General features: G+C 27.6%; 63 protein-coding genes and 1 pseudogene (2 of these 64 cut by a window edge). 54 read left to right on the forward strand and 10 right to left on the reverse strand.

Annotation, left to right across the window (positions count from 1 at the left end; all coding sequences use genetic code 11):
• The 4 genes in view from FMAG_RS00325 to FMAG_RS00340 are tightly spaced (at most 13 nt apart) and all read left to right on the forward strand, a layout consistent with a single transcriptional unit that may run on beyond the window.
• A protein-coding gene (locus tag FMAG_RS00325; RefSeq protein ID WP_005882941.1) for a phosphotriesterase family protein crosses the window boundary here: on the forward strand, positions 1-481 show its 3' portion. Its footprint begins 392 nt before the window's first position; the window shows 481 of its 873 coding nt (coding positions 393-873); its start codon lies beyond the left edge, outside the window; it ends in the stop codon at positions 479-481.
• 13 nt (positions 482-494) lie between these two features.
• On the forward strand, positions 495-1,595 hold the full coding sequence (locus tag FMAG_RS00330; protein ID WP_005882943.1) for an aminotransferase class V-fold PLP-dependent enzyme: 1,101 nt from the start codon (positions 495-497) through the stop codon (positions 1,593-1,595).
• A gap of 3 nt (positions 1,596-1,598) precedes the next feature.
• A complete protein-coding gene (locus tag FMAG_RS00335) occupies positions 1,599-2,753 on the forward strand; it encodes an alanine racemase (RefSeq protein WP_005882945.1) in 1,155 nt (384 codons plus the stop codon).
• Positions 2,754-3,956 (forward strand): phosphopentomutase, encoded by a 1,203-nt coding sequence (locus FMAG_RS00340; protein ID WP_005882947.1) that lies wholly within the window; start codon positions 2,754-2,756, stop codon positions 3,954-3,956. It abuts the gene before it with no gap.
• Positions 3,957-4,318: 362 nt separating this feature from the next.
• On the opposite strand, the gene FMAG_RS00345 is transcribed toward FMAG_RS00340, so the two are convergent.
• The 6 genes from FMAG_RS00345 to FMAG_RS00365 form a co-directional block, all read right to left on the reverse strand.
• A complete protein-coding gene (locus tag FMAG_RS00345) occupies positions 4,319-5,029 on the reverse strand; it encodes a tyrosine-type recombinase/integrase (RefSeq protein ID WP_261660667.1) in 711 nt (236 codons plus the stop codon).
• Positions 5,026-5,346 (reverse strand): Arm DNA-binding domain-containing protein, encoded by a 321-nt coding sequence (locus FMAG_RS13955; protein ID WP_261660668.1) that lies wholly within the window; start codon positions 5,344-5,346, stop codon positions 5,026-5,028. Before FMAG_RS13955 ends, FMAG_RS00345 begins: the two co-directional genes overlap by 4 nt.
• 117 nt (positions 5,347-5,463) lie before the next feature.
• The gene (locus FMAG_RS00350; protein ID WP_005882949.1) at positions 5,464-5,673 is read right to left on the reverse strand and encodes a helix-turn-helix domain-containing protein; all 210 of its coding nucleotides are present in this window, start codon (positions 5,671-5,673) and stop codon (positions 5,464-5,466) included.
• A gap of 57 nt (positions 5,674-5,730) precedes the next feature.
• Positions 5,731-6,918 (reverse strand): BREX system Lon protease-like protein BrxL, encoded by a 1,188-nt coding sequence (locus FMAG_RS00355; RefSeq protein ID WP_081462336.1) that lies wholly within the window; start codon positions 6,916-6,918, stop codon positions 5,731-5,733.
• Positions 6,891-7,175 carry a BREX system Lon protease-like protein BrxL gene (locus FMAG_RS00360; protein ID WP_005882953.1) on the reverse strand — a complete coding sequence of 95 codons (285 nt, stop codon included), beginning with the start codon at positions 7,173-7,175 and terminating at the stop codon, positions 6,891-6,893. The genes FMAG_RS00355 and FMAG_RS00360 overlap by 28 nt, the downstream gene beginning before the upstream one ends.
• Before the next feature lies 1 nt (position 7,176).
• Entirely contained in the window at positions 7,177-7,809 is a 633-nt protein-coding gene (locus FMAG_RS00365; RefSeq protein ID WP_005882955.1) for a hypothetical protein, read from the reverse strand.
• 225 nt (positions 7,810-8,034) lie between these two features.
• Here FMAG_RS00365 and FMAG_RS00370 point away from each other — a divergent pair, with 225 nt between their 5' ends.
• From FMAG_RS00370 to dcd, 26 genes are all read left to right on the forward strand, one after another.
• The gene (locus FMAG_RS00370) at positions 8,035-9,288 is read left to right on the forward strand and encodes a hypothetical protein (protein WP_005882958.1); all 1,254 of its coding nucleotides are present in this window, start codon (positions 8,035-8,037) and stop codon (positions 9,286-9,288) included.
• 71 nt (positions 9,289-9,359) lie between these two features.
• Entirely contained in the window at positions 9,360-9,854 is a 495-nt protein-coding gene (locus FMAG_RS00375) for a siphovirus Gp157 family protein (RefSeq protein WP_005882960.1), read from the forward strand.
• Between the two features lie 13 nt (positions 9,855-9,867).
• Positions 9,868-10,713: an ArdC-like ssDNA-binding domain-containing protein gene (locus tag FMAG_RS00380; protein ID WP_005882962.1), complete on the forward strand. Its 846-nt coding sequence runs from the start codon at positions 9,868-9,870 to the stop codon at positions 10,711-10,713.
• A gap of 2 nt (positions 10,714-10,715) precedes the next feature.
• Positions 10,716-11,012 carry a hypothetical protein gene (locus FMAG_RS00385; protein WP_005882964.1) on the forward strand — a complete coding sequence of 99 codons (297 nt, stop codon included), beginning with the start codon at positions 10,716-10,718 and terminating at the stop codon, positions 11,010-11,012.
• Between the two features lie 14 nt (positions 11,013-11,026).
• Complete coding sequence (locus FMAG_RS00390; RefSeq protein WP_005882966.1) at positions 11,027-11,320, forward strand: hypothetical protein; 294 nt, start codon at positions 11,027-11,029, stop codon at positions 11,318-11,320.
• Between the two features lie 16 nt (positions 11,321-11,336).
• Positions 11,337-11,972, forward strand: a complete 636-nt coding sequence (locus FMAG_RS00395) for a Rad52/Rad22 family DNA repair protein (protein WP_005882968.1) — start codon at positions 11,337-11,339, stop codon at positions 11,970-11,972.
• 11 nt (positions 11,973-11,983) lie between these two features.
• Positions 11,984-12,244, forward strand: a complete 261-nt coding sequence (locus tag FMAG_RS00400; RefSeq protein ID WP_005882970.1) for a hypothetical protein — start codon at positions 11,984-11,986, stop codon at positions 12,242-12,244.
• Between the two features lies 1 nt (position 12,245).
• Positions 12,246-12,530, forward strand: a complete 285-nt coding sequence (locus FMAG_RS00405; protein WP_005882972.1) for a hypothetical protein — start codon at positions 12,246-12,248, stop codon at positions 12,528-12,530.
• Complete coding sequence (locus FMAG_RS00410) at positions 12,530-12,790, forward strand: hypothetical protein (RefSeq protein ID WP_005882974.1); 261 nt, start codon at positions 12,530-12,532, stop codon at positions 12,788-12,790. The genes FMAG_RS00405 and FMAG_RS00410 overlap by 1 nt, the downstream gene beginning before the upstream one ends.
• Positions 12,791-12,901: 111 nt before the next feature.
• Positions 12,902-13,363 carry a hypothetical protein gene (locus FMAG_RS00415; protein WP_005882976.1) on the forward strand — a complete coding sequence of 154 codons (462 nt, stop codon included), beginning with the start codon at positions 12,902-12,904 and terminating at the stop codon, positions 13,361-13,363.
• 50 nt (positions 13,364-13,413) lie between these two features.
• Entirely contained in the window at positions 13,414-13,935 is a 522-nt protein-coding gene (locus tag FMAG_RS00420) for a JAB domain-containing protein (protein ID WP_005882978.1), read from the forward strand.
• Positions 13,936-14,114: 179 nt separating this feature from the next.
• Positions 14,115-14,618, forward strand: coding sequence for a hypothetical protein (locus FMAG_RS00425; RefSeq protein WP_005882980.1), 504 nt, complete (start codon positions 14,115-14,117; stop codon positions 14,616-14,618).
• 26 nt (positions 14,619-14,644) lie between these two features.
• The gene (locus FMAG_RS00430; RefSeq protein WP_005882982.1) at positions 14,645-15,217 is read left to right on the forward strand and encodes a hypothetical protein; all 573 of its coding nucleotides are present in this window, start codon (positions 14,645-14,647) and stop codon (positions 15,215-15,217) included.
• 21 nt (positions 15,218-15,238) lie between these two features.
• Entirely contained in the window at positions 15,239-15,598 is a 360-nt protein-coding gene (locus FMAG_RS00435; protein ID WP_005882984.1) for a hypothetical protein, read from the forward strand.
• A 46-nt stretch (positions 15,599-15,644) separates the two neighbouring features.
• The gene (locus FMAG_RS00440) at positions 15,645-17,444 is read left to right on the forward strand and encodes a toxin-antitoxin system YwqK family antitoxin (protein WP_005882985.1); all 1,800 of its coding nucleotides are present in this window, start codon (positions 15,645-15,647) and stop codon (positions 17,442-17,444) included.
• Positions 17,414-17,851 (forward strand): hypothetical protein, encoded by a 438-nt coding sequence (locus FMAG_RS00445; RefSeq protein WP_005882987.1) that lies wholly within the window; start codon positions 17,414-17,416, stop codon positions 17,849-17,851. The genes FMAG_RS00440 and FMAG_RS00445 overlap by 31 nt, the downstream gene beginning before the upstream one ends.
• 142 nt (positions 17,852-17,993) lie before the next feature.
• Complete coding sequence (locus FMAG_RS13710; protein WP_005882989.1) at positions 17,994-18,161, forward strand: hypothetical protein; 168 nt, start codon at positions 17,994-17,996, stop codon at positions 18,159-18,161.
• Positions 18,162-18,413: 252 nt separating this feature from the next.
• Positions 18,414-19,463, forward strand: coding sequence for a hypothetical protein (locus FMAG_RS00450; RefSeq protein ID WP_005882991.1), 1,050 nt, complete (start codon positions 18,414-18,416; stop codon positions 19,461-19,463).
• A gap of 259 nt (positions 19,464-19,722) precedes the next feature.
• Positions 19,723-20,535, forward strand: coding sequence for an ATP-binding protein (locus tag FMAG_RS00455; protein WP_005882993.1), 813 nt, complete (start codon positions 19,723-19,725; stop codon positions 20,533-20,535).
• Between the two features lie 245 nt (positions 20,536-20,780).
• Positions 20,781-22,412: an AAA family ATPase gene (locus FMAG_RS00460; RefSeq protein WP_005882995.1), complete on the forward strand. Its 1,632-nt coding sequence runs from the start codon at positions 20,781-20,783 to the stop codon at positions 22,410-22,412.
• A 178-nt stretch (positions 22,413-22,590) separates the two neighbouring features.
• Entirely contained in the window at positions 22,591-23,046 is a 456-nt protein-coding gene (locus FMAG_RS00465; RefSeq protein ID WP_005882997.1) for a DUF4231 domain-containing protein, read from the forward strand.
• On the forward strand, positions 23,043-24,326 hold the full coding sequence (locus FMAG_RS00470) for an HD domain-containing protein (protein ID WP_005883000.1): 1,284 nt from the start codon (positions 23,043-23,045) through the stop codon (positions 24,324-24,326). The genes FMAG_RS00465 and FMAG_RS00470 overlap by 4 nt, the downstream gene beginning before the upstream one ends.
• 107 nt (positions 24,327-24,433) lie before the next feature.
• The gene (locus tag FMAG_RS00475; protein WP_005883002.1) at positions 24,434-25,975 is read left to right on the forward strand and encodes a hypothetical protein; all 1,542 of its coding nucleotides are present in this window, start codon (positions 24,434-24,436) and stop codon (positions 25,973-25,975) included.
• A 42-nt stretch (positions 25,976-26,017) separates the two neighbouring features.
• Complete coding sequence (locus tag FMAG_RS00480) at positions 26,018-26,419, forward strand: hypothetical protein (protein ID WP_005883004.1); 402 nt, start codon at positions 26,018-26,020, stop codon at positions 26,417-26,419.
• A gap of 267 nt (positions 26,420-26,686) precedes the next feature.
• Positions 26,687-27,757, forward strand: a complete 1,071-nt coding sequence (locus tag FMAG_RS00485) for a hypothetical protein (RefSeq protein ID WP_005883006.1) — start codon at positions 26,687-26,689, stop codon at positions 27,755-27,757.
• On the forward strand, positions 27,741-28,328 hold the full coding sequence (gene dcd / locus FMAG_RS00490; protein ID WP_005883008.1) for a dCTP deaminase: 588 nt from the start codon (positions 27,741-27,743) through the stop codon (positions 28,326-28,328). The genes FMAG_RS00485 and dcd overlap by 17 nt, the downstream gene beginning before the upstream one ends.
• Before the next feature lie 292 nt (positions 28,329-28,620).
• Here dcd and brnQ read toward each other — a convergent pair whose 3' ends face one another.
• Complete coding sequence (gene brnQ / locus FMAG_RS00495; protein ID WP_005883010.1) at positions 28,621-29,895, reverse strand: branched-chain amino acid transport system II carrier protein; 1,275 nt, start codon at positions 29,893-29,895, stop codon at positions 28,621-28,623.
• A 428-nt stretch (positions 29,896-30,323) separates the two neighbouring features.
• On the opposite strand from brnQ, the gene FMAG_RS00500 reads away from it, so the two are divergent.
• The 24 genes and pseudogenes from FMAG_RS00500 (at position 30,324) to FMAG_RS00605 (ending at position 55,551) form a co-directional block, all read left to right on the forward strand.
• Positions 30,324-31,052 (forward strand): basic amino acid ABC transporter substrate-binding protein, encoded by a 729-nt coding sequence (locus tag FMAG_RS00500; protein WP_005883012.1) that lies wholly within the window; start codon positions 30,324-30,326, stop codon positions 31,050-31,052.
• Positions 31,053-31,077: 25 nt separating this feature from the next.
• The gene (locus FMAG_RS00505) at positions 31,078-32,277 is read left to right on the forward strand and encodes an argininosuccinate synthase (RefSeq protein ID WP_005883013.1); all 1,200 of its coding nucleotides are present in this window, start codon (positions 31,078-31,080) and stop codon (positions 32,275-32,277) included.
• Positions 32,278-32,619: 342 nt separating this feature from the next.
• Positions 32,620-34,785, forward strand: coding sequence for a Tex family protein (locus FMAG_RS00510; protein WP_005883016.1), 2,166 nt, complete (start codon positions 32,620-32,622; stop codon positions 34,783-34,785).
• A gap of 5 nt (positions 34,786-34,790) precedes the next feature.
• Entirely contained in the window at positions 34,791-37,199 is a 2,409-nt protein-coding gene (locus FMAG_RS00515) for an ATP-binding protein (RefSeq protein ID WP_005883018.1), read from the forward strand.
• Positions 37,199-40,000, forward strand: coding sequence for an isoleucine--tRNA ligase (gene ileS, locus FMAG_RS00520; RefSeq protein WP_005883020.1), 2,802 nt, complete (start codon positions 37,199-37,201; stop codon positions 39,998-40,000). Before FMAG_RS00515 ends, ileS begins: the two co-directional genes overlap by 1 nt.
• An 8-nt stretch (positions 40,001-40,008) precedes the next feature.
• Positions 40,009-40,479 (forward strand): signal peptidase II, encoded by a 471-nt coding sequence (gene lspA, locus FMAG_RS00525; RefSeq protein ID WP_005883022.1) that lies wholly within the window; start codon positions 40,009-40,011, stop codon positions 40,477-40,479.
• Positions 40,476-41,345, forward strand: coding sequence for a glycine--tRNA ligase subunit alpha (gene glyQ, locus FMAG_RS00530; protein WP_005883024.1), 870 nt, complete (start codon positions 40,476-40,478; stop codon positions 41,343-41,345). The genes lspA and glyQ overlap by 4 nt, the downstream gene beginning before the upstream one ends.
• 66 nt (positions 41,346-41,411) lie before the next feature.
• Positions 41,412-43,478 carry a glycine--tRNA ligase subunit beta gene (gene glyS, locus FMAG_RS00535; RefSeq protein WP_005883027.1) on the forward strand — a complete coding sequence of 689 codons (2,067 nt, stop codon included), beginning with the start codon at positions 41,412-41,414 and terminating at the stop codon, positions 43,476-43,478.
• 59 nt (positions 43,479-43,537) lie between these two features.
• Positions 43,538-44,560: a PTS transporter subunit IIC gene (locus FMAG_RS00540; protein ID WP_005883029.1), complete on the forward strand. Its 1,023-nt coding sequence runs from the start codon at positions 43,538-43,540 to the stop codon at positions 44,558-44,560.
• A gap of 24 nt (positions 44,561-44,584) precedes the next feature.
• Positions 44,585-45,136 (forward strand): GTP cyclohydrolase I FolE, encoded by a 552-nt coding sequence (gene folE, locus FMAG_RS00545; protein ID WP_005883031.1) that lies wholly within the window; start codon positions 44,585-44,587, stop codon positions 45,134-45,136.
• A gap of 10 nt (positions 45,137-45,146) precedes the next feature.
• Positions 45,147-45,980 carry a 2-amino-4-hydroxy-6-hydroxymethyldihydropteridine diphosphokinase gene (gene folK / locus FMAG_RS00550; RefSeq protein WP_005883033.1) on the forward strand — a complete coding sequence of 278 codons (834 nt, stop codon included), beginning with the start codon at positions 45,147-45,149 and terminating at the stop codon, positions 45,978-45,980.
• Positions 45,970-46,380, forward strand: a pseudogene (locus tag FMAG_RS13960) (GNAT family N-acetyltransferase); the annotation flags it as partial. The gene folK and the pseudogene FMAG_RS13960, both read left to right, overlap by 11 nt.
• Positions 46,381-46,383: 3 nt before the next feature.
• Positions 46,384-47,229 (forward strand): dihydropteroate synthase, encoded by an 846-nt coding sequence (gene folP / locus FMAG_RS00555; RefSeq protein ID WP_040493457.1) that lies wholly within the window; start codon positions 46,384-46,386, stop codon positions 47,227-47,229.
• Between the two features lie 105 nt (positions 47,230-47,334).
• On the forward strand, positions 47,335-47,649 hold the full coding sequence (gene trxA / locus FMAG_RS00560; RefSeq protein ID WP_005883037.1) for a thioredoxin: 315 nt from the start codon (positions 47,335-47,337) through the stop codon (positions 47,647-47,649).
• 158 nt (positions 47,650-47,807) lie between these two features.
• Positions 47,808-48,101, forward strand: coding sequence for a pseudouridine synthase family protein (locus FMAG_RS13965; RefSeq protein WP_005883039.1), 294 nt, complete (start codon positions 47,808-47,810; stop codon positions 48,099-48,101).
• Positions 48,062-48,661: a KH domain-containing protein gene (locus tag FMAG_RS00565; RefSeq protein WP_005883041.1), complete on the forward strand. Its 600-nt coding sequence runs from the start codon at positions 48,062-48,064 to the stop codon at positions 48,659-48,661. The genes FMAG_RS13965 and FMAG_RS00565 overlap by 40 nt, the downstream gene beginning before the upstream one ends.
• Positions 48,655-49,074 carry an HD domain-containing protein gene (locus FMAG_RS00570; RefSeq protein WP_005883043.1) on the forward strand — a complete coding sequence of 140 codons (420 nt, stop codon included), beginning with the start codon at positions 48,655-48,657 and terminating at the stop codon, positions 49,072-49,074. Before FMAG_RS00565 ends, FMAG_RS00570 begins: the two co-directional genes overlap by 7 nt.
• A gap of 26 nt (positions 49,075-49,100) precedes the next feature.
• On the forward strand, positions 49,101-50,858 hold the full coding sequence (locus tag FMAG_RS00575; RefSeq protein WP_005883045.1) for a TIGR03960 family B12-binding radical SAM protein: 1,758 nt from the start codon (positions 49,101-49,103) through the stop codon (positions 50,856-50,858).
• A gap of 16 nt (positions 50,859-50,874) precedes the next feature.
• Positions 50,875-51,549 carry a uracil-DNA glycosylase gene (locus FMAG_RS00580; protein WP_005883047.1) on the forward strand — a complete coding sequence of 225 codons (675 nt, stop codon included), beginning with the start codon at positions 50,875-50,877 and terminating at the stop codon, positions 51,547-51,549.
• An 84-nt stretch (positions 51,550-51,633) separates the two neighbouring features.
• Entirely contained in the window at positions 51,634-51,987 is a 354-nt protein-coding gene (locus FMAG_RS00585) for a hypothetical protein (RefSeq protein WP_005883050.1), read from the forward strand.
• Positions 51,988-51,998: 11 nt separating this feature from the next.
• A complete protein-coding gene (locus tag FMAG_RS00590) occupies positions 51,999-53,444 on the forward strand; it encodes a UDP-N-acetylmuramoyl-L-alanyl-D-glutamate--2,6-diaminopimelate ligase (RefSeq protein ID WP_005883052.1) in 1,446 nt (481 codons plus the stop codon).
• A gap of 9 nt (positions 53,445-53,453) precedes the next feature.
• Positions 53,454-54,290, forward strand: a complete 837-nt coding sequence (gene kdsA, locus FMAG_RS00595; protein WP_005883054.1) for a 3-deoxy-8-phosphooctulonate synthase — start codon at positions 53,454-53,456, stop codon at positions 54,288-54,290.
• 9 nt (positions 54,291-54,299) lie between these two features.
• Complete coding sequence (locus tag FMAG_RS00600) at positions 54,300-55,268, forward strand: KpsF/GutQ family sugar-phosphate isomerase (protein ID WP_005883056.1); 969 nt, start codon at positions 54,300-54,302, stop codon at positions 55,266-55,268.
• Between the two features lie 82 nt (positions 55,269-55,350).
• Entirely contained in the window at positions 55,351-55,551 is a 201-nt protein-coding gene (locus FMAG_RS00605; protein WP_005883058.1) for a DUF1858 domain-containing protein, read from the forward strand.
• Positions 55,552-55,669: 118 nt separating this feature from the next.
• Here the strand turns inward: FMAG_RS00605 and FMAG_RS00610 are convergent, their stop codons facing one another.
• The 3 genes from FMAG_RS00610 to FMAG_RS00620 form a co-directional block, all read right to left on the reverse strand.
• Positions 55,670-56,389 (reverse strand): toxin-antitoxin system YwqK family antitoxin, encoded by a 720-nt coding sequence (locus FMAG_RS00610; protein WP_005883061.1) that lies wholly within the window; start codon positions 56,387-56,389, stop codon positions 55,670-55,672.
• 79 nt (positions 56,390-56,468) lie between these two features.
• On the reverse strand, positions 56,469-56,972 hold the full coding sequence (locus tag FMAG_RS00615) for a flavodoxin (RefSeq protein ID WP_005883063.1): 504 nt from the start codon (positions 56,970-56,972) through the stop codon (positions 56,469-56,471).
• A gap of 12 nt (positions 56,973-56,984) precedes the next feature.
• A protein-coding gene (locus FMAG_RS00620; protein ID WP_005883064.1) for a tRNA threonylcarbamoyladenosine dehydratase crosses the window boundary here: on the reverse strand, positions 56,985-57,671 show its 3' portion. 18 nt of this gene lie beyond the right edge of the window; the window shows 687 of its 705 coding nt (coding positions 19-705); the start codon falls outside the window, past its right edge; its stop codon occupies positions 56,985-56,987.

A 57,671-nucleotide genomic window follows, 5' to 3' on the forward strand; every position in this document is an offset into this window, starting at 1 on the left:
ACTTGAAGAGAAAGTTTTTATAGTAGCAAGTAGAGTACAGAAAAAAACAGGAGTATATATATCAACACATACAAGTCTAGGAAAATTAGGACATGAACAGTTAGATATAATTGAAAAAAATGGGGGAAATTTAGAAAAAGTTATTTTAGGACATACTGATTTATCAAAAGATATACATTATATAGAGACTTTATTAAAAAGGGGAGTTTATATTTCTTTTGATACAATAGGAAAAATAAACTATCTTTCAGAAGAAAAAAGAATTGAATATATTAAATATTTATGTGATAGAGGATGGGAAAATAAAATTTTACTATCAGTAGATTTAACAAGACAATCTCATTTAAAAGAGAATGGTGGAATAGGATATTCATATTTACTTGAGGAATTTGTTCCTAAGTTACTTGAAAATGGGGTAGAATTAGAAAAAATAGAAAAGTTTTTAGTTGAAAATCCAAAAAAAATTTTAGGAATAAAGTAGAAAGGAGAAAATGATGAAAACATATCCATTAGAATCAATTACATTAGAAGAAGCAAAGAGAAAACAATTTAAATTAATAGATATAATTACAAGAAAATTTAGGGGAAGTGAAATTTTAACAAGAGGAGATCTAGGAGTAGTAAAGGGATTAAATAAACCAAGAACTACCAAGAAGGTTGAAGAAGTAATAGCAGATTTTTTTGGGGTAGAGAAAGCTGTTTTAGTTAGAGGAGCAGGGACAGCGGCTATAAAATGGGGATTATATAGTATTTTAAAGAATTCTAAAACAAGAAAGGTATTAGTACATAAAGCACCTATTTATCCAACAACTTTAGTATCTTTACAAATGTTAAATACAAATATTTTAGAAGCAGATTATAATAATTTAGAAGAACTAGAAAGAATTTTAAAAAATGAGAAGATTGATGTAGCAATAGTACAATATACTCGTCAAAAAATAGATGATAGTTATAAAATTGATGAGGTAATAGAAAAAATAAAAGAATATGAAGTTCCTATATTAACGGATGATAATTATGCAGTAATGAAAGTTAAGGATATTGGAGTTGAATTAGGAGCTAATTTATCAGCATTTTCAACTTTTAAATTATTAGGACCAGAGGGAATAGGATGTTTAGTTGGAAATGAGAAATATATATCTCAAGTAGTAGAATCAAATTATTCTGGTGGTGGACAAGTTCAAGGGCATGAAGCATTAGATGTATTAAGAGGAATGGTATATGCTCCTGTTTCTCTGGCTATTCAAGGAGAAGTAAATGACGAATTAATTCAAATTTTAAACAATGGAAGATTATCATTTATAAAAAATGCATATTTAGTAAATGCTCAATCAAAAGTTGTTATTGTTGAGTTAAAAGAAAATATAGCAGAAGAAATGTTAGTACACTCTGAAAAGTTAGGAGCTTTACCAAATCCAGTAGGAGCTGAGTCAAAATATGAATTTTCTCCATTATTCTATAGAGTGTCAGGTACATTTAGAAAAACAGATCCAACACTTGAAAAAAGAATGATTAGAATAAATCCTAATAGAGCAGGAGTGGAGACAATAATTAGAATTTTAGAAGAAAGCTATAAGAAAGTAAAGGGGGAATAGGTAATGTTTTTAAATAAATTACAAGAAAGAAATCCAAATTTACTAAATGCAGCAATTGAATTTCATCAAAAAGGATTACTTTTTCCAGATACATATCTATTGGATGTAGATACTATTTTAGATAATGCTAGGTTATTAATAGAAGAAGCGAAAAAAAATAATATAAAGTTATATGCAATGACAAAACAAATAGGAAGAATACCTTTTTTAGCTAAAAAAATTTTAGAGTTAGGATATTCAGGAGTGGTTGCTGTTGATTTTAAAGAAGCAGAAATAATGATAGAGAATAATATTCCTCTTGGAAATGTAGGACATTTAGTACAAACACCAACAAGGTTACTTGAGAAAATTATAAAAAGCAATGTTGAAATAATGACAGTTTATTCTTATGAAAAGATAGAACAAATAGATAAAGTAGCTAAGAAATTAAATAAGATACAAAATATTATGTTGAGAGTATTAGAAGAAGATAGCACAATATATTCAGGACAAAGTGGTGGATTTTATTTAAATGAACTTGAAGGGCTTTGTATGAAGATAAAAAAACTAAAAAATATTAAAATAAATGGATTAACTTCTTTCCCTTGTTATTTATATGATAAAAGTATAAATAAGGTTAAATCTACAAAAAATGTTGAAACTATAAAAAAAGCACAAGATATTTTAAGAAAACATGGAATAGAAGCAGAACAACTTAATACTCCTTCAGCAACAAGTTTAGCTAATATAGAGAATATTAAAGAAAATGGTGGAACACATGGAGAACCAGGACATGCATTAACTGGAACTACACCATTTAATGCATATAATAGTGAGGGAGAAAAACCAGCAATTTTATATCTATCAGAAGTTTCTCATAATTTAGGAGGAAAAGGTTATTTTTATGGTGGAGGACATTATAGACGTTCTGGAATAGAGAATGTTTTAGTAGGAGATAAATTGGAATCTATGAAGAAAATAAAAGTAACTCCTCCAACAGATGAAAGTATAGATTATTATTTTGAGCTTAATGAAGAAGCAAATGTTGGAGATACAGTTTTAGGAGCATTTAGAACACAAATATTTGTAACAAGAAGTGATGTTGCTTTAATAGGTGGATTGAAGGAAAATAAACCATATATAATAGGAATATATGATAGTTTAGGAAGGGAGAAATAAATGGGAAGATTTATAGTTCTTGTTTTGGATAGCTTTGGAATTGGTGAAATGGAAGATGTAAAGACAACAAGACCACAAGATATAGGAGCAAATACATATAAAAGTGTTATTTCTAAAAATAAAGAGATAAATATTCCTAATTTGCAAAAATTAGGATTAGCAAATGCAGCTAATTTAGAAGTTGATAATATAAAATTTTCGAGTACAGCTATTTTTGGAAAAAGTAAATTGAAACATTTTGGATGTGATACATTTTATGGACATCAAGAGTTAATGGGAACAGAACCAAAAGAACCTATAAATGAACCTTTTTTTAAAAATATAGATGAAGTTGAAAAAAAATTATTGATTGAAGGTCATAAAGTAGAAAGATATGGTGCTGAACAAAAAATATTAATCGTAGATGATTGTTTAAGTATAGGAGATAATTTAGAAGCTGATTTAGGACAAGTGTATAATATAACAGGAACTTTTGATAAAATTAGTTTTGATAATCTATTAAAAATAGGAAAAATAGTTAGGGAAATTGTAAAGGTTCCTAGAGTAATAACTTTTGGTGGAGAAGACGTAACTTTAGATGATATAAAAAATGCATATGAATGTAAAGATAACATATATGCAGGAGTAAATGCACCAAAATCAAAAGTTTATAATAAAGGATATCAAGTACAGCATTTAGGTTATGGCGTAAAAACAGAAGTACAACTTCCAAATATTTTAGGAACAGAGATAAAAACTATTTTAATTGGGAAAGTAGCTGATATTGTTGAAAATAAATATGGGAAATCAATATTTGCAGTAGATAGTGAATTAGCTATGAATAAACTTATAGAAGAAATAAAAAATAATAAGAAAGCATTCATATGTGCAAATATACAGGAAACAGATTTGGCTGGACATCAAGAAAATGCAAAAAAATACGCTGAAAAATTAGAAATAGTTGATAGGAAGTTAAATGAATTATTGCCTTTATTAAATGACGAAGATATTTTAATTATAACAGCAGATCATGGAAATGATCCAGAAATAAAACATTCACATCACACAAGAGAAAATGTTCCTATTTTAATTTATAAAAAAAATATTGATAAATTAAAAAATATAGGAGAAATGGAAAGTCTAGCAGATATAGGACAAACTGTAGCAGAATATTTTGGGAAAAAATTACCAGAAAATGGGAAATCATTTTTAGAAAAAATTTAAAAAGAGAGTGTAATTAATTTTGTGTATTTACTCTCTTGATTATTAGAATTAAACTAGTTTAGTAGAGACTGAAGAACTTAGATATTTTTCAGTCTTTCTTCATATTTTGTTGTCAATTATTCTTTAATAAAATACTAATCTCTCATATATTTTATAAGCTCAATGTTTATGTTTTTTCTTTACCTGAGATTTTAAAAATATTATTTAACTCAATAAAAAATGGAAATCCATATACCTAGAAATAGATATATAAATTTCCATAGTAGAATTATTTATTTTTATCATATCACATTATTTTAGAGAAAAGTGTGAAAATTTACACTTTTTTTTAAAGAATAATGTGTAAATCTCCACATAATTTATTATTTTATTAATTCTACATTTTTTCTTAATTCTTCAATATCCTTATGAGTATATATTTTTTCAGTAGTAGCATAACTTTCATGTCCTATCATCTTCTTGATAGCTGTAGCATTTGCATTAGCATTACTAAGAAGAGTAGCAAAGGTATGACGGCAATCGTGAGGTCTATGTTCCATATTTAGTTGCTCCATAATAGGAATGAATTTTTCTTTATAGTAGTTGTCATATTTCATCTTTTTACCCTTGAAGTTGATGATTAGATACTGGTTATCTTTATTATATCTCTTTTCAATTAAAGGGAATATTTTAGGATGAATAGGTACTAATCTATTTTTACCTGCTTCTGTTTTTAATCCTCCAGTCATAGTCATATTAACAAGGTCTATATTCTTAGTTTCAAGTTCTAATAATTCTCCTATTCTAAAACCACTATATATCATAATAAGTATAGTATCTATAAATTCAATATCATCTATATGCTTCCATAGTAACTCTATCTCTTTATTACTAAATGGTTCTCTCTTACTCTCCTCACTAGCTTTTCCAATATCAACAAACTCACTATAATCCTTTGTTATAATATCATTTTGCATAGCATAGGCGAACATTTGTCCAAATAGAAATTTTATTTTCTTTTTAGTTGCTTGTCCTTTAGAACAGTTATCTATTGCTTCTTGTAAATGTCTAGCTTTAATATCTTTTATTTTCATATTATGAAGCTTTTCAATATTATTATAAGCAATTGATAACCTAGTATAGCAGAATGACTAACTTTAGGATATTTAAGTTTACTCCATTTTTCATATACATCTTTAAATAAGATATTTGACAAATCTAAATCATAAGGATTATCCAGGTAGTCAATAAGAGCTTTTTGAGCTTCTTTTTGTGTAACATATGTTCCTATAGTTTTTCGTATTTGGCGACCTGTACTTTCATCCCAACCTAATGTTACTCTAGCTATATATGGTTTTCTTCTAATTCCACTTAATTTACTGACACTTCCATTTCCATTAGCTTTTTTCATAGTTTTATCATCTCCTTTAAAAATTTTTCTTTATTAAAAATACCAGAGATGATATACTCTAATTGCGGTAAGGGTATATTCTCTGGTATTAATAACCTAGAATACTCTTGAGTCTATTTAGATGGCAGTCTGAATAGGCTCTTTTATATTTAGGTACTCATATAGTCTAGTGGCATTGATATAATATATCCAATGTTTAGACCCTTCTTTTTTGATAGCACTGGCAAATTCTGAAAATTTACCCTGCTGTATAAAGACTCTCAATGTCTGTACAGGTAGCCCTAATAATTGAGCTGCTTTTTCAGTTTTTATTCTTTCTGATTTCATTTTTTCCTCCTTCTTTTTTAGATTAGGTAGATTTCAATTTATAATATATACTTAAGTTTATAAAAAATTTATAATTTTAAATTCGCCAGTACTAGCATTATATCCAATATCCTCTCTATTAAGAATTTTTCCTAAACTAGCTATTAAAGTTATAAAATTAGTAGAAATATCTTGTGTGTAATAAGAAATTCTACGGGGAATAGGTCTAGGAGTGTAGGTATTTAATCCGATAATATATTCTACTAACATATTATAATTCTGTGTAAGAGTACTTAATGTTTGTATAAGGTTATTTTTATCTTTTTCTAAATTTTCTATTCTTTCTATTGCTTCTTCTAAAGATGTCAAGTTAGAGAACTTAAATTCAAATTTTTTATCTAATATTTCATAAAATTCCTGTAAAAGTACATTATATCCTTGATCAGTTTTAATTATAGGAGATATATAAGGCTTAATAGTTTGATTATTTATATAATTATTGTATTCGGTTTCGTTCTCTTTAACTCCATATTTATTAATAGCAATCTTATAATATTTAGAAGGCTTTTCTTTTATTTGCACCAAAATTCTATTTGAATAAAAATAAATCTTTTTGATAGTTGAATTTGGTGGTAAATAAAGTGGAACAAAGTTTACTAAAAATTTTTTTCCATAATCACTATTCCAAAAATTGTGATATTTTCCATTTTCTATATTTAATATAAATTCAGTAAATTCTAATAACTCATTGACATTCTCATCGGAAAAATTCTTTTCATATAGTGAAGTAATAAAAAAAGTTATTATTTTTTGTGCTTTTTTTACAAGTCTTGTATTAGAAGTAAATGGGACTTGAATTTTATTATTTTCTCTAGTTCTATTTTTATCTATAAAATTTTTAATTTCTTCATATGCATCTTCGCTCTCTTTTTCAGTAAGGTTAGAGCTAGAAGTTTTTGTTAAAAGCCATCCAGGATTCCAAATTAAACGCTCAACCATAGCTTCCTCTCTAAAGAAAATTGGTATATTGCTATAAAAAGTATTACTACTATAACTTAAAGGATCTCTATCTAATGACTCTTGGAGTGAATCATAGCTATTTCCTACAAAGTAACAAGAGGTAGTTTGTTCAAGTATTTCGTTTCCCCGAGAAAAACTATCCCCATTTAAATAAGTTTTAAATGAACTCCTTAAGTTAGAATCTATATCTGACTGGGAAAGATTTGAAATTTCATCAATTAAGATTGCTTTATTTTTTTTACAAATATAACACCATCCATATTTTTATTGAGAGAGCCAAATAATTGTGCAACAGAGAGTGCTTTAACTAGTTCAAAAATCTCGTTGAATCTTTTAGAAATGTATGACTTTCCAGTATTTGGAGCTCCAAGTTCTATTAGGTGTCCATGCTCTATCAATAAGGGTAAAAATCTCATAAATCTAACTAATATATCTGTAATAGTAAAAGTTTTGATATCTAATCCTAAAGCCATAAAAAATAGTATCAATAATTCTAAATTCATTTTAATTTCCTCCTCCAATTTGTATTTCTAGACTTTTTTCAAAGTAAAATTTTAAAAAGTTAGCATTAGAAGAATGAGTCAAGTTTATAGTTCCGCATTTAGGGCAAAAAGGCTCCAATCCACCATACATAAAATTTCCACAGTTATTACAACTGAGAGGAAATAATAAAGGTCTTAAATGAGAGTAATTTTTAGTAACAATTTTATTATTAAATACCCCTAAATTATTTTCAGAATCTTCAGTAGATAATGAGAAGACGTATGGCATAATGTTTCGATTATAAATGGAATACTGATAATAGTTAAAGGGCTCTATATTTTTATCAAAGTTTTGAAAAATTGGCTTGACAAGAATACCAAAATTTTGATTGAAATAGGGTCTTCTAAATCCCCAAATCTGTATTGGATATTCTTGTAAGATACATCCTATTTGGAATTCAAGAGCATTAAGAAAATTACCTTGTCGATTTTTAGCAATCCAAATAGACCAATAAGAATAATAATTAATATAAATTCGGTTTTCATCTTCTGTATAGGAAAGTTGTGGATAATATTGTGATAAAATATTAGAAAAAGAAAGTCCACAATTTTGAAAAAGAAAAATAAGTGTAGTGATTAAATCTGTTAAGTTCATAGAATACCTCCAAATTAATTTTATATTTTTGTTTCAACTACCTATTATTTCTCATTGCTATTTTGAAGATTTGATGGTATACTAATAATATAGTAAACAAAATATCAATTTAAAATAAAATGTAAGTTTAAAACATACAAACATAATATTTATTATAAATAAACGATATGTTTATTATGTATATTAGCATATTTTTTTATAAAAGTCAAGAGAAGGGAGTAAAAAATGAAAATATACCTTAAAACAGAGAATATAGAGAAGTTCTTACAAACTAAAGCTTCGCTGGTCAATACAATTGTTGGAGTTGTTACTTCAGATTCGGATATAGTGAAGATAAAATTAACTAATACAGCAAATTTCGTTGGAAATTTGGCAAATGATAATCTGCGAAATGAATGGAATTTACTATATAAAATTTCGAATTTTACACAATATAAAAAAATAGTTTTAGATATAGATTCTAATGTTATTAAATTTTCAGGATACCAATATTTAGATTTGGATATTATTGATGACTTAGATCCAGAATTTTATAATGAGATTAAAAAAATTTATTTTAAATTCAATACAGCAGAACTTGAGTTAAATGAGATTGAAATAAAAAGGAATTGTATTGGTGAACTTATAGAAAACTTACATCAAAGATTGGAAAATAATGATAATTTGTATTGGAAATTAAATTTATTAATAGTTTTTGAATACCTTTTCTTATTTATACAAGAAATGGGAGATGATATTTCCTTAGAAGATTCTTTAAATATAAAGTTAAAAAATATAATAAAAATTCTTTTAAATGAGGAAGAAATAAGTTTTGAAACTGGATTAAGTAGTCTAGGAAAAGAGTTCTATAATATACTAGATAAGTTATCAAATAACCAAACTTATGATTTAAAATTTATTTTTTTATCTTCACCTTTAAGAGAAAAAGAATGGTTTTTATATAATTTATTAAAAAAGATGAAATCAGAGATTGGGAATGAGTTCTTGGCAAAATCTAGTAATAGAATGAAAATCAGTTACTTTCACACACATAAAGATAATAGAAAGCCAACATATGATTTTATTTTTGGATTTTTAAATACATTAGATAATAATGCAAAAAAAGATGAATACTTAAATTTTTTTAATAGATTTAATGAAGTAAATAGTTTTTTAGCAGCAGTATCAAAGGAAAATATATTAATAAATATTAATACTTTTTTTTCTTATCGTCAAACAATTCCAGGATTTTACTTAGATATGAGTGAGTTTTATATTGATATTCTTATTCCTATGTCAGATAATTTTAATATTAATTTAAGATTTGGATGCTCAGGTGATTTAAATAATCTAACACCATATTCAAGAGTAGGATTATTCACATATAATCCTCAGATAGGACAATACTCATTAAATGCATTATATGGAACTCCTAATATGTTACCTCCAGTTGGTTTAAATCAAGCATATTATATTATAAAATGGATAACTATAGTATAAATATATATTATAAAATGTAAAAAGATTCCTATGGGAATCTTTTTTATTTTATATAAAAAGGATGTGATAGTATGAAAGCTTATGAGATTAAAAATGCGATGATTGATACTTTGGATATATTTTTAGAGAGCAACAAAGATGAGATGGACAAAGAGAACTATGATGATGTGATGGAGTATTTGAGAGAGGAATTAGAGAGCAAGAGTTCAAATATAGTGAGATACATTAGAAACTTAGAGCTAGAGAATATAGTAGCTAAAACAGAGATAGATAGATTGGAGGAACTTAAGAAAAGTAGAGAGAAGAAAATAACTTCATTGAAAGGGTATATTAAGGGAATCTTATTAGAATTAGATAAAAAGAAGATTGAAACTGATTTAGGAAATCTTAGCTTGAGAAAAACTACAAGTGTAGAGATAATTGATTTATCTAAGATACCTAAAGAGTATTTAACAGTAAAAGAGGAAATTAAACCAGCTAAAAATTTAATAAGCGAAAGTCTTAAGAAAAATATAGCAGTCAGTGGTGCAATTCTTAAAGAAGATTATCTGTTAAAAATCAAGTAAGGAGAATGAGAATATGGAAAATAAAGAATTTATGAGTATTATAGATAGACTAAAAGAAAATATAAATGACAAGATAAAAGATTTCTTAGAGAATTCACAAGAGCTAAAAGACTTTATAGAGTTTAGAAGAAAGAACTTCTATAATTACAGTATTAGAAACAATATTCTAATCTATAAGCAAGATAAGACAGCCACTATGATAGCTAGTTTTAAAAGATGGAAAGAGCTTGGGTATAATATCAAAAAGGGAGCTAAAGCCATTCATATCTTAGTACCACTTATCAGTAAAAAGGTAGTTGATGGAAAGGAAGAGCAATATGTATATGGATATAAATATGCTAATGTATTTGATATTAAAAGTACCATTCCAACAGATAAAGCAGTAATCATTCCAGAGATTGATACTAGGATGAAGCGAGGGGATAGTAAATATAAGATAACAGAATTATTTAAAAAATCTAAGGAAATAGTAGAGCAGTATTTGCCAGTTAATGTAGTTAAAGAACTTCATGCTAAAGGTTGTACTGATGGAAATACCATTACACTTAGAAAAGATAGATATGTAGCAATGAGTGGAACTCTTATGCATGAGTTCATTCATTATTTAAACCATTTTGGAAAAAATCCTAAAAGTCAAAATCAAGAGGAAGTAGAAGCAGAGATAGGAGCCATGTTATATGGTTCCTATTTTAATTTAGACATAAGTGGAAAGTATAAGTATATAGCACTGTGGAAAAGTAAAGATGTAAGACTAGATGAAGCTTTTGATGTAGCTCTATCATCATTTGAGGAATTACTTTATGGAAATATGGATAAAAAAGGATTAATAGATTTAATTGAAGGAAAAGAGGAGGAATAATTATGCTAAGTACAAAGAGAGTTATCAAAATATTAGAGAAATTAATAGAAGAGATGGAGAAAATTAATGTTAGAAAGGTAGTAAGTATATCACTATCTGAAACTAATAGAAATATTCCTAAAATTCCTAAAGCAGTTATCAAGGAAATGTTAGAGGAAATTAAGCAAAAGAATAAGACTAATTTATCTATTGTAGATATTCCAGATGATGATTCAAGATACATATTCCAAGATATTTTAAATGGAAAGTTAGTAGTAAATAACTTAAGTAAAGAAGTAATTATAGGAGTAAGAATTTAAAAAGGAGAGATACAATGAGAACTATATTTATGACACCACTAATAAGACATGATTTAGATGTAAGAGCATTACTAATGATAGTATCAGCTATAAGGTTAAAGGAAGAGAAAGAGGAAACTCAAGGACTAGACCCATTTCAGATATTTGAGTTCAAAGGAAAAAAGATGATTAATAGACAGGAAGAACCACAGGATAAAAGAGAGTTTGACCTAAGTTATGAAGTTAAAGAGTGTAAAGTATGGGCAGTATTAGAATTAGATGAAACATTTGGAGAATATTGGACTATCATGTTTCCAAGCGAATATTAAAAGGAGGATTGAGAGTATGGATAAGTTATTAGAAAAGTTAAGAGAACCATTTGCTAGAGAGGAATTGGAATTTAGAGTTGGAGCAGTAAACAAGGATAAGATGGAGGGATTGGCTCTTGCTTATGTACAAGCAAGAGCTATTCAAAATAGATTAGATGAGCTATTTGGAATAGATGGTTGGACTGTATCATATAGGGAAGTATCAGCAGGATTTATCTGTTCTCTATCTATCAAAATCAATGATAGATGGATAACTAAAGAAGATGGAGCAAGTATGACAGAGTATGAAAGTATAAAAGGGGGAATATCTAATGCTTTTAAAAGAGTAGCAAGTAGTGGATTTGGAATAGGAAGATATTTATACAAAGCTAAAAATAGATGGTATCCAGTAAGACAGCAAGGAAAAGGATATGTATTTACAGTAGAACCAGAGTTAGAACTTGAAGATAACAACCTAACATTTAGGAAATTAGAAGCAGAAAAAGACGAACCTAAGGTAGTAGGAAGTACTAAGATAGTAATAGAGTTTGGAAAATACAAAGGAATGACACTACAAGAGATTTATGAGAAAGACATTAATTACATCAAATATCTAAGAGCTAATGCCAAAGATAAGAAAATATCACAAGCATGTGCAGAAATGATAGCTTAATGGGAGATATTATGGAGAGATATATTCAATTATTTAAAGAATACAGAATTATAAGGAAAAATCTATTAGAGAGATTTGAAAAACAGGTAAAGGGGATTATGGAAGAGTTAAAGTTCTATACTGATGTTATGGTTTATTTGAAAGATAATAAAGAAATAGATTTTGAAAGAATATCTTCATTATCTACAATTTATTACCTATATAAAATGAATAGAAGAAAATATCCAAAGGTAGAAATATACTTAGAAAACTATTTTAGAAGGGAGAATTAAAATGAAGAATTATCAAAAGTTACTAGATGAGTATATAGTATTTGAAAAGGAAACCTTAGAAAAAGATAGTAGAGAAGTTTATTCTATGGCAGAACAGATAAAATTTTATAATGATGTTATGAATTATCTTGAGTATGGAGATATAAAGGTAAGAGATTTAGAAAAGATAAAATCACTTAAGGACTTATATTACTTCTATATGGAAAGTGATGACTATATTGTAAGAAGATTTGAAGATACACAAAATCTCATAGAAGCATATATAAAAAGATTGGAGGATAACTAATGGATAGATTAACAGAAGAGTATTTGAAATTCAAAAGCTCTATACTAGCACTAAATAAGGAAGAGATATTTGAGAGAGCCTTTAAGATAGTATTCTATAATAAGATTTATAGGTATTTCAAGAATACTGGAGCTTATGTTGATAAGGATATGAGTATAGCTAGTCTATATAACTTTTATATTAAGTATGAAAGTTTAAATGTAAATAATATTGAAGATATAGCAGAGTTTTTAAATGTATATAGAAAATATGTAGCATAAAGAGGAGGAATTAACATGTTAGGAATAGTTGGAGGAATATTAGTAGCAGTAGGAACAGCAGTAACAGCTATAGATGGAATTATTAATAAAAAATAAGAGGAGTGATAAAAAATGAAATTTTACTTACATATGGCAATAGCAACAAAAGATAAGAAAAAACCAAAGTTATCAGAATATACGATAAATGAATATGATACATTTCAAGAAGCTTTACAAGCTTTTCAAAGGACATTTTCAATATATGATGATAGAGAATTACTTAGCTTTAGATATATCAATGAAAAAGAAATAATAGGTAGACTTAGTACATCAAAGAAAAGCTTATCTCCAAAGGTAAAGAAGAATTTACTAACAGGAAAGTACTTCCTATCTTTTAAAAGAGCAGAGAGTAAATACCTATGCAGTAGAGATTATTCAGAGATAGGATTAGACCATGGCTATGGATCACATCGTAAAGGCTATATAGTGATGGAAACTAACTATAAGAAAGTAGCTCAAGAGTATGAAGAATATATGAAAAGATTTGAAGATAAGTATAATACTTATTATATGGAAGATAACATAGATGATTAATGATAAGGGCTCCTATAAAGGAGTCCTTTTACTTTATTTGGAGGAAACTTATGAAAAAGATATTAAAGTTTTTAAAATGTAAAGATAAAGAAGAAGTAATTTACAAAATGAGAAGTTACGAAGGAACACAAGAGATAGAGGAACTAAAAGAGCTTATACACTACATCAGCAAAGAAGGAATAAAAAGAAGAGATTTAACTACTATAAAGAATAAAGAAAACCTTCTTGAGTTTTTAAAGATAAATTTATCTCCAAGAAATAATGAGGAATTTAAAATACTATTTCTAAATAATGCTAATAAACTTATAGCTGAAAAGACACTATTTTATGGAACTATAGATAAATCAGCAGTATATCCAAGAGTAGTACTAGAGGAAGTATTGAGATATAACTCGGCAGGAGTAATATTAGCACATAACCACCCAAGTGGAAATCTTAGACCAAGTAAACAGGACATACAGCTAACAGAAGCACTTCAAGAATTATTAGAAAAGATAAACGTAATGGTGTTAGATCATATGATAATAGGGGATGATGAGTATTTTAGTTTTAGAGAAGAAGGACTAATTTAGATACAAATAACTCATTAGAACCTATATAAAATAAAAATTTTTTTATAAAAATAGGAACTTAAAACAAGAAAAAGCTTTCTATAAAAAGAAAGATAAAATAGAAAAACGTATGTATTTAAAAGGTTTGGATTAGATTATATAATAGAAATAGTATATTGGAAGTTTAAGGAGAAGAGAAATTGAAGAAGAAAATGAGAGTTTTAGTACCTAGATTAATAATTGATGTTATAGAAAAAGACTGTAGATTTTTTGGAATAACAAAGGAAAAGTTGTGTAATGAGATTCTCTTTAAATTCTCCTTAAAGTTTAGATCAAGATACCAAGAGGAGATGATATTTGAGGAGAAAGAGTACTTACAATTTAATTTAAGTAAAGCAAATCAAAGATACTATTCAGAGTTACTAAGTGAATTAAAAAATATTAATGAGTCTGAAGTAATAAGAGAGATTTTTTCATCTTATGCAGTTTTAGTACCATTTTTAAGAGAGATGAATCTATTCAGAGAAAAGATAATATTTTTGAGTTCAGCTAATAAGGAATATCGAGTATTGAAGATAGATACTCCTAGTGGAATAGTAGAAGGGAGGATAGAAAAAATATTTAGGTGTAAAGAAACTGGTTATTTAAAACTAGAAGTAAATGAAAGAGAGTATTATGTAGGACAATTAAGAGTTATTTCTTAAAAATAAGATAAAAGGAGAGATTTAAAATGATAATTAATGATTTATGTAAATATTCTAAAGAAGAACTATATGAGAAATTAACAACAACATATCAAAATCAAAAATTAGGAACATTAGGAAATATTATAGCTCGTTCAATTGCTATAGCAGTATTAGTTTTAGCAGTCCAAAGTTCAGATGGAATAATATATAAGATATTTGGAGGAATAGGAATTGCCTTTTCTGCTTATAAAATAATTAAACCACATGGTGAAGATGAAGAGATATTTAGTGAATTAAAAGAAGTAGTTAATTTATTAGAAAACTATAAAAAATGTAAGGATGGAATAGCAACAATAGATATAACAGATAAACAATTTCAAAATGCAACTCGTAATATAGAAAAACGTTTACCAAAACTTTTAGAAAATTCAACATTTAATAAGATTCTAGCATTTATTCCTATATTTAATATTTTTGTAGATGAATTAGGAACATATAGAGGGCATAAAAATAGTGGGCATTTAGAGTGTTTACTAGATAACGGAATAGGAAGAGTTGGATTAAGAGTTTTTACAGATGAGAATATAAAAATTAAAGATACAAAGGAAAATAATTAAATGTAAGAGGGGGATTATCATATGAATATAAAAAAAATAATAGTGGCTATTTTATTGAGTACTTTATTTTTAGCTTGTATGGAGTCTAAAGAAGTGAAATCACTAAAAAATGCAACCTTATATGGGTATGAAAATAAAACTTTAGGAGAAGCTGTAGAAGGATTTTTTGAGGATCCAACATGGGAGAAAATAACAGGAACAGATGGAAATACATATGTTAATGTTAGTGGAAAAATCCTATATGGAGATTTAGAAGTTGAAGTTATTTTGCAATATTTAGTTGAATCAGATGGAAGTTTTACTTTTAATGCAATAGAAGTAGATGAAGTTCCTTATGACGTATATGTATATAGAGAATTATTAGAAAAAATGTATGAATAGGGATTGGTAAAAACCAATCTCTTTTTATAAAATGATAGGAGAGTATATGAAAAAATTAGTTATATTAATAATGATGATAATTTTAATGGGATGTGGAGATAAAGAAATAACAGAAAAAGATATAAAAACTTTAACAGAAGGAGAAAAACAAGCTTTATTGTTAATAAATAGAGTAACTAGTAAAAATCCAAATATAATTACTATAAAAGATAGATTAATTGTTGATTCCTTAATAGTCGAACTATATGGTAAAGGAGCTCTTAAAGGAGGAACAAAAGAAAATTTAGAAAGTATTGGACTAGCTAGAATATTAAAAGCTGGTGGTATAAATAAAAGTGATGGATTTAATGAAATATTTAAAAAAGAGATTAAGTTAGTAAAATCATTAAGAATACCTCAATTACATACTTATATAATAGATAATTACTTAGTTAGTGATTATGAAAATGTAAAGATAAAATGGAAAATATTTAAAGATAAAAATGGTAGTTTTCAGTTAACAGATTATTTAGAATACTATTATAATAATAAATTAGTAACAATAACAAAGGAACAAGAAGAACTGGCATTAGAATTTTTAAAATATAACCCTATTATTAATGGTTATATAGAAGGGAAACAAAAATATATTTTTTTAGATGAAGATGATAACGGAAATACAATTGCTTTAAAAATAGAGGAAAGCCAGAATAATAATATTACAAAACAGATTATATATAATTATTTAGGTGAAAGATATATAGAAGCAGAGTACTTTAAGGGAGAACTTCCAATAAAAGTAAAAGTTTATAATTTATTAGGAGAAAATACATTAGATTTTGAAAGAAAAGAAGTAAATGGAAAAGCAAAATCAACTTTTAAATTTTTTAAAGATGGAAATAAAATAATAGAATTTGAAAAAGATAATATAATTAGATCTTTTGATAGTGAAGGAAATGTAAAAGGAACTATTGATTTGGATACTGGGATGTTAGATGAAGTAGATGGTGGCTATAAAATACAAGGAAGGCATTTAGATAAAGAAGATATGATTATCTATGTAATGGATATATCAAAATTATTTAAAATTAAAACTTTAAAGGATGTTTATACAAATATAATTACAGGTTTAAAAGTTATTACTGAATATGAAAATGATAAAGTAATCAAAAAAGAAGTATGGAAAGATTTTGGAAAACATGGAGAAAGTAAAGAGTGGTATTTAAATGGTAACTTAAAAAGTACGAAAAAATATTACTATGGTAAGTTAATTGATAATTCTAAAGAGTATTATGAGAATGGAGCAATTAAAGAGCTTGTAAAATATAGTTCAAGTAATATATATCATTATGCAAATGTTAAGGAATATTATAAAAATGGAAAAATGAAAAAATCATATCCTAGTCTACTTGTAGCTGGAAAGAGAATATATGATGGAGAAGTTACAGAGTATTATGAAAATGGAAAAAAGAAACAAGAAAGTACATATAAAACATATCCACCTAAATTTGATGTAGCTTATAAAGATGGGACTTGGAAGTATTATAATACTAAAGGGAACTTAGAAAAAGAAGAGATATATAAAGATGGAGAATTAAAGACAATAAATGAATATAAAAATAATAATCGTATAAAAGAAATTCAATTAACTGAAAATGAATATAAATATGTACAAGAGTATAAATATGTTGATTCTTATAGTTACTATATAGAGAAAAAATACTATTTAGACCAAAATAATAATCTTATTTGGAATTATGAAGAATATGGGCTTAAAAATTATAGAAGTTATCTTAAATTAAAAGGAGAATATAAAAATGGAGTAAGAGAAGGAGAATGGAAAAATATGATGCTAATGGTAATTTAATTGAAACTATCATTTATATGGATGGGAAAGATATTAATGACATAGCTGATGAAATAGAAGAACAAGAAAAATGGAATACTCCAAGAGTAGAATATTATCCTAGTGGAAGAGTAAAATCATATTCTGATGGACCATTTGAAGCTATATATGAAGATAAAGATATTAATTTTATTGAATTAGAAAATTTTGTTAAAAATATAGAAAAAGAAGTAGAAGAGTATATTAAAACTAAAGATGAAGAAATAGGGTATTCTATTAGCATAAGTTTAAATGAAGGGATGGGAAGTAATATACCTATTTATTCTTTAAATAAAAATCTAACATCAGAAGAAAAGAAAAAATTACAAGAATTACAAGTTAGAATAGAAAAGTGTCATGAAAAGGCAAGTCAAATTTGGGGAGCTTAATAAGTCTTTAAAGAAGTTACTTTAAATAGTAGCTTCTTTTTTTATATATGTACAACAATATACATGTATATTATATTGATACTTTTATTAAGTAACTATAACAATGTACGTGTATATCATAAAGAAAGGAGGTCTATTTATTATGGAAAAAAACTTAACTTATAGAAGTTCTAGTAAAGGAGTAGCTGAACAATATGGAATAAGTCTATCTAAAAAAATGTTAACTGACATGGGTATTACACCCGCTAATAGAAAAGTTTTAGTCAATTATGATGAAAAAACAAAGACTATTACTATAACTAAAAAATAACTTTTCTATTTTTATCCCCCTATATATTTGGGGGTATTAAATTTTTCATAATTTATATAAAAAACTCTAATTTTTTTAAATACCTAAAAAACTATGGATATTTTCATAATTTTAGGTATTTTTTTTATTTTTTTACTAAAGTGAGCAGGAAAAATGAGTATAAAACCGATTATGAGGTTTTATACGAATTCAATGCTCACTGAAATTAATACTTTATTTTATTAATTATTTAATTTTTTAGGAGGAATTATAATGGATACAATAGAAATAGGATTAAAAATCAAAGATCATATTAATTTAACTATTCAAGAACTAGAAACAATGAAAAGAGAAATAGAAGGATTAATGAGTCCTTTTGGATATAATTACTGTAATTATCTTAGTTTTTCTAGTGCTAAAAAAATTATAATAAAAATATCATATCCAAGATTTTTTGCTGGAACAAATGCTTACTTAATCACTAAAAGAAGTGAATGTTTTCAAGTTCAAAATCATTTTGTTAATAATTTTTTATCTGATATTTTATGGAGTAACTATATAGAAGGAATATCTTTAAATAGAGTAGATATTCCTTTTACATATCTAATGGAAACTACAGAAGAGTTTGCAAGTTATGAAAATATCTATTATATTTTTGCTCATGTATATGATAGAAAGATAGAAAATGCTAGAACTAAAGCATATTTAGACCTTATCAATAAAGGTTATGAAACATTAATTTATGCTCCAAACGGTAGTGTTGGAAAGAGTTATAACAATAGATTAGAAGTGTATAATCAAGCTTTGAATTTATCAGAAAAATTAGATGAAGATATGAAAGAAAGTATATTTAATACCTATAAAGACTTACCACAAAGAATAAGAATGGAAGTATCAAAGAGAATAAGGTTAAGAAATCTAATAGGGATTTATGATTTTGCTAATTATGATATATTGGGAAATTACTTTCTTAGCTACAAAAATTATATTTTAGAGAATATTTTAGATTTTAAGGTAATAGATGAGTTATACAATTATTGGGCAAATATATTAAGCCAAAAGTTAATAGCTGAAAGAAATAATGGAAAGATTAACTATGCAAATTTTATTTATCAAAATCAGCAAATAATATATGATTATGAGATAGTAAGAAGAGCATTCGGAATAAGCATTGATAATGAAAATACTCGCGAAAATGCTATTACTAGAGTAAGACAAGTTTTAATACAATATGAAAATACACATAATATTATTTTAATGGATGTGTATGGTACTTTGAAGAAAATAGAAGCACAAATAAAAACAACATATTTACTTGATTAAAAAATAAAGTAGGTAGTGACACTATGTCATTACCTATCTTATATTATGATAATATTTATGATAAAATTTTTAAAAAAATTAATGGGATTTATATTTTGTTCTAAAAATTTTAATATATATTCATTTATGAATATATATTAAAAAATAAAAAAAGTCAAGTTTTTGTTTTATATATCTCCCATATTTTTATTATATAATCATATATTATAATATTATGATATAATAATGATAATAATATATAATAAGGAGAAGAGAGGAAATGGAGTATTCATTTACACAACTTGAGAAAGAATTTGATAGATTAGGAATAGAATTAACAGATGAAAAATTAGTAGAATTAAATCTGCTATCTAATAACGGAGAGGTAAATTATGAGGGAATATTATTATCAGACCAGTGTACTCATCGAGTAAAACTTATAGACTATACAGATAATGAGAAGGTAGAGATAGTTACAGGCTCTTTAATAGCTCAATATGTAGGTATAAAAGAAAAGTTGATACAAATATCAAATGAAATGAAATATCCAATAAAAGCACTAATAGAAGCTCTTAAAAATATAATTCTACATAGAGATTATAGTTATAAGGGAGATTCTATCATAAGAATATATAAAGATAGAATAGAATTTACCTCTTTAGGTGAATTAATAGGTAATTTAACAATGGAAGGAATAGAGCTAGGTATATCAGTATTAAGAAATCTTAATCTAATGAGAGTATTTCAAGAGATAGGTATTACTAAAGGGAATGGAGAGGGAATCCAAGAGATATTATCAGCATATAAGGAGTATAAAGTAAAACCAGTATTTAAGTCTATTGGTGGAGTATTCCAAGTTATTTTACCTAAACCAGAGTACACAATCAATGGGAAGGTTATAAATGACAAATATAGAAGAGTACTAGAGTTTATGGAGAAGAGAGGAACAGCAAATAATAAAGAGATACAAGAACACCTAGAACTTAAGAGTACAAGTGTAGTGAACTATCTTAAGGAGATGTTAGAGCTGGAATTGATAGAAAAGATTAGAGATGGTAGAAATATTAGTTATAAGATAAAAACATCAAAATAGTTGGAAAACGTGAGATTTAAGCTAAAAAATATATTGGAAAACGTGAAAAATTATAAATTTAAAGTTGAATTGCTATCAGTGATAGTATAGGATATTATTGTGTTAAGATGTGTTAGATTAGTGTTAGGATTGATAGAGTAGTAGAAACATAAGGAAAAAATGTTAGTTATAAAATAAAATAGGGATTTTCTTTATACTGTGGTATAATAAATATTATATATTTAAGGAAGGAGAGTAATATAGCCATGAAAAAAATATCTATTGCAGTAGAAGATTTTAAAAAAATAATTGAAGAAAATTATTATTATATAGATAAGACAAAGTTTATAGAAGATATACTAAATGATGGAGCAGAAGTAAAACTATTTTGTCGTCCTAGAAGATTTGGAAAAACACTTAATATGTCTACACTTAAATATTTCTTTGATATAGAAAATAAAGATGAGAATAGAAAATTATTCAAGAGCTTATATATAGAAAACTCTCCTATGATGAAGGAACAAGGAAAATATCCTGTAATATTTCTTAGCTTGAAAGGAATAACTGGTAATACATGGAAAGATATAATTATAGAAATCAAAGGTAAAATATTTAAGTTATATAATCAATTTGAGGAAATAATTACTCCTATTTTATCAGAAAGTGAGAGTAAAATATTTAAAAGATTGCTCAATAAAGAAAGTGATGAAGGAGAATTAAAAACTGCATTATCATTTTTAACACTATTATTATATAAATATTATAATCAAAAGGTAGTAGTATTAATAGATGAGTATGACTCTCCAATAATATCAGCTTATGAAAAAGGCTACTATACAGAAATGAAAGATTTTTTAAAGGCTTTCTATGGAGAGGTACTTAAAACAAATGAATACTTACAGATGGGAGTACTTACTGGAATAATAAGAGTAGCTCAAGCAGGAATATTTTCTGATTTAAATAACTTTACAAACTACACAATATTAAATAATGAGTATAGCAATAGTTTTGGATTAGTAGAAAATGAAGTGAAAGCTATGTTAGATTATTATGATATAGGGTATGAGATGCCAGAGGTAAAAGAGTGGTATGATGGTTATAGTTTTGGAAAAGATGAAATATATAATCCTTGGAGTATTTTAAAATTTGTACAAAGTAAGGAGTTAAAATCTCATTGGGTAAATACTTCTGGAAATGCTTTAATATTAAATATGTTATTAGCTTCAAACTCAACTGTATTTGAGTACTTAAATGACTTGATAAATGGCAAGGATATAATAGTCTATATCAATGAAAGTATAAGAATGGGAGATAACCTTTCTCCTAATAATATTTGGGAGATAATGTTATTCTCTGGATATCTAACAATTAAGGAAAAACTTAGTGAAACAATGTTTACCTTAAGACTACCTAATAAAGAGATACAAAAACTATTTAAAGGCTTATTTGTAGATGCTATTTTTAGAGAGAGTAACAATGTTGGAAGTTTGATTCAAGCTTTGGTTACTAAGAATATATCTCAAATAATAAAAAGTTTAGAAGATGTAGTTGTTAATGCTATTAGTTTCTATGATACAACTAAAAAGTATGAGAATCCTTATCAAGCATTATTAGGGGGATTCTTATATGCTTTAGATGATTATTATATAATGCATCCCAATATGGAGAGTGGTTATGGAAGAGCTGATATAATTTTAGAGCCAAGAAATAAAGCTTGGGCAGGATATATTTTAGAACTAAAAAGAGCTAATACCAATGATATAGAAAAAGAAGCAGAAAAAGCTTTTAATCAAATAGAAGATAAAAAATATGAAACTCTATTAAAGAAAAATGGAGTAAAGGATATAGTAAAGATTGGTTTAGTTTTTGATGGGAAAAAAGCCATAGCTTATTATTAAAAATAAAATTATTATTGATAGTATAGTGTTAATGAGTTACTAAAATAGTGGAGGGTAAAATCTTCACTATTTTTAGTGTAATATAGAATTTTATTGTGTACTATGATATAATCAAAGAAAGAAATGACTATAAATTAGAAACAATAAATAATAAAAATATTAAGGGGAGTAAAAATAAATGGAAGAAGAATTAAAATCATTAGAAATATATGTGAGAGATATAAAAAATGATATTATTTCTAAAAGAATATTACAAATTATGCAATGGAATATAAAGAAAGCTGATTCTAATAAGAAATGGTACTATATTTTAACTTTTTTCAGCTTTCTATTAAATATTTCAATTCCTGTAATTAATGAATTTAATGCAGAAAGAAAATATATAACTATTATTTCAGCATTAGTAACTTTTTTAACAGGGTGTTTAGCAATTTTTAATTTTAAAGATTCATGGTATAGATATAGAAAGTCTACTGAAGAAATAAAAAGTGAGTGTATAAAATGTGCAAGCAATTTAGAGGAGTATAGTGTTGGAAATAAAGAAGCTATTTTAATTTCAAAAGTTGAGGAGATTAATTTACAAGAAAGAAAAGTATGGATAAATACTAAATTTAAAAGTGGGGAGAAAAAATGAATTACTTTGAAAGACTTTTAGAAGAGAAATCTAAATTAGACAACAGTTACGATTATTTTACACAATGGGAATATGATAAAAAATTGTATGAAGATATACTATTAGGAATTAGAGACTACTACTCTAATTATACAGATCACGGAAATAATCACTCTGAAACAATTTTAACTAATATTTTAAGAATGTTTGGTGAAGAAGAATTGAGAAACTTATCTTCTTTTGATATATGGTTATTATTAGAAGCTTCATACTTACATGATTGTGGAATGTATATATCAAGAGAAGAAGCTGAAAGAACTTTAAAGAATAATGACTTTATTTCTTATCTTAAAGAAATATGTGAAACACCATCACATCCTATGAATAAATTTACTAAAACATTCAAAATAAAGGATGACAAAATATTTTATGAAAATTTAGAATATAATATAACTCTTGAATATAACATGAAGTTTTTAATTTCTTCATACAAAAGAAGGACTCATGCACAAGATATTAAGAATGTAGTATTCAATAAAAGTAAATTATTACCTGAAAGAATTTACTATATACTTTCAATTATATCAAAAGTACATGGAGAGAGTTTTGAAGAAATAATGGATTTGCCTAAAAAAGAAAGTGGAATAGGAAGAGAGCTTGGACATCCTAGGTTTATAGCTTGTTTATTAAGAATGGGTGATTTGTTAGATATTGATAATAATAGAATTTCTCCAAGTATAATAAAAAATATAATTGATATAATTCCAAAAGATTCAAAATTTCATTTAGAAAAGCATAGATCAATTAGTCATATTTGGATAGATGAAGAAAAAATTGAAATTACAGCAAGTATTAATTGTGGAAAAGAAAGTTATGAAGTAGCAGAAGTTACTGGAAAATGGTTTGATTATATTCGGGAAGAATACAATAATCAACTATATAATTGGAAATTAATTATTCCTAATAATTTTAAAGGGATTCTTCCTAGATTAGGAGAGCTAAAAATTGATATTCAAGATTATGAATATATCGATACAAAATATAAACCAAAATTTTCAGTGGATACTAATAATGTACTAGAATTATTAGTTGGAGCATCTATATATAATAGGAAAGAAAATGCTTTAAGGGAAATTTTACAAAACTCAATGGATGCAACGTATCTAAGAATATTTGAGGAAAAAAGAGAAGAAATTTTGAAAAAAAAAGAAATTTCAATAAAAGAAATAAAAAAATTATTTAAAGGAAAAGAAATTATTATAAGCATAAAAAAAATCTTCAAAAATCAGATGAAGATGTAGAATATAATTATTGGGATATTTGTATTGAAGATAGAGGTATTGGAATTGACAGAAGAAGATTAAGATATTTAATTGAAGCGGGAAGTTCTTATAAAGATAAAACTAAGATGCTTCAAATAAATGATATGCCGAATTGGTTAAAACCTTCTGGAAATTTTGGGATAGGATTTCAAAGTATATTTTTATTAACTAATAAAGTTAGAATAGAAAGTAGATCTTTTTATACACCAGAAGTGATAGATGTTGATTTGATTAAACCATCTGCAGAAAAACAAGAAAGTGGAAATATTTATTTCCGAAAAGTAAAATTAAATTATAAACAAGAAATAGGAACTAAGTTAAGTTTTGAATATAAAACTTTAAAAAATGATAGGGAATATTTAGAATATAAAAGAATTGACTTTGATCCATTACAAGAAAATAATTTAGATTTTAAGATATATAAGATTATAGAAGAGATTGAGGACATTAATAAATATTCTTTTATTCAAATAAAAGTAAAACAAGAAAATAAAAATATAGAACTTGCTTCAAAAATTATAAAATATGATAATGAAGTAATTAAGTATAATGATAAATACCTAGTATACATACCTGAATTAGAAAAAGAAAGAGAAGGTTTAGAAGTAGAGTTTTTGTATAAAAATCAAAATATCGCTAGTATTTTTTCTTCAAGAATTAAATATCTATGGGCAATAATTAATATAATTGGTTATCGAGCAAAAGAAGTATTAAATTTAGATAGAAATTATCTAAAGTCTGAATTTATTATAACAAACTTTGAAAATATTTTACAATATGTTTATGAAAAAATAGAAAAAAATTATCTTAGAAGATTTGCTAAATTGAATAAAGTTGAAAAAGAGAAAATTTGTAAATTTTATTTTTACTATGAAAAAGAAATAAAAAAAATATATGCTCAAAAATTAATTATTGTTTCAAAATATAAAAATACTTTAAGAGAATATTTTTACACTATTCCTCTGATAAAGGATTTTACAATAGAAAAATTAAAAGATGAAGCTATAATCTGTATTAATGAAATAGACGACATTTTTGAAGCTAAATTTCAAGGAAATGATGTTGAGAAAGATTTATTAGAATTAATTATAAGAGAGTTATTAAAAATAAATAAATATCAAATTTGTTTAAAAGACAATATTAATGAAAATAAAGAAAAAGAGGGAGAGAGTGAAAAAGGAAAGGATCTTATTTTAACTAAAATTAAATCAAAATATAATATTATTGACGAGAAAACTTATATAAAAGAGTTAATTGACTATGAAGAAAAAATACGAAGAGTTTATGTTTATTGTAATGAAAAAAATTTTAAATTAAGACAAAAGGAAATAACCCATTATAAAAATTCAGAATTTATATTAGGATGGTGGTCTTCAGTAAGATTTATTCACAGTATTTTGGAGGAGAAAAGAAATGTACTATTTCCATTTTATTTTGTAAATGAGAAAACTGTGAGATGGAATGAGAAAATAAGAGAAAATTATATAAAATTTTGTTATAAAAATAGAGTAGATAGAAATTTAACACAAAAAGAATTCACCATAATATTAGATAGATATGTTGAGTATTTGGAGAAAGAATTAAAAGAAATTGGAATTAATGTTGAAAAAAATAATATTAGAGATTAAAAAACTTTATATGTCAGTTTAGAGAAATAAAGGATGGGAATTATGTATTTTAATAGTAATAATAATGGATTAAATAACATTTTACTTTTAAACGAATTATATAAATTAAAAGAAGCAATAGAATTACAAAAAAAATTAGATGAAATTAATTTTGAAATAGAAAAAGAAATAGTTGAAATTGCGATAAGTTTTTCAAAAGGGGAATATAAAAAATGGAATTATATTAGTCCTTTTGAAGCATACTTATTATCAGTAAATTATGTTAATGAAATTAATACTACACTTGAAGAGTTGGAAATAAATATTAAAAAGGAAATAAATAAAATAGTTAAATATAAAGTTTATGATATAGAAATTTTAGATGGATTTATAGGAAAGTTTATTGAGTACTTGATAAATGATAAAGAGATTTTTAAAGGAATTGAATTTTATGGAAAAATTTAAAAAAATAGAGAAAAAATTTTAAAGGAAAATATTTATATTCTTAAAACTAAATTTAGAGAAATTGAATTATTAAATTACCCGAATTTAGATGCTAAAAAAGTAGTTAACTATTTATTTAAAATATTAAATAATATTTCTTTAGAATTAGAGAATTTTAATAATTTAGATGAAAAAGATATAGTATATTTATCTGATTTTATATCTTGGCTTGAAAATGCAATATCTTCGGTTATAAATTTAAATACAAAAAATACACCGAAAGAGATAATGCTTCCTATTAGAAATATTCTAAAAAAGCTAAATTCAAAACATCTTTTTATAACTGAACCATGTTTAGAATATAATTATGCAGTATCATTATTCATGGGTTCAAAGATAGGAATATATTTCAAATTAGAAGAAGACGAAATTCCTGAAATAATTAAAATAATTTTTCCAATTCTTCATAAAGATGATATTTTAAATGGAGCTGTTATGGGACATGAATTTGGGCACTTTTTAGACCTACATTATAAATTAGATATTACTGGTAAAATTATTGCAAAATATATGCTAAATCCTATTTTTGAGGAAATTTATAAAGAAACTATGAAAAAAACTAGTCTTAGTGTAACAAAAGAAGAATTTAAAGTGCTATTATTAAAAAAATATTTTAAAAATTGGATTCAAGAGTTTGTTGCAGATATAATAGGAATTTGCCTTTATGGATTAGCTAGTTTTTTTGCTTATCAACATGTTATATTTTCAAATATAAAAATTAGTATGATTGGAGAAAGACATAAGATTAGTGATAATATTTTTGAAACACATCCACGAAATACTATAAGAACATTTATGATGATAAAAACTTTAAAAAAATTAAAATATAATAATTATGCAAATAAAAAAACATTAGACTTAATAGAAGAATATTATCAAATTTGGAATGAATCTATAATTGAAAATAATAATATTATTTTTATTTTATTAGAAGAATTTTTAAAAGATGAAAGTGATTTTTTAATAGATTCTGTAATTAATGAACTAAAGATACTATCTGATAATTTAATATATGACTTTTCAAAATTAAAGGTTATTGTTCCACATGCAGTTGAAAAAATAATTAATGTTATTCCACCAAATGAAATTAAAGGAGAGCCTATTGATGAAATAAGTATCTTAAATGCCGGTTGGATAGCCTATCTTTTGGAATATGATAAAATAAAAGAAACTTTAAATAGTGAAGATTATTCTTTTAAAGACTTTGAAATAAAGGAAATTGTCGATAATCTTATAAAGAAAGCAATATTAGCGTCAGATATTCATAGTAGGTGGTTAAACAATGAAATTAATAGCTAAGGAAGAAATTGAAAATTTAATAAATGAATCTCAATTAATAGTAACACCATTATTAAGTAAAAATCAAATTGGACAATCAAGTATAGATTTAAGATTAGGAAATATATTCAAAGTTTCAAAATTAGTTAGAGAAGGATTTATTGATATTAATAAAAAGAATTTAGAAAAATTTTTCGAAACCTCAGTTAGAGATTTTGGAGAAGAATTTATACTGTACCCAAATCAGCTTGTTTTAGCTACAACTTTTGAATTTTTAAAAATACCTAACAATATAGTTGGAAATATATATACAAGGTCTTCTTTAAATAGATTAGGAATTCAAATAGCTTCTATGGTACATTCAGGTTATAGAGGAAGTTTAACATTAGAATTAATAAATAAAGGAATAACTCCAATTAAATTAAAAGTTGGAATGAGAATTATACAATTAAGTTTATTCAAAGGAGAAAATTTTGAATATAAAGATTATTCTAAATTAAAAGAAGCAAAATATATAGCAAATATTGAACCTAAAATTTCTATTATATATGAGGATACAGATTTACAAATATTATCAAATTTTATGAAATAGGTATAGATAAATATAATTTTATATATTTTTAAATATTATAATAAAAAAATAAAAATATAAAGAAAAATTTCTTAAAATCATTAAAAAAATACTTAAAAATACCCTTGTAGGTAACACATAGGTAACAAAAGGTATATTTATACCAATAAAATCAAGGATTTCAAATTCTCAAAAAGATAATTTGCATGGAATTATATACCTCACAAACTCAATGTTTGTGGGGTTTTTTCTTTATGTTTAAAAAGTTATAAAAAAACACCTCTGTTTTAAGAGGTGTAAAAATTTAATTAATTTATTTTTTAGGAATAAATTTAAAGATTATTCCAGTAAGGATAGCTGGGCATACCCAAGCAAGTCCTAATGAATCAAAAGGAAGATTAGAGAAAAGAGAATCTAAAAAACTTAATTTTAATCCAATAGCTTGTAGAGCTTCAAAAGAACTTATTATCCCTGCTCCAATAACAGTACCTAAGAATATATTATCGTTTTTAATTTTATTTTTTAAAATATTTAAGAATATTAGAGCAATAGCAATAGGGTATAAAAATACTAAAACTGGTACAGCAAGTTTTATAATAATATCTACACCAAACATTGCAAAAATAATACTAATTATTGTAGTTATAATAGCTAATTTTTCGTAAGAAATTTTTGTTAAATCACTGAAGTAGTCAGCTACTGTTGCAGTAAGTCCAATAGCAGTAGTGATACAAGCTCCTGTTACACAGATAGCTAAAATAATTTTTCCAAAATTTCCTAGAAGAAGTTTAACTATTGAGGTAAGTAAATCTACACTTCCAGTTCCAGAAGGTAAAATATTAGTAACAGTACTACCAATAAAACCAAGTCCACCATAGACAATAGCTAATCCTCCAATAGCTATGATACTTGTTTGAATTAAGAAAGAAAACTCTTGTTTCTCAGATAAATTTTTATCTTTTCTAATGGATTTTAGAATAATATCTGAAAATACAATAGCAGCTAAAGTATCCATAGTTTGATAACCATTTAAAAATCCATATTTAAATGGAGGTAACTCTTTAGTAAGAGAAATTGATTCTCCAATTGGAAAGAAAACCCCTTTAAATATAATAAGAGCTAAAACAATTAGAAGAATAGGAGTAAGGATAGCTCCAACTCTATCTACAACTTTACTTGATTTTAAAGAGAAAAGTAGTGAAACTCCAAAGAAAATTATGATAAAAATTATTTTATAAGTATTGTAGTTTGAAATATCTTTAGAAAAAATCATTTCAAAAGCAGTAGCTCCAGTTCTAGGTAATGCTAGAAGCGGTCCTATTGAAAGAATAAGAGCAATATTAAAAAATTTAGCAAATTTAGGGGAAACTCTCTCTGCAAAACTATCTAAGTCTTTACCAGCAAAGGCAGAAGTAAATATTGCTAAAAGAGGAAATCCCGCTCCTGTCAATATAAATCCTAATGTAGCTAAAGACCATTCATTTCCATTTATAAACCCAACCATTGGAGGGAAAATTAGATTTCCAGCACCAAATAACATAGCAAACAGGGCAAAGCCTGTAATAATAACATCTTTTTTCTTATACATAAACTCCTCCTATTAATATTTTATATATATTTTATAAAAATATCTTATCAATGTCAAACTAAAATAAAAAAATATTGACAACAAAGAAATATTGTGATAAGATTATTTCGAATCAAGGAAAAGGAGGAAGAGAAAATGTTAATGACAACATTATTAAGGAACAGGAAATATAATACAACTATATATAATTTCTTTTGTAATGAGTCTGTTAATATTTTTATTGATTCTTCCAGAAGGAATATTTTTTAATACTTAGGTGTATAATATTTCTTGAGACTTTCAAAAATGATATATATCTAGTATTGGGGAGTATTTGGATATAGAATCATATATATATTTTGTTATCAACAGATTAGCATTCAAAAGATGTTAATCTGTTTTTTATTTATCACTATATTAAACTATAAAACATTTTAGGAGGAGATTTTATGAAAAAATTATTTTTAAAGGCGGTTTTAGTTTCTATGTTTGCTGTATCTGGGCTTAGTTTTGGAGCTGATAAGCTCTATGTAGGAACAAATGCAGAGTTTGAACCGTTCGAATATCTACAAAATGGTGAAATTGTAGGATTTGATGTGGATTTGATGGAAGAGATAGCAAAATCTATGGGGAAAGAGATAGAATGGAAAAATATAGCTTTTGATGGACTACTTCCAGCTCTTCAAGCTAAAAAACTAGATGTAATTATAGCTGGAATGACAGCTACTGAAGAGAGAAAGAAATTTGTAAACTTTTCACAAACTTATTATGAATCAAATCAAATGATGTTAGTTCATGAAAAAAATCCAGTTGTAAAATCTTTTGATGAATTAAAAGGTCATGATGTAGGAGTTGTGCTAGGATATACTGGAGATATAGCAGTAAGTGAGATAGAGGGAGTGAAAGTTCATAGATATAATGCTACATCAGAAGCTATTATGGCTCTTAAAGCACAAAAAATAGATGTAGTTGTATTAGATTCTGAACCAGCTAAAAATTATGCTAAACAAAATCCAGAGTTGAAGTTAATCAACACAGATGTAGCAAAAGAGGAGTATGCAATAGCAGTAGGAAAAAATGATAAAGAGTTAGTTGAAGATATTGATAAAGCTTTAACAGAGTTAAAAGCAAATGGAACTTATGATAAATTAATAAAAAAATATTTTTCTGAGAAATAATTAAAACAGAGGAGAGGGATTTTAAATGAAAGAAAAGGTAGTATTAGCTTATTCAGGAGGGCTTGACACTTCAGTAATTGTACCATGGTTAAAGGAAAACTATAATGATGTGGAAGTAATAGCTGTTTCAGTAGATGTAGGTCAAAAAGATGATTTTATGGAAGTAGAAAAAAGAGCACTAGCTATTGGAGCTTCTAAATTCTATGTAGTAGATAAAAAAGATGAGTTAGTAAATGATTTTATTTTTCCTATGTTAAAATCAGGAGCTAAATATGAAAACGAATATCTATTAGGGACATCAATCGCAAGACCTGTAATAGCTAAAGCTTTAGTAGAGATAGCTTTAAAAGAGGGAGCTAATTATATAGCACATGGAGCAACTGGAAAAGGAAATGACCAAGTTAGATTTGAGTTAGGAGTAAAAGCTTTAGCTCCTAATATAAAAATAATAGCTCCTTGGAGAGTCTGGGATATAAAATCTCGTAAACAAGAGATAGAATATCTAAAATCTCATAATATAGATTTACCATTTAAAGAGGGAGTTACATATAGTAGAGATGAAAATCTTTTCCATATTAGCCATGAGGGACAAGAGTTAGAATCTCCAGCTAATGCACCTAAATATGATAATGTACTTCAATGGGTACTTCCTTTAGAAAAGGCAAGTGATACTGCTGAATGCATATCTATTGAATTTGTAAAAGGTGTTCCTACAAAATTAAATGGAGAAGCTCTAGATGGAGTTACTCTAATTAATAAATTAAATGATATAGGGGCAAAACATGGAGTTGGAGTATTAGATTTATTAGAAAATCGTCTTGTAGGAATGAAATCAAGAGGTGTGTATGAAACTCCAGGAGGAACAATATTATATTTTGCTCATGAAGAGTTAGAAAGACTTTGTTTAGATAGAGATACTCTTCAAGCTAAAATGAAATTATCTCATGATATGGCTAAATTAATATATAATGGACAGTGGTTCACTAAATATAGAAAATCTCTTTCAGCTTTTGTAGAGGAAACTCAAAAGTATGTAACAGGAATAGTAAATTTAAAATTATACAAAGGAAATATTATTTTAAATGGAATGGAATCAGATTACTCTCTATATTCTCAAGATTTCTCAACATTTGACGAAGATACAGTATATAATCAAAAAGATGCAGAAGGATTTATTAATCTATTTGGATTACCAATAAAAATAGAAAGTCTATTAAGAAAATAGTTTTTATAATAAGTTAATTATTTTATAAATAAAAGAAAACAATCATTAAATTTGGTTTAATGGTTGTTTTTTATTTTTGAAGTTCTAATTAATTTATATTTTGATAAAAAAGACTTAAAAGAGTAAGAAGTTTGTGTACACTAAACTTTACTTTTTTGCTTAATAGGAACTATGATACAAGGAATTTATGAATTAAAATATAGAAATAAATAGAAAAAAGAGTTGTTAAAAGCTAATAATTTTTATTAGATTAACAACTCTTTTTTGTTAGACAAGCTAATAAAGTTTTGGTATAATATAAGGAAGTTCATAATTATAATAAAGAAAAAATAAAGGTGAAATATGGAAAAGATATTTGAACAAGTAGCTAAGGAGTTAGGATTATCTCCAGCTCAAATAACAAACACTATGCAGCTTTTAGACGAGGGGGCGACTATACCTTTTATAGCTAGATATAGAAAGGAAGTTACTAATAATCTTGATGAGATAGAGATTGGAAAAATTTTAGAAACAGTTACTTATCAGAGAAGTTTAGAGAAGAGAAAAGAAGAGGTAATTAGACTTATTGAGGAACAGGGAAAACTTACTGATGAGATAGTAAAATCAGTAGCTTTGGCAACTAAACTTCAAGAAGTAGAGGATATATATTTCCCATATAGAAAAAAAAGAAAAACAAAGGCAGATACAGCAAAAGAAAGAGGATTAGAACCACTTGCTAACTATATGTTAGAAGCTCTATCAAACGAAGATGTAATTGAAAAAGCAAGGGAGTTTATAACAGAGGAAGTTCCTAGTGTAGAGGAAGCAGTAGAAGGAGCTATGCTTATATTGGCTCAAAATATATCTGAGACTCCTACTTATAGAGAGCAAATAAGAGAGATAATGCTTACTAAAGGAATAATTGCAACTAAAGAGAGTAAAAAAGCAAGAGAATTAGATATAAAAAAAGTTTACTCAGATTATTATCAATATAATGAGCCTATATCTAAGATGCCTTCTCATAGAATTTTAGCTGTAAATAGAGGAGAGAGTGAAGAAGTACTAACTGTTTCAATAGAATTTGAAGATGAAATAAGAATAAGAGTAGAGAGAGTCATATTGAAGGATTTTAAAAACAAAAATCTTCAAGATACTTATCAAAAAATAGTAGTAGATGCATTAGACAGATTAATACTTCCATCTATTGAGAGAGAGGTAAGAAATATCTTAACAGATAAAGCAGAAGAAGAGGCAATTAAAGTATTTAAAGAGAATTTAAAGAATCTTTTGATGCAAGCACCTTTAAAAGAAAAAAGCATACTAGCACTTGACCCAGGATATAGAACAGGATGTAAAGTAGCTATAATAGATAAAAATGGTTTTTATATAGGAAATGATGTATTTTTCTTAGTAGCAGATATGCATACACCAAAACAATTAGAAACGGCTGAAAAAAAGATAGTGGACTATGTAAAAAAATATAATATAGATATAATAGTAATAGGAAATGGAACTGCTTCAAGAGAAACAGAGAGTTTTGTAGCTGATGTAATTAGAAAAAATAACTTAAATACAAAATATCTTATAGCTAATGAAGCAGGAGCTTCAATATATTCAGCTTCAAAAATAGCAGCTGAAGAGTTTCCAGATTTAGATGTAACAGTGAGAGGAGCTATTTCAATAGGAAGAAGAATACAAGATCCACTTGCTGAATTAGTTAAGATAGATCCTAAATCTATAGGTGTAGGAATGTATCAACATGATGTAAATCAAGGTAAATTAGATGAATCATTAGATGCAGTTATAGCATATGTTGTAAATAGTGTAGGGGCAAATTTGAATACTGCTTCTTGGGCATTACTTTCACATATTTCTGGAATAAAGAAAAATATGGCTAAGAATATAGTTGATTACAGAAAGGAAAATGGAAATTTTAAAAATAGAAAAGAACTTTTAAAAGTAAAAGGAATTGGTGCAAAAGCTTATGAGCAAATGGCTGGTTTCCTTGTAATAGTAGACGGTGAAAATGTATTAGATAATACAATAATTCATCCAGAATCTTATCATAAAGCTATAGAATTATTAGCTGAATCTGGGCTTACAGTAGATGAGTATGGAGCAGATTTAAATGTGGCTAGGGAGAAATTAAAAGAATTTGATTATGCTAAATTTGCTAAAGAAAAAGAATATGGAGTAGAAACAGTAAAAGATATATATGAAGCTTTAATAAGAGATAGAAGGGACCCAAGAGATAGTTTTGAAAAACCACTTTTAAAATCAGATATCTTAAAAATAGAGAATTTACAACCTGGAATGGAGATAGAGGGAACAGTTAGAAATGTTGTAAAATTTGGAGCTTTTATTGATATTGGATTAAAAAATGATGCACTTTTACATATTTCTGAGATTTCAAATAAGTTTATAGATGATCCAAGTAAAGTTTTATCAGTTGGGCAAATTATAAAGGTTAGAATAAAAGATATTGATAAAGAGAGAGAGAGAGTAGGATTAACTAAAAAGGAGAAATAGTTGTAATGAGAGTAAGTAGAAATTCTCTTTTAGTCAGAATGGTATTTTATAATGATATTGCTATAGTAATATCTTCTATTACAATAGCACTTTTTTTGACATTTACAGCATTTCAAAATCTGGAATCTAAAGTAGTAGATTCTGTTAGGGATAAAATATCTCTAATGAATAGGGCTTATAATGGAGAAATTTTAAAAGTAAAAGATGAATTAAATCAAACATTAAGAAATTTTACAACCTTTGATAATAGAAAGTTAAATAATATTTTAAGTTATAGTGAAAGGGCAGCTCTAATTAGAAATCGTTTAGCAAGAAGAAACTATGAACTATATTCAAATTCAATTTTGTCTATAGTAGATGAAAATGGCTATGTATTAGGAGAAGTTAATAATGGAGAGGTTTCTCCTAAAATTGACAGAGAGAGTTTTAAAGCAAATGTATCTAATGTTGATAATGATATAAAAACAAGTTATTTTTCAAAAGTAGAAGATAAAATATATTCTCGAGTAATAGTAAGATATAACAATGAAAGTGAAAGAAGGCTATATTTAGTAGTTACACTTCCAATAGATGAAAGAGTTATGAAAAATTTATCACTACTTTCAAGTCTAGGAGAAGAGGATAAAGTTTTTCTAGTAGTAGATGAAAAATATAAGTTGGGAACTTTTAATCTGAAAGAAAATACTCCTATTTTAAGTAAGAGAGATAAAAATAAGTTTAATCTTAAAAACTATAATTATGTTTACAAAAAAAAGAGTATAGATGATGAAACTTATTATATAGCTTTATCAGATATATATGATTATAAAAATGAGTATATAGGTAGTTTTGGAGTTGCTTTATATTATGAAAATATAGAAGTTTTGAAATTGGTGATCTCTTTATCTGTAATAGTTATAGTCTTGCTTTTTGTAGCTGTAAGTACTACAATTTCAGCTAGAATGTTTAGTAAGCTTTTAGAACCTCTAGGAAGAATTATGGAGGCAGCTGAAGAGGTAAGTAAGGGAAATTATAAAATTTTTGTCAAGCCAGAAGGTGTAGATGAGATGAGAACCTTATCTAAGACTTTCAACAAGATGGCTACTGACATTAGAGCAAATGAGGAGCAAGCTAAAAGTAAAAATAGAAAATTAGTTGGAACTTTAAAAAGAATAGACGCAGTAGAAAAAATTCTTATGAATATTCAGATAGAAAATGATATGAATATTACAGTAAAAGAGATAATGTCAGCACTAACTTCAGAGATGGGGCTTGGCTTTAGTAGAGCTATGTATTTTAGGTATAGTAGAGAAATAGACACTATGGTAGGAGAATTTGCCACAGCAAATAATAAAGTCAAACGAGAAATATTAAATGGAGTAGAGAGCACTGGTGGATTTAAATTTCAAATAGAAGAAATAGCTGAACTAGTGAAGCTTATAAAAATACCATTTAAAAATAGCAATTTAATAGCTAAATCTCTATTAGAAAAAAGGATAATCTTTCAAAATGATAAGGGATATAAACATGAATTGGGAAATGAATTATTTAAAAGTTTAGGAATAAATAATTTTTTAATCATGCCTATATATAGTGAGACTAGAAATTATGGCTGTATTGTGGTAGACTATTTTGGAAAGGATAATAAAGTTACTCAGGAAGAGGTAGAATTATTAACTCTTTTATTTTTAAATATCTCAATCAGAATAAAAAATAGAACTTTAGAAGAAGAAAAAATAGACTTTGAAAGAACAGCTACAATAGGAAAGCTTGTAGATAGATTTTTTAAAGGAAGAGAGGTTTCCTTTGAAAAAATGTTAGAGTTTACCGAAAGAATGCATGAGTATGACCCAAGTAATAGTTTGTTAAAAATTCAGATCCAGGAAATAAAAGATGAGATAGGAAAACTTAGAAGAGAGAGAGAGATTCTAAATGAGTATGTAAATGTAAAAAATAGTAATCCTTTAGAGATAATAGAAATAGAAACAATATTCTCAGAGATAATTGCAGATATAGAACCTAGATTAGAAAAATTGGGAATAAATATCTCAACATTTATAAATTATAATGGTAAAATACTAGGGAATAGAGCAAGGCTTAAAAGAGCTTTTTATGAAGTTATAAAAAATGCAAAAGAATCTTTTGATAAGGTAAATAATGATAATAAAAAGATAAATATAATAGTAACAAAAGAGAAAAATGTTGATAAAATTAAAATAAATATAATTGATAATGGAATTGGAATGACTAAGGAGCAATTAGAAAATATATTTGAACCTTTTGTGGGATATAATGAAAATGCACCAGGATTAGGACTTTCAATAGTATCAAGAATAATAAAAGATCATCATGGTGTAATAAAAATATCATCAGAGTTAGACGAAGGAACAGATGTAAAAATAACTTTAAATATATATAAGGAGGAGATTTTATAATGAGTGAAAAGGATTACGGAGCTACGCTAAACCTTCCGAAGACAAGTTTTCAAATGAAAGCAAATCTTCCAAATAAGGAACCAAAAATCATTCAAAAATGGGAAGAAAACAAAATTTATGAGAAAGGATTAACTAAGGGGACAAAATCATTTATATTACATGATGGACCACCTTATGCAAATGGAGATATCCATATAGGACATGCTTTAAATAAGATATTAAAAGATATAATTTTAAAATATAAAAGACTTAGAGGATATAATGCACCATATATTCCAGGGTGGGATACACATGGATTACCTATTGAACTAAAAGTAACAGAAAAATTAGGTGAAAAAGCAAAGGAGATGTCTCCATTAGAGATAAGAAAACTTTGTACAGAATATGCTCTTAAATGGGTAGGAATTCAAAGAGAAGGATTTAAAAGACTAGGAGTATTAGGAGATTGGGAAAATCCTTATTTAACTTTAAAACCAGAGTATGAAGCAAAACAATTAGAAGTATTTGGAGAACTTTATGAAAATGGATATATTTTTAAAGGGTTAAAACCAATTTATTGGTCTCCAGTTACAGAAACAGCTTTAGCAGAAGCTGAAATAGAGTATAAGAATGTAACTTCACCATCTATTTATGTAAAAATGGAAGCTAATGCAGACTTATTAGAAAGATTAGGACTTACAGAAGAAACTTGGGTAGTAATTTGGACAACAACTCCTTGGACATTGCCAGCAAATATGGCTATATCATTAAATCCTAACTTCGAATATGGAGTATATAAAACAGAAAAAGGAAATCTAATTCTAGCTAAAGATTTAGCAGAAAAAGCTTTTGCTGAGATGGAAATAGCTGAATATGAATTAGTAAAAGAGTTTATAGGAAGTGACTTAGAAAGAGCAACTTATAAACATCCATTCTTAGAGAGAACAGGTATGATAATATTAGGAACACACGTTACTGCTGATGCAGGAACAGGTTGTGTACACACAGCTCCTGGACATGGACAAGATGACTATGTTGTAGGAACAAGATATGGAATAGAAGTAATCTCTCCTATCAATAACAAAGGAGTACTTACTGAAGAAGCTGGACAATTTGCTGGATTATTTTATTTAAAAGCAAACAAAGAGATAGTAGCTCATTTAACAGAGACAGGGCATCTATTAAAATTGAAAAATATAGAGCACTCTTATCCACATGACTGGAGATCTAAAACTCCTGTAATTTTCAGAGCAACTGAGCAATGGTTCGTAAAAGCTGAAGGTTCAGATTTAAGAGAAAGAGCATTAAAAGCTCTTGATAATGTAGAGTTTGTACCGGCTTGGGGAAGAAACAGAATAGGTTCTATGCTAGAAACAAGACCTGATTGGTGTATTTCAAGACAAAGAGTATGGGGAGTACCAATTCCTGTATTTTATAATGAAGAGACAGGAAAGGAGATTTACAATAAAGAGATTTTAGCAAGAATAGTAGAGATAGTTAAAAAAGAGGGAACAGCAGCTTGGTTAACTCATACAGCTGAAGAGTTAATAGGAGAAGAGTTATTAGAGAAGTATAACTTAAAAGGTGTAACTTTAAGAAAAGAAACAAATATTATGGACGTTTGGTTTGACTCTGGAGTATCTCATAGATCAGTATTAGAAACTAGAGGAGAATTATTACATAGACCAGCAGATATGTATTTAGAGGGTTCTGACCAACATAGAGGATGGTTCCAAACATCGCTTCTTACTTCAATAGGGTCTACACATGATGCTCCATACAAAAAAATCTTAACTCATGGATTTGTAAATGATGGAGAAGGTAAGAAAATGTCTAAATCAGTAGGAAACGTAGTAGTACCAGCTGATGTTATAAAAGTATATGGAGCGGATATCTTAAGATTATGGTGTGCTTCAGTAGATTACAGAGAGGACGTAAAAATCTCTGATAATATTTTAAAACAAATGGCAGAGGCATACAGAAGAGTAAGAAATACTGCTAGATATATTTTAGGAAATAGTAATGATTTTAATCCTGCAACTGATAAAGTAGCTTATAAAGATTTAATGGAAATTGATAAATGGGCATTAAATAAATTAGAAATTTTGAAGAGAAGAGTTACAGAAAACTATGAAAAATATGAATTCTATAACTTATTCCAAGATATTCACTACTTTGCTGGTGTAGATATGTCAGCTTTCTATTTAGATATTATAAAAGATAGATTATATACAGAGGGAACAAACTCGTTAGATAGAAAATCAGCTCAAACAGTAATGACAGAGATATTATTAACTTTAACTAAAATGATAGCTCCAATTCTTTCATTTACAGCTGAAGAGATTTGGGATACATTACCAGAAGCTTTAAAAGATGAGGAATCAGTACTTTTAACTTCTTGGTATGAGGAAAATGATGAGTACTTAAATCCAGAGGTAGAAGCTAAATGGGCAGATATTATAAAAGTAAGAAAAGAAGCTAATAAGTCTCTAGAAAAAGCAAGACAAGGAGAGAATAGAATAATAGGAAACTCTCTTGATGCTAAAGTAATGTTATTCTCTAAAAATGCTGATATGCAAAATTTCTTAGCAGAAAATAGAGATAGACTAGAGTTAGCGTTAATTGTTTCAAATGTTGAAATAGTTGACTCTTGTGATGAAACATTTGTAGAGGGAGAAGAGTTAAAAGACCTATACATAAAAGTTGTACATGCAGAGGGAGAAAAATGTGAAAGATGTTGGAAATATTCAACTGAGGTTGGAGTAGATGCAGAACATCCTACACTTTGTCCAAGATGTACTTCTGTACTAAAAAATAACTAGGAGAAATTATGATATATATAGTTTTAATCTTGATACTTGTTGGTGCTGACCAACTATCAAAATACCTCATAGATAGCTATATGCTAGAAGGGGAGACATTACCTATAATAAATGATTTTTTTCATCTTACTTATGTAAAAAATAGAGGTATTGCCTTTGGAATGTTTCAAGGAAAACTAGATATAATAAGCATAGCTACAATTATAGCAATTGTAGCTATTGCTTATTACCTGTATAAAGAAAGAAATAAATTATCTATGATAGAAAAAATGGGATTTATTTATATCTTAGCAGGAGCCATTGGAAATATGATAGATAGAGCCTTTAGAGGATTTGTAGTAGATATGGTAGACTTTAGAGGTGTCTGGAGTTATGTATTTAATCTAGCTGATGTCTGGATAAATATAGGAGTAGTATTTGTACTACTAGACCAATTAATTCTTAGAAAGAAGAGAGAAACCGAGGAGGATAAGAAATGACATTTCAAGAGATAATTTTTGCTCTTCAAAAATATTGGAGTTCTAAAGGGTGTGTATTAGGAAACCCTTATGATATTGAGAAGGGAGCTGGAACATTTAACCCAAATACATTCCTTATGTCATTAGGACCTGAACCATGGAGTGTAGCATATGTTGAACCATCAAGAAGACCTAAAGATGGAAGATATGGAGAGAACCCAAATAGAGTTTATCAACACCATCAATTCCAAGTTATAATGAAACCATCTCCATTAAATATTCAAGAGCTTTACTTAGAAAGTTTAAGGGTATTAGGAATAGAACCTGAAAAGCATGATATCCGTTTTGTAGAAGATGACTGGGAATCACCTACACTTGGAGCATGGGGACTTGGTTGGGAAGTATGGTTAGATGGAATGGAAGTAACTCAATTCACATATTTCCAACAAGTAGGAGGATTAGAGCTTGATCCTATTCCTGTTGAGATTACTTATGGGCTAGAAAGAATAGCACTATATATACAAAATAAAGAAAATATTTATGATTTAGAATGGGCTCCAGGAGTAAAATATGGAGATATGAGATTCCAATTTGAATATGAAAACTCTAAATACTCATTTGAATTAGCAGATTTAGATAAACATTTTAAATGGTTTGATGAGTTTGAAAAAGAAGCAAGTAGAATACTAGATGAAGGTTTAGTATTACCAGCTTATGACTATGTTTTAAAATGTTCTCATGTATTCAATGTACTAGACTCAAGAGGTGCTATATCTACGACTGAGAGAATGGCATATATATTAAGAGTAAGAAACTTAGCAAGAAGATGTGCTGAAGTTTATGTTCAAAATAGAAAAGATTTAGGATATCCGCTATTAAAAAAATAATTAAATAAAAATTAAAAATAAGTTTTTTAATAGGAATATCAGTTATTAATAAGAGGAGGAAGAACATTGAGATTACTATTTGAAATTGGAATGGAAGAGTTGCCAGCAAGATTTCTTAAGCAGGCATTAAGTGATTTAAAATCTAATTTAGAAACAAAATTAAATAATGAAAGAATAAAATTTGATGAGATAAAAACTTATGGAACACCTAGAAGATTAGTGCTAGATGTACATAATTTAGCTGAAAATCAAGAGGACTTAGACCTTGTAAACTTAGGACCAGCTAAAAGTGTAGCTTATGTAAATGGAGAAATTTCAAGAGCTGGACTTGGATTTGCTAAATCTCAAGGAATAGAGCCAGAGCAATTAGAAATTGTTTCTACTCCAAAAGGAGAATACATAGCTGCTAGAAAATTTATGAAAGGTAAGGCTACTAAAGAACTTTTATCTGAAATTTTAAAATCTCTAGTATTAGAATTAAACTTCCCAAAATCTATGAAATGGGCAGATAAAAAATTAAGATTTGCAAGACCAGTTCAATGGTTCTTAGCTTTATGTGATTCAGAAGTAGTTCCATTTGAAATAGAAGGAATAGCAAGTGGAAATAAATCAAGAGGACATAGATTCTTTGGAAAAGAGTTTGAAGTATCTAATGTAGAAGAATATTTTACAAAAATTAGAGAGAATAATGTTATCATAGATATTGAGGAGAGAAGAGCATTAGTTAAAGATTTAGTAGCTAAATGTGCTGGTGCTGGAGAACAAGTTCATATTGAAGAGGAGCTATTAGATGAAGTAACAAATTTAATAGAGTATCCTTGTCCAATAGTTGGAAGCTTCAATGCTGACTTCTTAGAAGTGCCACAAGATGTATTAATTATATCTATGCAAGTACACCAAAGATATTTCCCTATTTTAGATACTAATGGAAAATTACTTCCTAAATTTGTAGTTGTAAGAAATGGTATCGAATCTTCTGATTTCGTAAGAAAAGGAAATGAAAAAGTATTATCAGCTAGACTTGCAGATGCTAGATTCTTCTATCAAGAAGATTTAAAACATCCATTAGCTGACAATGTAGAAAAATTAAAAACAGTAGTATTCCAAAAAGATTTAGGAACTATTTATCAAAAAATAGAAAGAAGTAAAGAGATAGCTACTTATCTAATAGATGTATTAGGTTGTGCAGATAGAAAAGAGGATGTATTAAGAACTGTATATCTAGCTAAAGCTGACCTAGTTTCTAATATGATAGGAGAGAAAGAGTTTACAAAACTTCAAGGATTTATGGGAGCAGATTATGCACTAAAATCTGGAGAGAATGAAAGAGTTTCATTAGGAATAAAAGAGCACTATTATCCAAGATTCCAAGGAGACTTATTACCAACAGAAATGGAAGGAATAATAGCAGGTATATCTGATAGAATAGATACTCTAGTAGGATGTTTTGGAGTAGGAGTTATCCCAAGTGGTTCAAAAGACCCATTTGCTTTAAGAAGAGCAGCTTTAGGAATAGCTAACGTAATAGTTAACTCTAAATTAAATATATCATTAAAAGCATTAGTTAATAAATCTTTAGATACTCTAGTAGCTGGTGGAGTATTAAAAAGAGATAGAGCTACTGTAGAAGCTGAAGTATTAGAATTCTTTAAACAAAGAGCTATCAATATTTTTGGAGATATGGGATATAGTAGAGATGTAATTGTTGCGGTAGTAGATAAAGATTGTGATAACTTAGTAGATGCACTTGAGAGAGTAAAAACTTTAGAGTCATTTGCTAAAGAGGAAGAGTTTGGAAAACTATTACCTGTATTAAAAAGAGTTGGAAATATCTCTAAAGACCATACAGATATGATAATTAATCCAGAATTATTCAAAGAGGATATAGAGAAGGAGTTATATCAATTTTCTGTAGAGTTAAGTAATAAAGTAAATCTAGCTATTGAGCAAAGAGATTATGCTAAATATCTTGAAGAGATAACATCTGGAAAAGATATAATTAACAACTATTTTGATAAAATAATAGTAATGGATAAAGATGAAGCTATTAAAAATAATAGATTATCTCAAATGAGATTTTTAACTGATATTTTTACTAAGATGGCAGATTTAAATCAAATAGAAGAGAGATAAAAAAATTAGGGGGATGGCTAAAGTCATTCCCTTTTTATAAAAATTTTGAGGAGAGAAAAATGAGAGAGTTTTTAAAAAGAAAAGGTGTAGAGTTATCTATTAAAAAATATTTAGTAGATGCTTCAAGTTATATGGCATTAGGACTTTTTTCAACTTTACTTATAGGGACCATACTTAATACAATAGGCGAAAAATTAGAGATAGCTTTTCTAACTGATGTAGTATGGAAAGTAGCTAGAGATATGACAGGACCAGGAATAGGACTTGCAGTAGCCTATGGATTAAAAGCTCCTCATCTAGTACTATTTTCTTCAACAGTAACAGGAGCTATAGGAGCTATGTATGGAGGACCTGTAGGTTCTTTTATAGGAGCAGTTGTAGGAGCAGAATTTGGAAAGATAGTATCTAAAGAAACAAAGGTAGACATAATAGTTGCTCCAGCTACAACTATAATATCAGGTTCATTAGTGGTCTATTTAGTAGGTCCATTTGTAGCAAAGATTATGCAGACTTTTGGAGCTATGGTAGTATATGCTACTGAATTACAACCATTTGCTATGGGAATACTTGTTTCCACAATAGTAGGGATAGCTCTTACTCTTCCTATTAGTAGTGCAGCTCTATGTATGATGATAGGGCTTGGAGGACTTGCTGGTGGAGCAGCAACAGTAGGGTGCTCAGCTCAGATGGTAGGTTTTGCAGTAATGAGTTTTAAAGAAAATGGTTGGGGTGGACTTGTAGCTCAAGGTGTTGGGACATCTATGCTTCAGATAGGAAATATAGTAAAAAATTGGAAGATATGGATACCACCAACAGTAGCAGGAGCTATATTAGGCCCAGTATCTACAATGGTTTTTAAATTTCAAAATATACCAATAGCTTCAGGAATGGGAACAAGTGGATTTGTAGGACAGTTTGGAACAGTTACAGCTATGAATAGTATAGGAGTAACAGGATTAAAATTATATTTAGGAATATTATTACTTCATTTTTTATTACCAGCTATAATTACTTTGGGAATAGCAAAGTTAATGAGAAGAAAAGGTTGGATAAAAGATGGAGATTTAAAATTAGATTTATAGAAAATTTATGGAGAGGAAAAGAAAATGGAGTTAAAAAAGATAGAAAAAGCTTTTGAACAAATACTTGAAGGAATAGGAGAGGATAGAAATAGAGAGAGTTTAATGGATACTCCTAAAAGAGTTGCTCAAAGTTATGAAGAACTTTTTTCAGGCATAGATAAAAATCCAGAGGAACCATTACTTAGATATTTCTCAGTAGATAGTAATGATTTGGTTATGGAGAAAAATATAGATTTTTACTCTATGTGTGAACACCATTTTCTACCTTTTTTTGGAACAATTGATGTAGCATATATTCCTAATGGTAAAGTAGTAGGTTTTGGAGATATAATCAAAAGTATAGAGATACTAGCAAAAAGACCTCAAATACAGGAAAGACTTGGAAGTGAATTAGCAGATGTAATTTATAAGACACTTGATTGTCAAGGAGTTATGGTAATAATAAAAGCAAAACATCTGTGTATGACTATGAGAGGAGCAAAGAAAGAAAATAGTCAGATAATAACTACTGCTTGTAGAGGTATCTTTGAAAAAGATAGTAATAGAAGAGTAGAAGTATTAACTTTATTGAAATAGTGGTGAGATGATGGATAAAATTTATATAAATAATTTAGAATTTATAGGATTTCATGGAGTTTTTTCTGAAGAAAAAAAATTAGGACAAAAATTTTTGGTATCTTTAGAGCTTACTGTGGATACAAGAGAGGCTGGTAAAACAGGGGATTTGACAAAGTCAGTTCACTATGGATTAGTAGCTCAAGATGTAGAGAAACTTTTTCTGGAAAAAAGTATAGATTTAATAGAAACATGTGCTGAAAATATAGCTGAAATGGTATTAAAAAAATATGAGTTGGTAAAAGAGGTAAAAGTTATTGTAAAAAAACCTTGGGCACCACTACAGATGCATTTTGAAAATGTAGCTGTGGAAATTACTAGAAAATGGCATAGAGTATATCTTTCATTAGGAAGTAATATTGGGAATAAGAGAAAAAATCTTTTGGAAGCTATAAGAAAAATAGGAGAATTAGAGAATACAGAGGTAGTTAAAAGTAGTACAATATTAGAGACAGAACCTTTTGGATATTTAGAGCAAGATAATTTTCTAAATGCTTGTTTAGAGGTAAAAACTCTTATGACAGCTCAAGAGTTTCTAAAAGAGATTTTACAGATAGAATTGGATATGGGAAGAGTCAGAGAGATAAAGTGGGGACCTAGAATAATAGATATTGATATACTGTTTTATGATAAAGAGATAATTGAAGAGGATAATTTAGCTGTACCTCATCCTTGGATTTGTGAGAGAGAGTTTGTACTAGACCCTCTATCTGAGATAGCTCCTAACTATATCCACCCTTTAGAGAAAAAAACAATAACAATGTTAGCTAGAAAATTGAAAGAAAGGGAAGCAAATGGAAATTAAAAAGTTAGAAAAAAAAGAGATAAATAAAGCTTTAAAACTTGTATGGGATGTATTTTTAGAGTGTGAAGCTTTCAATTATAATAGAAGAGGAGTAGAAGAATTTAGAAGATTTTTAGATTGTAGAGAGTTAATAAATGAATTTGATTTTTATGGAACTTATGATAAACGAGAATTAATAGGAGTAATAGCTATTCAAGGAGGACAACATATCTGTCTTTTCTTTGTAAAAAAATCTTATCAAAAACATGGAATAGGTAGAGAATTATTTAAAAAGGCTATATCTTTGACTAAAGAGAAAGAGATAACTGTAAACTCTGCTCCATGTGCAGTAGAAACTTATAAAAAGTTGGGATTTTCTTTAACAGATTCTGAACAAAATATAAATGGAATAAGATTTGTACCAATGGTTTATAAAAAAGTAAAAAGAGAAGTACAAATTTTAAAGTGCAGAGATAGAGAATTAGAATTAGGAAAAAGAACTCTTATAATGGGGATATTAAATGTAACACCAGACTCTTTTTCTGATGGTGGAGAGCACAATAATATAGAAGAAGCTGTAAAACATGCTAAAAAAATGCTAGAAGAGGGAGCAGATATCATTGATATTGGAGGAGAATCTACTAGACCAGGACATGTTCAAATAAGTGATGAGGAGGAAATAGCTAGAGTAGTACCAGTAATAAAGAAAGTTGTAGAGTTAGGAGCTATTATTTCTATTGATACATATAAATATAAGGTTGCAAAGGCAGCTTTTGAAGCTGGAGCTCATATTTTAAATGATATATGGGGATTACAATATGATAATGGAGAGATGGCTGAAGTTGTAAAAAAATATGATGTTCCTGTAATAGCTATGCATAATCAAGATGGAAAAGAATATAAAGGTGATATTTTATGTTGTATAAAAGAGTTTTTTAAAAGGACATATGAGATAGCAGATAAATATCAAATTTCAAGGGACAGTATAATTTTAGATCCAGGAATTGGTTTTGGAAAAGGAATAGATGAAAATTTAGAAGTACTTTCAAGATTACAGGAACTAAGAGAGATGGGAAGATTGCTTTTAGGGACTTCTAGAAAGAGATTTATAGGGACAATATTAGGAGAGCTACCACCTCAAGAGAGAGTAGAAGGAACAGTTGCTACTACTGTTTTAGGGATAGAAAAGGGTATAGATATAGTGAGAGTACACGATGTATTGTCAAATAAAAGAGCTGCTATGGTAGCTGATAGAATTGTAAGAAAATAAAGTTGAGTAAAAATGTAAAGAAATTCTAGACAAAAAGAAAAAAATAGTATATAATAAGAGTATAAATTTGAAAAGATAACAATTCTAGAAAAGGGAGGAGATAGTATGGCAATTTTACATATAACAAAGGAGAATTTTGAGAAAGAAGTATTACAGTCTAAAGAGCCTGTAGTAGTTGATTTTTGGGCTTCATGGTGTGGACCTTGTAAAGCTTTAGCACCTATATTAGAAGAGGTAGATGCTGAATTAGCTGGAACAGTAAAAGTAGCAAAAATAAATATAGATGAAGAGGAAGAATTAGCAGCTCAATTTAGAGTAATGAGTATACCTACACTTTTACTTTTCAAAAATGGAGAGGTAGTAAATAAATCAGTAGGACTTGCTCCAAAAGAAGAAGTAGTAGCTTTTGCAAAATTCTAATGTAAATTTTAAATAAAAAATAAAATAGAGCTAAGAGTAACATGTGTTATTCTTAGCTCTATTTTATTATGAGAATTAATCTTTAAATAAAATAATATATAAAAGAAAGATTTTATGATATAATTTAATAGTATAGTTAGTTTAAATAAGGAGAGATAATGGATATAAGAACCATAGAAAAAAATGATAAATGGGGATATATGTTCTATATAAAATATGATGGAACAAAGTTTCATTCCTTTGATGAGATAGTTGGAAAGAGAACTGTTAAAGGAAGATTTAAAGAGTTGATGAATGAGATAGGATTTTCTTGGGCAAAAGGGATACAACAGGGAGGGAGAACCGACGCTAAAGTAAGTGCTACAGAAAATATTTTATATGTAAGTAGTAAGTTTGATGGAAATAAAAAAATTTGCAAGAGAGATTTAATCTTTTATCAGATGAAAGTTTAAAAATAACAATGATAAAAAAAACTTTTCCAAATCTAGCTTTTCCAGAGTTGGTAGGTAGAAGAGAGTATATATATGAATATCCTAAAAAAAGAGTAAAAAATAGCTTAGAAGAGATTGAAAAACTTTGTAGAGATTTATCTGGAAGATATGATGTAAGTGAGTTTACTGATAAAAAAGGATTAGAACTAAAAGAACATATAAGAGAGGTAGATATATCTTTTAAGAATGGGAAACTATTTTTTTCTGGAAACTCTTTTATGCCAAAACAGGTAAGAATAATGTCTGGATATATTCTTACTGGCAGAAAGGAAGCATTAGAAGGAAAATATCTTACTTTATCTAAGATAGTCTTAAGTGAGGAGCTAAAAAATAATATTTTTGAAAAAGTAGAAGATGTAAAAATAGCTGGAGTAGAGAGAATAGAGAGTAATAGAGATAGAAATTTGTATATTCTTTATACTTCTAAAGAGAAAAAAGGAGAGCTAATAGGTAAAAATGGAAAAAATATAAAAGCTCTTAAGAAAATTTATGGAAATATAGTGGTAAAAGAGATATGTTAGCAAGGATTAAACAGGGACTTACTTTTATTTTTGGAAAATATAAATCAGAATGGAATATAGAAGTAAAAAAAATATTAACAGATAAAGAGTTTGAAGTTTTTAATCAAATGAGTGAATATGATAAGATACATTCATATAAAATATTAAAACTAGTATTAGAGGATAATTTATTAAAAGATGAAGAAATTTTTAAAAAATTAGCTCTTTTGCATGATTGTGGAAAGTATCATGCATCTTTATATAGAAGAATGAAAAAAGTTTTGATAGGAGAAAAAACTTTAGATAGACACAATGAAGATTCATATAAAAAATTAGAGAATATTAATCTTGAACTAGCGGAGTTAGCTAAGGATCATCACTATTATTCTGATGATATCTATATGCAAAGATTTCAAGAGTTAGATGATAAGTAAAAATTAAAATATAGAAAGAGGAGAAAATGAGAGTAAATTTAGATAAATATTTATTAAAAGTAGAAAAGCCAGGACAATATTTAGGAAATGAGATTAACAGTATTCATAAAGAGAATTATAAAGCAAGAATGTGTTTATTTTTCCCAGATATATATGAGGTAGGAATGTCTAACTTAGGTATTAGAATACTATATAGTCTTATGAACAGAGTGGAAGGATTTTCATTAGAAAGAGGATTTGCTCCGATGGAAGATATGGAAAAGCTTATGAGAGAAAATAATATTCCAATGTTTTCATTAGAAAGTAAGACTCCATTAAAAGAGTTTGATGTAGTAGGTTTTTCACTATCATATGAGATGTGCTATCCAAATGTATTAAATGCTCTTGACCTTGCAGGGATACCAGTAAGAAGAGAGGAAAGAGGAGAAGAATATCCACTGATAATGGCTGGTGGAACTTGTATGATGAATCCTGTACCTATGGAAAGATTTTTAGATTTTATAGTTATAGGTGATGGGGAAGAGGTAATGGTAGAGATTGCTAAAATCCTAGTAGCTCATAAAGATAAAACTAAGATGGAAAGATTACAACTTATAGAGGGATTAGATGGGGTATATGTGCCAGTTCTTCATAAGGGAAAGAAAAGGATAAAAAGAGCAATAGTTGCAGATTTAAATAATACAGAATATTATGAGGATCAGATAGTACCGTATATAAATATAGTACATGATAGAGCTACTGTAGAAATACAAAGAGGATGTTCGAGAGGTTGTAGATTTTGCCAAGCAGGAATAGTATATAGACCAGTTAGAGAGAGAAGCTTAGAGAAAAATCTAGAATTAATAGAAAAAATGATCAAAAAGACTGGATATGGAGAGGTATCTTTATCTTCATTAAGTAGTAGTGATTATAGTAAGATAGACGAATTGATTAAAGGAGTAAAAAGCAAAAATGCTCATAGAAATCTTGGGGTATCACTTCCATCATTAAGAATGAATACTCACTCTGTTGAGGTAGCTGAAGATATCAGTGGTGGAAAGAGAACAGGATTTACATTTGCACCAGAAGCTGGTTCTCAAAGAATGAGAGATATAATTAATAAGGGAGTAAATGAAGAAGATGTATTAGAAACTGCTGAAGCAGCAGTGAGAGGTGGATGGGAAACATTAAAATTTTACTTTATGATAGGACTTCCATTTGAAACTGATGAAGATGTAAAAGGAATATATGAACTAGCTAAAAAAGTTGTAGATAGATGTAGACCTATAAATAAAAGACTTAATGTAACAGTAAGTGTATCAAACTTTGTACCTAAACCTCATACTCCATTTCAATGGGCAGAGCAGATGGATTTTGCAGAGATGAAAAGAAAACATGCTCTTTTAAGAGAGTTATTTAAAGGACAAAAAAGTTGTAATTTGAGAATACATGATATGAAAAAATCTTATTTAGAAGGATTCTTATCAAGAGGAGATGAGAGAATAGGAGAGCTTGTAGAGTTAGCTTGGAGAGGTGGAGCAAAACTTGATGATTACAAAGATAACTTTAATATCTGGAAGAGAGCTATGGAAGAATTAGGTATGGATGAGAATGAGTATTTAAGAGCTAGAGATATGAATGAAGAGTTACCTTGGGATATTGTAGAAATAAGTGTGGATAAAGAGTTTTTAAAAAGAGAATTAAAACAAGCAGAAAATGTAGCTCTAACACCAGAGTGTAGAACTAAATGCTCTAACTGCGGAATGAGAAAGAGATTTCCTAATTGTATGGTAATAGCTAAATAGTTATTGGAGGTAAAAAATGGTAAATTTAGGTAATGATTGGGATGAAGTATTAAAAGGTGAGTTTGATAAAGAATATTATCAAAAATTAAGAAAATTTTTGATTGAAGAATATAAAACAAGAGTTATATATCCAAAAATGGAGAATATTTTTTCAGCATTAAAACTTACAACTTATAGGGATACAAAGGTACTTATATTGGGGCAAGATCCATATCATGGACCTAATCAAGCTCATGGTTTAGCTTTTTCAGTAAATCCTGGAATAAAAACTCCACCATCTTTACTCAATATGTATAAAGAATTAAAAGATGAATTGGGATTATATATTCCAAATAATGGTTATTTAGTACCATGGGCAGAGCAAGGAGTGTTGCTTCTAAATACGGCTCTAACTGTTAGAGCTGGTGAAGCTAATTCTCATTCAGGTATGGGATGGGAAATTTTTACAGATAATATTATAAAGCATCTAAATGATAGAAAAGAGCCGGTGATTTTTGTATTGTGGGGAAATAATGCTAGAAAGAAAAAAGCTTTTATAACAAATAAACAACACTTCGTATTAGAAGGACCACACCCTAGTCCATTATCAGCAAGTAGAGGATTCTTTGGATGTGGACACTTTAAAAAAATAAATGATATATTAAGAAATATTGGAAAGCAAGAGATAAATTGGCAGATAGAAAATATATGAGATAACCTCGAAAATGCAAGACACAAGGATGCCACACTATTTTAATATAATAAAATAAAAAAACGAGAAAGCGTGGAGGCTGTTATGAAATATTTAGGTATGTATACATTGTTGTTCATATCTACACTAAATATTTTTGGGGATGAAGGATTAAGTAGAGAAGAGGAAAATGTTGTTTTTATTCAATGTTTAACTTTTGAGCAGCAACAAGAAGTTGCAAGAATGAGAGCAGAATTTTTAGAAGGGTTTAATGAGATAAAAAGCCAGTTGGTTTCAATTAGGATGGAAACTCAAAAAGAGATGAGAAAAGAAAGCCCTGATTGGAATGAAATAAGAAAGTTAAATAGAGAGTATTCAAAATTACAAGAAGTATTAAATAAAGGAATAGCAGATTATAAAGATAAAGTACAAAATATTCACATAGAGATTGAAAATTAGAGGAGAGAAAAATGGAAGAACTATTGCTTGGGCTAGATTATGAGATATTACAAAAAGGAAAAACTGAGATAGAATTTAAAGGAATGGAGTACGATTCAAGAAAAATAAAAGATGGAGATATATTTGTAGCATTAGAAGGATCTATATCTGATGGACATAAGTATATTAAACAAGCAATAGAAAATGGAGCGAAGGGAGTATTAGTATCAAAAAAAGTAGAGCCAGAGTTTCCTGTTGAATATATTTTAGTTAAGGACTTGAGAAAAAATTTAGGAAAGATAGCTTCTAATTTTTATGGTTATCCTCAAAAGAAATTAAAGATAATAGGTATTACTGGAACAAATGGAAAAACTACTTCTACTTATCTTTTAGAGTCTATTTTAGGAAAAGAAAAAGTAGCTAGGATAGGAACTGTTGAATATAAAATAGGAGATGAAGTAATAGAAGCCCCTAATACTACTCCTGAATCTTTAGATATAGTAAAGATGTGTAAAAAAGCAGTAGAAAAAGGATTGGAATATTTAGTTATGGAAGTGAGTTCTCATGCTCTTTCATTGGGAAGAGTAGATATGTTAGAATTTGATGTTGCATCATTTACTAATTTAACTTTAGATCACTTAGATTATCATGAGAATATGGATAATTATTTCCAAGCTAAAAGAAAACTTTTTACAATGTTAAAAGATAGCAAAAAAAGTTCTATCAATATAGATGATATTTATGGAGATAGGCTCTATAAAGAGTTTGGTGGATATTCCTATTCTTTAACTAAGTCAGCGGATTTAACAGGAGAGATAGTAGAGTTCCATAGTGATGGTCAATTTGTAAGACTAAATCTTATGGGAGAGATGTTTGAAGAGAAATTAGCTATATTAGGAAGATATAACTTGTATAATGTTTTAGGAGTAATAGGAATAGCACTTCAATTGGGGATAGGAAAAAATATAATTTTAGAAAAATTAAAAGATATAAAAGGGGCACCAGGAAGATTTGAGTTAGTAAACTGTGGACAAGACTATATTGTTGTAGTAGATTATGCACATACTGGAGATGCTCTAGAGAATATTTTAAAAAGTATAAATGAATTGAAAAAAGGTAGAGTAATTACTGTATTTGGTTGTGGTGGAGATAGAGATGCAACTAAAAGACCAATTATGGGGGAAATTGCTCAAAGACTTAGTGATATAGCAATACTTACATCTGATAACCCAAGAACAGAAAATCCACATTTAATAATTGAAGATGTTAAAAAGGGTATGAACGGAGATCATTATCTTGTAGAAGAGGATAGAGAGCAGGCTATAGTGAAAGCCATAGAGATAGCTCAAAAAAATGATATAATTTTAATTGCTGGAAAAGGACATGAAACTTATCAGATACTTGGAAGAAAGAAAATCCATTTTGATGATAGAGAAATAGCAAGAAGAGAAATAGTAAAAAGAAAGATAAGAGGATAAGGGGGAAAAATGGTAGATAAAGTAAGAGTTGTAAAAGTAGGAGATAAGATAGAAATTGGAGGAAATAAAAGATTTGCTCTAATAGCTGGGCCTTGTGTAATAGAGTCAGAAGAGCTAGTAATGGAAGTAGCTGGAAAAATAAAAGATATCTGTGATAGACTAGGAATACAATATATTTTTAAAGCTTCTTTTGATAAGGCTAATAGGTCATCTATACACTCTTTTAGAGGACCAGGACTTGAAAAAGGATTAGAAATTTTAAAGAAAGTTAAAGAAAAGTATAATGTTCCTGTAATAACTGATGTACATGAAACTTGGCAATGTAAAAAAGCTGCAGAAGTAGTAGATATTTTACAAATTCCAGCTTTTTTATGTAGACAGACAGATTTACTTTTAGCAGCAGCAGAAACAGGGCTTCCAGTAAATATTAAAAAAGGACAATTTTTAGCTCCTTGGGATATGAAAAATGTTGTAACTAAAATGGAAGAGAGTAATAATCAAAATATACTACTTTGTGAAAGAGGAAGTACTTTTGGATACAATAATATGGTAGTAGATATGAGAAGCTTTATGGAAATGAGAAAATTTGGATATCCAGTAGTATTTGATGTGACTCATGCTGTACAAAGACCAGGGGGGCTAGGAACAGCTACATCTGGGGATAGAGAGTACGTATTCCCACTTATGAGAGCAGGGCTTGCAATAGGTGTAGATGCTATATTTGCTGAGGTACATCCTAATCCAAATGAAGCTAAGTCAGATGGACCAAATATGTTATTCTTAGATGATTTAGAGGAGATATTAAAAGTAGCTATAAAAATAGATGATTTAGTAAAAGGAAGATAGGGGATAGTTATGGAATTTAATGAAGTGGATTATGCAAGAAGTGTATTTGAGGCAGAGATAGAGGAATTAGGAAGAGTAAAGAACTCTTTAGACGGAGATATAACAAAAGTTGTAGAGTTGATATTAGGAATGAAGGGAAAAGTTGTAGTTACAGGAATAGGAAAATCTGGACTTATTGGTAAGAAGATAGCTGCAACATTAGCTTCAACAGGAACAACGGCTATATTTATGAACTCTGCTGAAGGATTACATGGAGATCTTGGAATGATAGCTCCAAATGATGTGGTATTAGCTATATCTAATAGTGGAAATAGTGATGAGATAGTATCTCTTCTTCCATCTATTCAAAAGATAGGAGCTAAACTTGTAGCTATGACAGGAAATAGAAATTCAAAACTAGGAAAAGCAGCTGACTATGTATTAAATATAGGAGTAAGTAGAGAGGGATGTCCGCTTAATTTAGCTCCTATGTCATCAGCAACAGCTACTTTAGTTATGGGAGATGCTCTTGCAGCAATACTTATAAAGAGAAGGGATTTTAGACCAGAGAATTTTGCACTATATCATCCAGGTGGAAGTCTAGGAAAAAGACTTCTAATGAGAGTAAGAGATATAATGAAAAAAGGTGATGAAATACCTGTATGTGATAAAGAGAGTCCAATAAAAAATGTAATACTTACTATGACAGATAAAAGTCTTGGTGCTGTATGTGTTATGAATGGTGATTTAATGGTAGGTATTATCACAGAGGGAGATATTAGAAGAGCTTTGACAAAAGAGGGAGAATTCTTTACGTTTAAAGCTAAGGATATAATGACAAGAAACTTTACAAGAACGGATTCTAATAGTATGGCAATAGATGCTCTAGAACTTATGGAAAATAGACCTAGCCAAATAACTGTACTCCCTGTAATAGATGATAATAAATTGGTAGGTATGGTAAGAGTACATGATTTACTAAATATAGTAGGAAAATAAATATATAATAAAAGTTGACACAGCAAGTAAATTTTATTATAATATTAATGTAAAAATTAAAAAATTTTAGGAGTGATAAGATATGGTAACAAAAGATACAAATATTTTAGTAGCAGTTCAAAATTATCCAATAATCAGAGAAGTATTTGCAAAGTATGGACTTGGTTGTGTAGGATGTATGATAGCAGCTGGAGAAACTTTAGGAGAAGGGATTGCAGCTCACGGATTAGATGCTGATGCTGTAATAGCTGAAATCAATAAAGTAATATCTGAAAATAAATAGTTCTTAATGAAAAAAGGGAGTTTTATAAGACTCCCTTTTAATTTTGTAATTGATAACTACTTAGTTACTTTTATTTTTAAGAAAAAATTTTTTAGTTTAAATTACATTAAAATAACTACTATCCCCAAATCTGCTCAATAAGTCTACCATTTTTATAGATAGTAGTAACATCAACTTCGCCATTTTCACGATATTTGACCCACTTGCCATCTTTTTTCCAATTTTTATAGCTACCTTCTTCAAGAATATTTCCATTTTCCCAGAAATATTTCCAAATTCCAGTACCTTTACTTAAATCGCTTTGATGTAGGATAGTTCCATCTTGAGCTAAGGCTTCTATTTTAATAATTTTACCATTTTTATAGTCTACAATAGATTTAATATTTCCATTTTCATAATAAGCCTTTTGCTCTCCTTCAATCTTATCATTTTTATAGTTCTCTTCTAAGACTACCTTACCATCATAAGAGTACCAAGTTTTAGGTCCATTTAATACACCATTTACATATGTTTCAGTATATTCAATGATATCTCCTAAAAATAGGGCAAATTTACCAGTATATGGAGTGGTTTCTTTTCCAGCATAAACTTTTCCATCTGAACTTTTTCTTTTAATTCCTAAATCTTCTATTCTTTCTTTGGAAACTTCTGTTTCAGCTACTTTTTCCTCTAAAACCTCTATTTTCTCAGTAGGTTTTGTATTTTCTTTTACTTCTTCTTTTATAGTTTCATTTTGAGCAACAATGTTTTTTTCAAGAGGAGTAACCTCTTTAAACTCTGCACCTAATAGAGTAGTACAAATTGTAATAGACATTATAAACGAAATAACCTTCTTCACTTTTTTCTCCTTTAAAAAAATATAACAAATAAATTATACTATTTTTTTTATAAAATTTTAATAGAGAATTTTAATTTTCTTAATTAAATTCAGGTTTAATTTCAGATACCCAATTTTGAATTTTTTCAGGAGTATAATCTCCTTGATTTCCTTCATCTATTGCAAGTCCTACAAATTTATCATCAATTACTGCCTCTGATTCTTCATAGTGGTATCCTTCAGTTGATGTAAATCCAACAACTTTTCCACCATTATTAATAACCACATCGTAAAGAACTTTAATTCCTCCTACAAATGATTCTCCAAATGCATATTGATTTCCAAGTCCTATAAGTCCAACAACTTTTCCTGTAAAATCAATTTTACAAAACTCATCATATACATTTTCCCAGTCAGCTTGTAATTCTCCTACACCATAAGTAGGTGTTACAAGTATGAGATTTTCATATTCAGAAAGACTAGAAATACCATCAGCTACATTGTGTACCTCATAGTCATTTTTTCTTAAATAAAATTCTAATTCATCAACAACTCCAGCAGTAGTCCCTGAAGTAGTACCATAAAACACTCCAATTTTTTTCATTTTATATTCCTCCTATAAATTACAAATATCTTTAATTACTTCACTAGCTATTATAAGTCCAGCAGTTGATGGAACAAATGAGATACTTCCAACATTTACTTTTTTTTCTCTACTTCCTTTTAAGTTTTCAGGTTTCTTAGGTTCCTCTTTAGAATAAACAACTTTTAATTTTTTTATTCCTCTATTTTTTAACTCTTTTCTCATAACACGAGCTAAAGGGCATACAGAAGTTTTATTTATATCATTAACTTCTAGCATAGTAGGATTTAGTTTATTTCCTGTCCCCATAGATGAGATAATTGGAATATTTTTATCTTTTGCAATGGAGATTAAGTCTAATTTACAAGTAACTAAATCAATAGCATCTACTATATATGAATACTCTTTATCTTTAAAGAAAATATCAATATTATCTTTGGAAAATTTACATGGATATTCATGTACAATTAAATTAGGATTGATATTTAGAAGTCTTTCCTTCATTACAGAAGTTTTTAGCTTTCCAATTGTACTTTGTAGTGCAATTATTTGTCTATTTAGATTAGTTATATCAACAGTATCAAAATCAACTATTGAAATCTCGCCTATTCCAGCTCTTACAAGGGCTTCAGTAGCAAATCCTCCTACTCCACCTACACCAAAAACTATTACATGAGAATTTTTAAGTTTATTTAAATTTTCACTTCCAATTAAAAGTTC

The organism is Fusobacterium mortiferum ATCC 9817, assembly GCF_000158195.2.
GTDB classification, from domain to species: Bacteria; Fusobacteriota; Fusobacteriia; order Fusobacteriales; family Fusobacteriaceae; genus Fusobacterium_A; species Fusobacterium_A mortiferum.

Bases quoted from the DNA above. Each gene is read 5' to 3' on its own strand.
- FMAG_RS00435 (WP_005882984.1), top strand. From the start codon at position 15,239: ATGAATATAAAAAAAATAATAGTGGCTATTTTATTGAGTACTTTATTT.
- dcd (WP_005883008.1), top strand. From the start codon at position 27,741: ATGAAATTAATAGCTAAGGAAGAAATTGAAAATTTAATAAATGAATCT.
- FMAG_RS00420 (WP_005882978.1), top strand. From the start codon at position 13,414: ATGAAAAAGATATTAAAGTTTTTAAAATGTAAAGATAAAGAAGAAGTA.
- ileS (WP_005883020.1), top strand. From the start codon at position 37,199: ATGAGTGAAAAGGATTACGGAGCTACGCTAAACCTTCCGAAGACAAGT.
- FMAG_RS00380 (WP_005882962.1), top strand. From the start codon at position 9,868: ATGGAAAATAAAGAATTTATGAGTATTATAGATAGACTAAAAGAAAAT.
- FMAG_RS00585 (WP_005883050.1), top strand. From the start codon at position 51,634: ATGAAATATTTAGGTATGTATACATTGTTGTTCATATCTACACTAAAT.
- FMAG_RS00400 (WP_005882970.1), top strand. From the start codon at position 11,984: ATGGAGAGATATATTCAATTATTTAAAGAATACAGAATTATAAGGAAA.
- FMAG_RS00470 (WP_005883000.1), top strand. From the start codon at position 23,043: ATGAATTACTTTGAAAGACTTTTAGAAGAGAAATCTAAATTAGACAAC.
- FMAG_RS00540 (WP_005883029.1), top strand. From the start codon at position 43,538: ATGAGAGAGTTTTTAAAAAGAAAAGGTGTAGAGTTATCTATTAAAAAA.
- FMAG_RS00455 (WP_005882993.1), top strand. From the start codon at position 19,723: ATGGAGTATTCATTTACACAACTTGAGAAAGAATTTGATAGATTAGGA.
- FMAG_RS13955 (WP_261660668.1), bottom strand. From the start codon at position 5,346: ATGAAAAAAGCTAATGGAAATGGAAGTGTCAGTAAATTAAGTGGAATT.
- kdsA (WP_005883054.1), top strand. From the start codon at position 53,454: ATGGTAGATAAAGTAAGAGTTGTAAAAGTAGGAGATAAGATAGAAATT.
- FMAG_RS00480 (WP_005883004.1), top strand. From the start codon at position 26,018: ATGTATTTTAATAGTAATAATAATGGATTAAATAACATTTTACTTTTA.
- FMAG_RS00580 (WP_005883047.1), top strand. From the start codon at position 50,875: ATGGTAAATTTAGGTAATGATTGGGATGAAGTATTAAAAGGTGAGTTT.
- FMAG_RS00370 (WP_005882958.1), top strand. From the start codon at position 8,035: ATGAAAATATACCTTAAAACAGAGAATATAGAGAAGTTCTTACAAACT.
- FMAG_RS00485 (WP_005883006.1), top strand. From the start codon at position 26,687: ATGCTTCCTATTAGAAATATTCTAAAAAAGCTAAATTCAAAACATCTT.
- FMAG_RS00475 (WP_005883002.1), top strand. From the start codon at position 24,434: ATGCTTCAAATAAATGATATGCCGAATTGGTTAAAACCTTCTGGAAAT.
- FMAG_RS00385 (WP_005882964.1), top strand. From the start codon at position 10,716: ATGCTAAGTACAAAGAGAGTTATCAAAATATTAGAGAAATTAATAGAA.
- FMAG_RS00440 (WP_005882985.1), top strand. From the start codon at position 15,645: ATGAAAAAATTAGTTATATTAATAATGATGATAATTTTAATGGGATGT.
- FMAG_RS13710 (WP_005882989.1), top strand. From the start codon at position 17,994: ATGGAAAAAAACTTAACTTATAGAAGTTCTAGTAAAGGAGTAGCTGAA.
- FMAG_RS00515 (WP_005883018.1), top strand. From the start codon at position 34,791: ATGAGAGTAAGTAGAAATTCTCTTTTAGTCAGAATGGTATTTTATAAT.
- FMAG_RS00460 (WP_005882995.1), top strand. From the start codon at position 20,781: ATGAAAAAAATATCTATTGCAGTAGAAGATTTTAAAAAAATAATTGAA.
- FMAG_RS00390 (WP_005882966.1), top strand. From the start codon at position 11,027: ATGAGAACTATATTTATGACACCACTAATAAGACATGATTTAGATGTA.
- brnQ (WP_005883010.1), bottom strand. From the start codon at position 29,895: ATGTATAAGAAAAAAGATGTTATTATTACAGGCTTTGCCCTGTTTGCT.
- folP (WP_040493457.1), top strand. From the start codon at position 46,384: ATGGTTTATAAAAAAGTAAAAAGAGAAGTACAAATTTTAAAGTGCAGA.
- FMAG_RS00605 (WP_005883058.1), top strand. From the start codon at position 55,351: ATGGTAACAAAAGATACAAATATTTTAGTAGCAGTTCAAAATTATCCA.
- FMAG_RS00615 (WP_005883063.1), bottom strand. From the start codon at position 56,972: ATGAAAAAAATTGGAGTGTTTTATGGTACTACTTCAGGGACTACTGCT.
- FMAG_RS00395 (WP_005882968.1), top strand. From the start codon at position 11,337: ATGGATAAGTTATTAGAAAAGTTAAGAGAACCATTTGCTAGAGAGGAA.
- FMAG_RS00335 (WP_005882945.1), top strand. From the start codon at position 1,599: ATGTTTTTAAATAAATTACAAGAAAGAAATCCAAATTTACTAAATGCA.
- FMAG_RS00505 (WP_005883013.1), top strand. From the start codon at position 31,078: ATGAAAGAAAAGGTAGTATTAGCTTATTCAGGAGGGCTTGACACTTCA.
- FMAG_RS00350 (WP_005882949.1), bottom strand. From the start codon at position 5,673: ATGAAATCAGAAAGAATAAAAACTGAAAAAGCAGCTCAATTATTAGGG.
- FMAG_RS00510 (WP_005883016.1), top strand. From the start codon at position 32,620: ATGGAAAAGATATTTGAACAAGTAGCTAAGGAGTTAGGATTATCTCCA.
- folE (WP_005883031.1), top strand. From the start codon at position 44,585: ATGGAGTTAAAAAAGATAGAAAAAGCTTTTGAACAAATACTTGAAGGA.
- FMAG_RS00340 (WP_005882947.1), top strand. From the start codon at position 2,754: ATGGGAAGATTTATAGTTCTTGTTTTGGATAGCTTTGGAATTGGTGAA.
- FMAG_RS00450 (WP_005882991.1), top strand. From the start codon at position 18,414: ATGGATACAATAGAAATAGGATTAAAAATCAAAGATCATATTAATTTA.
- FMAG_RS00465 (WP_005882997.1), top strand. From the start codon at position 22,591: ATGGAAGAAGAATTAAAATCATTAGAAATATATGTGAGAGATATAAAA.
- folK (WP_005883033.1), top strand. From the start codon at position 45,147: ATGGATAAAATTTATATAAATAATTTAGAATTTATAGGATTTCATGGA.
- FMAG_RS00415 (WP_005882976.1), top strand. From the start codon at position 12,902: ATGAAATTTTACTTACATATGGCAATAGCAACAAAAGATAAGAAAAAA.
- glyQ (WP_005883024.1), top strand. From the start codon at position 40,476: ATGACATTTCAAGAGATAATTTTTGCTCTTCAAAAATATTGGAGTTCT.
- FMAG_RS00500 (WP_005883012.1), top strand. From the start codon at position 30,324: ATGAAAAAATTATTTTTAAAGGCGGTTTTAGTTTCTATGTTTGCTGTA.
- lspA (WP_005883022.1), top strand. From the start codon at position 40,009: ATGATATATATAGTTTTAATCTTGATACTTGTTGGTGCTGACCAACTA.
- FMAG_RS00445 (WP_005882987.1), top strand. From the start codon at position 17,414: ATGGAAAAATATGATGCTAATGGTAATTTAATTGAAACTATCATTTAT.
- FMAG_RS00575 (WP_005883045.1), top strand. From the start codon at position 49,101: ATGAGAGTAAATTTAGATAAATATTTATTAAAAGTAGAAAAGCCAGGA.
- FMAG_RS00570 (WP_005883043.1), top strand. From the start codon at position 48,655: ATGTTAGCAAGGATTAAACAGGGACTTACTTTTATTTTTGGAAAATAT.
- FMAG_RS00590 (WP_005883052.1), top strand. From the start codon at position 51,999: ATGGAAGAACTATTGCTTGGGCTAGATTATGAGATATTACAAAAAGGA.
- FMAG_RS00360 (WP_005882953.1), bottom strand. From the start codon at position 7,175: ATGAATTTAGAATTATTGATACTATTTTTTATGGCTTTAGGATTAGAT.
- FMAG_RS00345 (WP_261660667.1), bottom strand. From the start codon at position 5,029: ATGAAAATAAAAGATATTAAAGCTAGACATTTACAAGAAGCAATAGAT.
- FMAG_RS00405 (WP_005882972.1), top strand. From the start codon at position 12,246: ATGAAGAATTATCAAAAGTTACTAGATGAGTATATAGTATTTGAAAAG.
- FMAG_RS13965 (WP_005883039.1), top strand. From the start codon at position 47,808: ATGGATATAAGAACCATAGAAAAAAATGATAAATGGGGATATATGTTC.
- FMAG_RS00330 (WP_005882943.1), top strand. From the start codon at position 495: ATGAAAACATATCCATTAGAATCAATTACATTAGAAGAAGCAAAGAGA.
- trxA (WP_005883037.1), top strand. From the start codon at position 47,335: ATGGCAATTTTACATATAACAAAGGAGAATTTTGAGAAAGAAGTATTA.
- FMAG_RS00410 (WP_005882974.1), top strand. From the start codon at position 12,530: ATGGATAGATTAACAGAAGAGTATTTGAAATTCAAAAGCTCTATACTA.
- FMAG_RS00375 (WP_005882960.1), top strand. From the start codon at position 9,360: ATGAAAGCTTATGAGATTAAAAATGCGATGATTGATACTTTGGATATA.
- FMAG_RS00430 (WP_005882982.1), top strand. From the start codon at position 14,645: ATGATAATTAATGATTTATGTAAATATTCTAAAGAAGAACTATATGAG.
- FMAG_RS00365 (WP_005882955.1), bottom strand. From the start codon at position 7,809: ATGAACTTAACAGATTTAATCACTACACTTATTTTTCTTTTTCAAAAT.
- FMAG_RS00600 (WP_005883056.1), top strand. From the start codon at position 54,300: ATGGAATTTAATGAAGTGGATTATGCAAGAAGTGTATTTGAGGCAGAG.